58 protein-coding genes and 2 pseudogenes (2 of these 60 running past the window's edge) are annotated in these 55,067 nt (G+C 69.0%); 38 read left to right on the top strand and 22 right to left on the bottom strand.

All coding sequences use genetic code 11. From position 1 onward, the window contains the following. The 3 genes in view from NKG96_RS00910 to NKG96_RS00900 are tightly spaced (at most 51 nt apart) and all read left to right on the top strand, a layout consistent with a single transcriptional unit that may run on beyond the window. Nucleotides 1-565, top strand: partial view of a phosphate/phosphite/phosphonate ABC transporter substrate-binding protein gene (locus NKG96_RS00910; RefSeq protein ID WP_254536581.1) — the 3' portion only. It extends 467 nt beyond the left edge of the window; only the last 565 of its 1,032 coding nucleotides appear in the window; its start codon lies beyond the left edge, outside the window; the stop codon is at nt 563-565. Nucleotides 566-616: 51 nt separating this feature from the next. Further along, nucleotides 617-1,393 carry a phosphonate ABC transporter ATP-binding protein gene (gene phnC / locus NKG96_RS00905; protein WP_254536580.1) on the top strand — a complete coding sequence of 259 codons (777 nt, stop codon included), beginning with the start codon at nt 617-619 and terminating at the stop codon, nt 1,391-1,393. Continuing rightward, a complete protein-coding gene (locus NKG96_RS00900; RefSeq protein WP_254536579.1) occupies nt 1,390-2,424 on the top strand; it encodes a PhnE/PtxC family ABC transporter permease in 1,035 nt (344 codons plus the stop codon). The genes phnC and NKG96_RS00900 overlap by 4 nt, the downstream gene beginning before the upstream one ends. Nucleotides 2,425-2,458: 34 nt before the next feature. Here the strand turns inward: NKG96_RS00900 and NKG96_RS00895 are convergent, their stop codons facing one another. From NKG96_RS00895 to NKG96_RS00885, 3 genes are read right to left on the bottom strand one after another with little or no spacing between them, the layout of a single operon-like run. Next, nucleotides 2,459-3,055, bottom strand: coding sequence for a uracil-DNA glycosylase (locus tag NKG96_RS00895; RefSeq protein WP_254536578.1), 597 nt, complete (start codon nt 3,053-3,055; stop codon nt 2,459-2,461). A 60-nt stretch (nt 3,056-3,115) separates the two neighbouring features. Next, the gene (locus NKG96_RS00890) at nt 3,116-3,703 is read right to left on the bottom strand and encodes an endonuclease dU (protein WP_254536577.1); all 588 of its coding nucleotides are present in this window, start codon (nt 3,701-3,703) and stop codon (nt 3,116-3,118) included. 3 nt (nt 3,704-3,706) lie between these two features. Continuing rightward, a complete protein-coding gene (locus NKG96_RS00885) occupies nt 3,707-3,877 on the bottom strand; it encodes a DUF5786 family protein (protein WP_254536576.1) in 171 nt (56 codons plus the stop codon). 107 nt (nt 3,878-3,984) lie between these two features. Here NKG96_RS00885 and NKG96_RS00880 point away from each other — a divergent pair, with 107 nt between their 5' ends. The 3 genes from NKG96_RS00880 to treF all read left to right on the top strand — a co-directional run bounded on the left by NKG96_RS00880 (nt 3,985) and on the right by treF (nt 6,895). Beyond that, on the top strand, nt 3,985-4,599 hold the full coding sequence (locus NKG96_RS00880; RefSeq protein ID WP_254536575.1) for an MBL fold metallo-hydrolase: 615 nt from the start codon (nt 3,985-3,987) through the stop codon (nt 4,597-4,599). A gap of 66 nt (nt 4,600-4,665) precedes the next feature. Continuing rightward, nucleotides 4,666-5,202 (top strand): GNAT family N-acetyltransferase, encoded by a 537-nt coding sequence (locus NKG96_RS00875; RefSeq protein ID WP_254536574.1) that lies wholly within the window; start codon nt 4,666-4,668, stop codon nt 5,200-5,202. 187 nt (nt 5,203-5,389) lie between these two features. After that, on the top strand, nt 5,390-6,895 hold the full coding sequence (gene treF / locus NKG96_RS00870; RefSeq protein WP_254536573.1) for an alpha,alpha-trehalase TreF: 1,506 nt from the start codon (nt 5,390-5,392) through the stop codon (nt 6,893-6,895). A 216-nt stretch (nt 6,896-7,111) separates the two neighbouring features. Here treF and NKG96_RS00865 read toward each other — a convergent pair whose 3' ends face one another. After that, nucleotides 7,112-11,176: a DNA-directed DNA polymerase II large subunit gene (locus NKG96_RS00865; protein WP_254536572.1), complete on the bottom strand. Its 4,065-nt coding sequence runs from the start codon at nt 11,174-11,176 to the stop codon at nt 7,112-7,114. A gap of 180 nt (nt 11,177-11,356) precedes the next feature. Here NKG96_RS00865 and NKG96_RS00860 point away from each other — a divergent pair, with 180 nt between their 5' ends. Then, nucleotides 11,357-12,283 (top strand): NAD(P)-dependent oxidoreductase, encoded by a 927-nt coding sequence (locus NKG96_RS00860; protein ID WP_254536571.1) that lies wholly within the window; start codon nt 11,357-11,359, stop codon nt 12,281-12,283. Nucleotides 12,284-12,286: 3 nt separating this feature from the next. Here the strand turns inward: NKG96_RS00860 and NKG96_RS00855 are convergent, their stop codons facing one another. The 3 genes from NKG96_RS00855 to NKG96_RS00845 are packed head-to-tail and all read right to left on the bottom strand — an operon-like array spanning nt 12,287 to nt 14,449. Next, entirely contained in the window at nt 12,287-12,826 is a 540-nt protein-coding gene (locus NKG96_RS00855) for a GrpB family protein (RefSeq protein ID WP_254536570.1), read from the bottom strand. Further along, on the bottom strand, nt 12,827-13,681 hold the full coding sequence (locus NKG96_RS00850) for a polyprenyl synthetase family protein (protein ID WP_254536569.1): 855 nt from the start codon (nt 13,679-13,681) through the stop codon (nt 12,827-12,829). 57 nt (nt 13,682-13,738) lie between these two features. Further along, nucleotides 13,739-14,449 (bottom strand): class I SAM-dependent methyltransferase, encoded by a 711-nt coding sequence (locus NKG96_RS00845; protein WP_254536568.1) that lies wholly within the window; start codon nt 14,447-14,449, stop codon nt 13,739-13,741. Between the two features lie 117 nt (nt 14,450-14,566). Between NKG96_RS00845 and NKG96_RS00840 the strand changes: the two genes are divergently transcribed. Then, nucleotides 14,567-15,124, top strand: a complete 558-nt coding sequence (locus NKG96_RS00840; RefSeq protein ID WP_254536567.1) for a metallophosphoesterase family protein — start codon at nt 14,567-14,569, stop codon at nt 15,122-15,124. A gap of 165 nt (nt 15,125-15,289) precedes the next feature. Here the strand turns inward: NKG96_RS00840 and NKG96_RS00835 are convergent, their stop codons facing one another. From NKG96_RS00835 to NKG96_RS00825, 3 genes are read right to left on the bottom strand one after another with little or no spacing between them, the layout of a single operon-like run. Continuing rightward, nucleotides 15,290-16,255, bottom strand: a complete 966-nt coding sequence (locus tag NKG96_RS00835; protein ID WP_254536566.1) for an electron transfer flavoprotein subunit alpha/FixB family protein — start codon at nt 16,253-16,255, stop codon at nt 15,290-15,292. Next, a complete protein-coding gene (locus NKG96_RS00830; RefSeq protein WP_254536565.1) occupies nt 16,252-17,040 on the bottom strand; it encodes an electron transfer flavoprotein subunit beta/FixA family protein in 789 nt (262 codons plus the stop codon). Before NKG96_RS00830 ends, NKG96_RS00835 begins: the two co-directional genes overlap by 4 nt. A 58-nt stretch (nt 17,041-17,098) precedes the next feature. Beyond that, the gene (locus NKG96_RS00825) at nt 17,099-18,289 is read right to left on the bottom strand and encodes a helix-turn-helix transcriptional regulator (protein WP_254536564.1); all 1,191 of its coding nucleotides are present in this window, start codon (nt 18,287-18,289) and stop codon (nt 17,099-17,101) included. Nucleotides 18,290-18,399: 110 nt separating this feature from the next. Here NKG96_RS00825 and NKG96_RS00820 point away from each other — a divergent pair, with 110 nt between their 5' ends. Beyond that, entirely contained in the window at nt 18,400-19,785 is a 1,386-nt protein-coding gene (locus tag NKG96_RS00820) for a DUF7096 domain-containing protein (protein WP_254536563.1), read from the top strand. Between the two features lie 33 nt (nt 19,786-19,818). Beyond that, complete coding sequence (locus tag NKG96_RS00815; protein WP_254536562.1) at nt 19,819-20,304, top strand: type IV pilin domain-containing protein; 486 nt, start codon at nt 19,819-19,821, stop codon at nt 20,302-20,304. Here the strand turns inward: NKG96_RS00815 and NKG96_RS00810 are convergent. Beyond that, complete coding sequence (locus NKG96_RS00810; RefSeq protein WP_254536561.1) at nt 20,301-20,957, bottom strand: methyltransferase domain-containing protein; 657 nt, start codon at nt 20,955-20,957, stop codon at nt 20,301-20,303. The genes NKG96_RS00815 and NKG96_RS00810 overlap by 4 nt on opposite strands. 135 nt (nt 20,958-21,092) lie before the next feature. On the opposite strand from NKG96_RS00810, the gene ahaH reads away from it, so the two are divergent. The 14 genes from ahaH (at nt 21,093) to NKG96_RS00745 (ending at nt 33,390) form a co-directional block, all read left to right on the top strand. Continuing rightward, nucleotides 21,093-21,425, top strand: coding sequence for an ATP synthase archaeal subunit H (ahaH, locus tag NKG96_RS00805; RefSeq protein ID WP_254536560.1), 333 nt, complete (start codon nt 21,093-21,095; stop codon nt 21,423-21,425). After that, a complete protein-coding gene (locus NKG96_RS00800; protein WP_254536559.1) occupies nt 21,412-23,631 on the top strand; it encodes a V-type ATP synthase subunit I in 2,220 nt (739 codons plus the stop codon). Before ahaH ends, NKG96_RS00800 begins: the two co-directional genes overlap by 14 nt. A gap of 180 nt (nt 23,632-23,811) precedes the next feature. Then, nucleotides 23,812-24,078: an ATP synthase subunit C-like protein gene (locus tag NKG96_RS00795; protein ID WP_254536558.1), complete on the top strand. Its 267-nt coding sequence runs from the start codon at nt 23,812-23,814 to the stop codon at nt 24,076-24,078. Nucleotides 24,079-24,100: 22 nt separating this feature from the next. Continuing rightward, complete coding sequence (locus NKG96_RS00790) at nt 24,101-24,688, top strand: V-type ATP synthase subunit E (RefSeq protein WP_254536556.1); 588 nt, start codon at nt 24,101-24,103, stop codon at nt 24,686-24,688. Beyond that, on the top strand, nt 24,685-25,740 hold the full coding sequence (locus NKG96_RS00785) for a V-type ATP synthase subunit C (protein WP_254536555.1): 1,056 nt from the start codon (nt 24,685-24,687) through the stop codon (nt 25,738-25,740). Before NKG96_RS00790 ends, NKG96_RS00785 begins: the two co-directional genes overlap by 4 nt. Then, nucleotides 25,737-26,060 carry a V-type ATP synthase subunit F gene (locus NKG96_RS00780; protein ID WP_254536553.1) on the top strand — a complete coding sequence of 108 codons (324 nt, stop codon included), beginning with the start codon at nt 25,737-25,739 and terminating at the stop codon, nt 26,058-26,060. The genes NKG96_RS00785 and NKG96_RS00780 overlap by 4 nt, the downstream gene beginning before the upstream one ends. A gap of 4 nt (nt 26,061-26,064) precedes the next feature. Then, nucleotides 26,065-27,825, top strand: a complete 1,761-nt coding sequence (locus NKG96_RS00775) for an ATP synthase subunit A (protein WP_254536551.1) — start codon at nt 26,065-26,067, stop codon at nt 27,823-27,825. A gap of 2 nt (nt 27,826-27,827) precedes the next feature. After that, on the top strand, nt 27,828-29,243 hold the full coding sequence (locus NKG96_RS00770) for an ATP synthase subunit B (protein WP_254536549.1): 1,416 nt from the start codon (nt 27,828-27,830) through the stop codon (nt 29,241-29,243). A gap of 118 nt (nt 29,244-29,361) precedes the next feature. Beyond that, nucleotides 29,362-30,054: a V-type ATP synthase subunit D gene (locus tag NKG96_RS00765; RefSeq protein WP_254536547.1), complete on the top strand. Its 693-nt coding sequence runs from the start codon at nt 29,362-29,364 to the stop codon at nt 30,052-30,054. An 87-nt stretch (nt 30,055-30,141) separates the two neighbouring features. Further along, the gene (locus tag NKG96_RS00760; RefSeq protein WP_254536545.1) at nt 30,142-30,537 is read left to right on the top strand and encodes a DUF6276 family protein; all 396 of its coding nucleotides are present in this window, start codon (nt 30,142-30,144) and stop codon (nt 30,535-30,537) included. A 44-nt stretch (nt 30,538-30,581) separates the two neighbouring features. Then, nucleotides 30,582-31,628, top strand: coding sequence for an A24 family peptidase (locus NKG96_RS00755; RefSeq protein ID WP_368409265.1), 1,047 nt, complete (start codon nt 30,582-30,584; stop codon nt 31,626-31,628). 68 nt (nt 31,629-31,696) lie between these two features. Further along, nucleotides 31,697-31,828: a hypothetical protein gene (locus NKG96_RS20840; protein WP_256558100.1), complete on the top strand. Its 132-nt coding sequence runs from the start codon at nt 31,697-31,699 to the stop codon at nt 31,826-31,828. A 37-nt stretch (nt 31,829-31,865) separates the two neighbouring features. After that, the gene (gene hisI / locus NKG96_RS00750; RefSeq protein WP_254536544.1) at nt 31,866-32,267 is read left to right on the top strand and encodes a phosphoribosyl-AMP cyclohydrolase; all 402 of its coding nucleotides are present in this window, start codon (nt 31,866-31,868) and stop codon (nt 32,265-32,267) included. Continuing rightward, complete coding sequence (locus NKG96_RS00745; RefSeq protein ID WP_254536543.1) at nt 32,260-33,390, top strand: DUF7118 family protein; 1,131 nt, start codon at nt 32,260-32,262, stop codon at nt 33,388-33,390. The genes hisI and NKG96_RS00745 overlap by 8 nt, the downstream gene beginning before the upstream one ends. A gap of 10 nt (nt 33,391-33,400) precedes the next feature. On the opposite strand, the gene NKG96_RS00740 is transcribed toward NKG96_RS00745, so the two are convergent. Then, nucleotides 33,401-34,021, bottom strand: coding sequence for an SOUL family heme-binding protein (locus NKG96_RS00740; protein WP_254536542.1), 621 nt, complete (start codon nt 34,019-34,021; stop codon nt 33,401-33,403). 522 nt (nt 34,022-34,543) lie between these two features. Beyond that, nucleotides 34,544-35,911: a phosphoglucosamine mutase gene (glmM, locus tag NKG96_RS00735; RefSeq protein ID WP_254536540.1), complete on the bottom strand. Its 1,368-nt coding sequence runs from the start codon at nt 35,909-35,911 to the stop codon at nt 34,544-34,546. Nucleotides 35,912-36,166: 255 nt separating this feature from the next. Here glmM and NKG96_RS00730 point away from each other — a divergent pair, with 255 nt between their 5' ends. Continuing rightward, entirely contained in the window at nt 36,167-36,325 is a 159-nt protein-coding gene (locus NKG96_RS00730; protein ID WP_254536539.1) for a hypothetical protein, read from the top strand. Nucleotides 36,326-36,355: 30 nt separating this feature from the next. Beyond that, nucleotides 36,356-36,736, top strand: a pseudogene (locus tag NKG96_RS00725) (GNAT family N-acetyltransferase); the annotation flags it as partial. On the opposite strand, the gene NKG96_RS00720 reads toward NKG96_RS00725, so the two are convergent. Then, nucleotides 36,691-37,164, bottom strand: coding sequence for a hypothetical protein (locus NKG96_RS00720; protein ID WP_254536535.1), 474 nt, complete (start codon nt 37,162-37,164; stop codon nt 36,691-36,693). The pseudogene NKG96_RS00725 and the gene NKG96_RS00720 overlap by 46 nt on opposite strands. Before the next feature lie 139 nt (nt 37,165-37,303). Between NKG96_RS00720 and NKG96_RS00715 the strand changes: the two genes are divergently transcribed. Continuing rightward, nucleotides 37,304-37,672, top strand: a complete 369-nt coding sequence (locus tag NKG96_RS00715) for a hypothetical protein (RefSeq protein ID WP_254536534.1) — start codon at nt 37,304-37,306, stop codon at nt 37,670-37,672. Between the two features lie 50 nt (nt 37,673-37,722). Here the strand turns inward: NKG96_RS00715 and NKG96_RS00710 are convergent, their stop codons facing one another. Beyond that, complete coding sequence (locus NKG96_RS00710; protein WP_254536533.1) at nt 37,723-38,805, bottom strand: pyridoxal phosphate-dependent aminotransferase; 1,083 nt, start codon at nt 38,803-38,805, stop codon at nt 37,723-37,725. 232 nt (nt 38,806-39,037) lie between these two features. Between NKG96_RS00710 and NKG96_RS00705 the strand changes: the two genes are divergently transcribed. The 3 genes from NKG96_RS00705 to NKG96_RS00695 are packed head-to-tail and all read left to right on the top strand — an operon-like array spanning nt 39,038 to nt 41,151. Further along, nucleotides 39,038-39,826, top strand: coding sequence for a helix-turn-helix transcriptional regulator (locus NKG96_RS00705; RefSeq protein ID WP_254536531.1), 789 nt, complete (start codon nt 39,038-39,040; stop codon nt 39,824-39,826). A 40-nt stretch (nt 39,827-39,866) separates the two neighbouring features. After that, the gene (locus NKG96_RS00700; RefSeq protein WP_254536530.1) at nt 39,867-40,655 is read left to right on the top strand and encodes an HVO_0234 family beta-propeller protein; all 789 of its coding nucleotides are present in this window, start codon (nt 39,867-39,869) and stop codon (nt 40,653-40,655) included. Between the two features lie 34 nt (nt 40,656-40,689). Beyond that, nucleotides 40,690-41,151 carry a hypothetical protein gene (locus NKG96_RS00695; protein ID WP_254536529.1) on the top strand — a complete coding sequence of 154 codons (462 nt, stop codon included), beginning with the start codon at nt 40,690-40,692 and terminating at the stop codon, nt 41,149-41,151. A 28-nt stretch (nt 41,152-41,179) separates the two neighbouring features. Here NKG96_RS00695 and NKG96_RS20835 read toward each other — a convergent pair whose 3' ends face one another. Beyond that, nucleotides 41,180-41,305, bottom strand: a complete 126-nt coding sequence (locus NKG96_RS20835; RefSeq protein WP_256558099.1) for a hypothetical protein — start codon at nt 41,303-41,305, stop codon at nt 41,180-41,182. Here NKG96_RS20835 and NKG96_RS00690 point away from each other — a divergent pair. From NKG96_RS00690 to NKG96_RS00680, 3 genes and pseudogenes are all read left to right on the top strand, one after another. Beyond that, nucleotides 41,267-41,562: pseudogene (locus NKG96_RS00690) on the top strand (RNA-guided endonuclease InsQ/TnpB family protein); the annotation flags it as partial. The gene NKG96_RS20835 and the pseudogene NKG96_RS00690 overlap by 39 nt on opposite strands. 155 nt (nt 41,563-41,717) lie before the next feature. Then, nucleotides 41,718-42,569 carry a ribose-phosphate diphosphokinase gene (prs, locus tag NKG96_RS00685; RefSeq protein ID WP_254536528.1) on the top strand — a complete coding sequence of 284 codons (852 nt, stop codon included), beginning with the start codon at nt 41,718-41,720 and terminating at the stop codon, nt 42,567-42,569. Between the two features lie 505 nt (nt 42,570-43,074). Then, a complete protein-coding gene (locus NKG96_RS00680) occupies nt 43,075-43,419 on the top strand; it encodes a hypothetical protein (protein ID WP_254536527.1) in 345 nt (114 codons plus the stop codon). Nucleotides 43,420-43,597: 178 nt separating this feature from the next. On the opposite strand, the gene NKG96_RS00675 is transcribed toward NKG96_RS00680, so the two are convergent. From NKG96_RS00675 to NKG96_RS00660, 4 genes are all read right to left on the bottom strand, one after another. Further along, nucleotides 43,598-44,338, bottom strand: a complete 741-nt coding sequence (locus NKG96_RS00675) for an Lrp/AsnC family transcriptional regulator (RefSeq protein WP_254536526.1) — start codon at nt 44,336-44,338, stop codon at nt 43,598-43,600. Nucleotides 44,339-44,541: 203 nt separating this feature from the next. Further along, on the bottom strand, nt 44,542-44,889 hold the full coding sequence (locus NKG96_RS00670; RefSeq protein ID WP_254536525.1) for a hypothetical protein: 348 nt from the start codon (nt 44,887-44,889) through the stop codon (nt 44,542-44,544). A gap of 58 nt (nt 44,890-44,947) precedes the next feature. Beyond that, on the bottom strand, nt 44,948-48,229 hold the full coding sequence (gene ileS / locus NKG96_RS00665) for an isoleucine--tRNA ligase (RefSeq protein WP_254536524.1): 3,282 nt from the start codon (nt 48,227-48,229) through the stop codon (nt 44,948-44,950). A gap of 66 nt (nt 48,230-48,295) precedes the next feature. Next, on the bottom strand, nt 48,296-48,538 hold the full coding sequence (locus NKG96_RS00660; RefSeq protein WP_254536522.1) for a DUF8151 family protein: 243 nt from the start codon (nt 48,536-48,538) through the stop codon (nt 48,296-48,298). Nucleotides 48,539-48,677: 139 nt separating this feature from the next. Between NKG96_RS00660 and NKG96_RS00655 the strand changes: the two genes are divergently transcribed. The 3 genes from NKG96_RS00655 to NKG96_RS00645 all read left to right on the top strand — a co-directional run bounded on the left by NKG96_RS00655 (nt 48,678) and on the right by NKG96_RS00645 (nt 51,754). Beyond that, nucleotides 48,678-50,315 carry a CocE/NonD family hydrolase gene (locus NKG96_RS00655; protein ID WP_254536521.1) on the top strand — a complete coding sequence of 546 codons (1,638 nt, stop codon included), beginning with the start codon at nt 48,678-48,680 and terminating at the stop codon, nt 50,313-50,315. Nucleotides 50,316-50,351: 36 nt separating this feature from the next. After that, nucleotides 50,352-51,044, top strand: coding sequence for a uracil-DNA glycosylase (locus NKG96_RS00650; protein ID WP_254536520.1), 693 nt, complete (start codon nt 50,352-50,354; stop codon nt 51,042-51,044). Nucleotides 51,045-51,292: 248 nt separating this feature from the next. Next, nucleotides 51,293-51,754 (top strand): thioesterase family protein, encoded by a 462-nt coding sequence (locus NKG96_RS00645; RefSeq protein WP_254536519.1) that lies wholly within the window; start codon nt 51,293-51,295, stop codon nt 51,752-51,754. Nucleotides 51,755-51,764: 10 nt separating this feature from the next. Here the strand turns inward: NKG96_RS00645 and NKG96_RS00640 are convergent, their stop codons facing one another. Then, on the bottom strand, nt 51,765-53,414 hold the full coding sequence (locus tag NKG96_RS00640) for a sodium:solute symporter family protein (protein WP_254536518.1): 1,650 nt from the start codon (nt 53,412-53,414) through the stop codon (nt 51,765-51,767). Nucleotides 53,415-53,417: 3 nt separating this feature from the next. Then, nucleotides 53,418-53,717 (bottom strand): hypothetical protein, encoded by a 300-nt coding sequence (locus NKG96_RS00635; protein WP_254536516.1) that lies wholly within the window; start codon nt 53,715-53,717, stop codon nt 53,418-53,420. 119 nt (nt 53,718-53,836) lie between these two features. Here NKG96_RS00635 and NKG96_RS00630 point away from each other — a divergent pair, with 119 nt between their 5' ends. Then, complete coding sequence (locus NKG96_RS00630) at nt 53,837-54,523, top strand: haloacid dehalogenase type II (RefSeq protein ID WP_254536515.1); 687 nt, start codon at nt 53,837-53,839, stop codon at nt 54,521-54,523. A gap of 69 nt (nt 54,524-54,592) precedes the next feature. Further along, nucleotides 54,593-55,067, top strand: the 5' portion of a protein-coding gene (locus NKG96_RS00625; protein WP_254536514.1) for a halocarboxylic acid dehydrogenase DehI family protein. Its footprint extends 395 nt past the window's final position; only the first 475 of its 870 coding nucleotides appear in the window; the start codon lies at nt 54,593-54,595; its stop codon lies off the right edge, out of view.

Below are 55,067 nucleotides of genomic sequence, written 5' to 3'. Positions count from 1 at the left end.
CTACGTCAGCACCATCGTCACCAGCGCCGACAGCGACGTCAGTTCGCTCTCGGACCTCAAGGGCAAGACCATCGCCTTCGCGGACCGTCTCAGCGCCAGCGGCGCGCTGTTCCCGCTGTACATGCTCAAGCAGGCGGGCCTCAGCATCGGCGAACTGCCCCAGAGCGACGGCGGCGCCGACTTCACCGCCCAGTTCGCCGGCGGTCACGACAAGGCGCTGGCCGCGGTCAACACCGGACAGGCCGACGCCGCCGGCGTCGGCGAGTTCATCACGCTCAACGACAACCGCGAGCAGAAGGAAGGTATCGAGTACGTGAAGAAGTACGAGGGTATCCCGCGCGCCCCCATCGCGGTCAGCCCCCTGCTCCCCGAGGAACAGCAGTCCTCGGTCACGCAGGCACTCCTCGACTCCCCCGAGTCGATGTACCTTGGCGAGGACGGCGAGGCCGACACGGACGACGACCTCTGGTTCTCCGACGTGCGCGAGGCCGACGCCGAGACCTACCAGCCCGTCATCGACGTGGCCAAGCAACTCGGTATCGACATCGGCTTCCTCGAAGGGTAGTCCGAACGCGGGACGTAACGCCTTTCAAATCCCTCACGATTACCACACTCAATGCCCGCAGTCTCACTCGAAAACGTCACCAAACGCTACGGCGAGGACACCGTCGCACTCGACGACGTCTCCGTCCACATCCCCGAAGGGGAGTTCGTCGTCGTCCTCGGCCCTTCGGGCGCGGGCAAGTCCACCCTCTTGCGCGTGCTCAACGGTCTCACCCAACCGACCGAAGGCGAGGTGCGCATCGGCGACAGCACGGTCGGCGGCGCGCGCAGCGAGGTCGGGATGGTCTTCCAGATGCACTACCTCATCGAGAGCATGAGCGCCTACCGGAACGCGCTCACGGGTGCGCTCGGCCGCACCGGCTACGCCCGCAGTCTCGTCTCCGCGTACACCGACGACGACAAGCGCGCCGCCCTCGAAGCTCTCGACACCGTCGGCCTGCTCTCGGAGGCCCAGCAACGCGCCGGGTCGATGAGCGGGGGACAGAAACAGCGCGTCGGCATCGCCCGCGCCCTCGTCCAGAACCCGGACCTCCTGCTCGCAGACGAACCCGTCGCCAGCCTCGACCCGAAGGCCGCCAGCGACGTCATGGGCTACATGAAGAGCGCCGCCAAGGAGCGCGAACTGACCACCATCGCGAGCCTCCACCAGGTGAACCTCGCCCGCGAGTTCGGCGACCGCTTCATCGGCATCCGCGACGGGCGCGTCGTCTTCGACGGCACCCGCGAGGAACTCACGATGGACGAGGTCGACGACATCTACTACGGGCCGGGCGGCGACAGCGCCCCCCACCTCGCGACTGACGAGTCGGGCGAGGAGGTGGTCCAGTGAGCAACGAGCGTCGGACCATCGACGAGGCTCTCCAGTCCATCGAACGGAGCCAGCAGGCCAGGCGAGTCCTCATGCTGGTCGGCCTCGCCGTCGTCGTCGGCCTCACCTCCCTCGGACTGGAGGTGCTCCAGTTCTCCATCAGCAGTCTCGTCGGCCAGTGGCCGCAGTTCACCGAGGCCGTCTCCGAGTTCGTCCCGCCGAAGTTCGAGGAGTTCACGCTCTACTCGAAGAACAACGAGGTGGGCGCGGACGCGGAGGGAATCGGTCGACTCGCCGGCCTCTGGGAGTCGTTCCTCCACCCGGGGACGTTCGTCGAGACGCTCACCACCGAGGCCGGCCGCGGCCGGACCATCGTCGGCCTGAGCCTCATCACCATCGTCATCGGGTTCGTCGGGACCGTGCTCGGCTTCCCCCTCGCGCTGATCTTCGGCATCCTCGGGAGCGAGCGCGTCGTCCCGTTCCCGTTCAACTTCCTCTTCCGCGGGACGATGTCCACCATCCGCGCCATCCCGGCGCTCGTCTGGATCCTCATCTACATCCCGCTGGCGGGCATCACGCCGCTGTCGGCCATGCTCGCCGTCGCCACCGACACCATTGGGAACCTCGGGCGACTGTTCACCGACGAACTGGAGGAGATCGACGAGGGGCCCATCGAGGCCATTCGGTCGACGGGCGCGAACCGCCCGCAGATCATCTCGTTCGGGATGCTGAGTCAGGTGTCTACCTCGTTCGTCGCGTGGACGCTCTACATCCTCGAGATCAACACCCGCATCGCCATCAGCCTCGGCGTCTACGGTGCGGGCGGCATCGGGTCGTACATCAACACCCGCATCGCACTCGGCGCGTACAGCCGTGCCGCGGCGGGCATCGCGATGGTCATCTTCATCGTCCTGTCCGTCGAACTCGTCTCCTCGCGCATCCGCGCGCGCCTGCGTCCGGGTGAACACGAGGGCAAGAGCGTCATCGACGCCCTGCGCGACCTCGGCACCCCCGGGAAGTGGCTCGGGATGGGCGGCGGCAGCAAGAACTAGGCCGTCGGTCTTCGCGCGCGCTCTTAGCCGCTCGTCAGTAGTCGCCCAGTCGCGACTGGTCGGACTCCCCCGCACCCACGAGCGCCGCCGCCTCGTCCAGCGCCGCCTCGAACGTCTCCTGCTGGCTCCGGTCGTACAGCGTCGCGGCGGGGTGGAGACTCACCAGCACGCGGCGGGTCGTCTCTCCGATGCGGACCTCGTGGACGCTCCCGGCTTCCTTCGTGACGGCCACGTCCCGCCCGAGGAGGTGCTGGCTCGGCACCTTCCCCAGCGTGACGACGAGGTCGGGGTCCACGAGGTCGAGTTCGCGTTCGAGGTAGTCCCGGCAGTTGGCGAGTTCGTCCGTGTGCGGGTCGCGGTTGTCCGGCGGGCGACAACGCACGCAGTTGGTGATGCGCACCTCGTCGCGCGAGAGGCCGCGTTCGTCGAGGGCTGCGTCGAGGACGCTCCCCGAGCGTCCGACGAACGGTTCGCCCTGTTCGTCCTCCTGTGCGCCGGGGCCCTCGCCGACGAACACGAGGGCCGCGTCCTCGGCGCCCGCGCCGTTGACGATGCGCGACCGGGACTCACAGAGCGCCGGACAGCGGGTACAGCCCTCCACGACGAGGCCGTCCATGTGTTCGAGGTCCATACCGTGGGCGCGCGCGGCAGCGACTAATCAGGTGCGGTCGCCCACGCAGGCCGTGCCGTCCTACCGGGTGTCGTCCGCCCGTCCGAAGTCACTCGTCCGCCGGAAGTCGTCGCCGGCCCGCGCCGCGAGACGGGCGACTCGGAGCGGTTCCGGCCGGCCCCCCTCGGGGGTGAACGCGCGGACGACGGCCACCGCCTCGCCGTCGTCGAGGCCGACGCTCCGGACGTACACCGTCTCGCCGTTCACCTCGACCGGCCGTCGAGGTGGCTGGCGCTCGTAGACGGCGCGTCGGGCGTCGAGGGCCGCCCCGGAAAACTGCTCGCGGAGGGCGTCCCCGAGGCCCGGACTCGCCTCGAAGGACACCGAGAGGACGGGTCGCTCCACGGCGTCGTGGAGGGCGAGCAGGTCGAGGAGGTTGAACCACGCGGGGGCGATGCCCGCGACGAGGAGGTAGCGGACGTCCTCGCGGCCGAGCGAGTCGTACAGGTCGGCGACGCGGTCGGTCGCGTCGCTGCCGCCGACGGTTATCGAAGAGAAGGCGAGTCCGTCGAGGGCGCGGTCGGCGCGCAGGACCGCGCCGGCGACGGTGCTCCGGTCGGCGTCGGCGTAGGACTCGGCGACACCGAGTGCCCGCCCGCGGGGCGACACGGCTCAGTCTTTCATCTCTTCGAGTCGGTTGAGGAGTTCGTCGTTGGACTCCTCGAACTCGAAGTTCACTTCGCCTCTGTGGGCCTCACCGGTCGCGAGGCTCTCGTCCTCGTCGAAGTCGGTGTCGATTTCCTGATTGTCCTGCTCGGACTCATCGTAGCTCCCGAAGCCCATAGTGAGTCAGACTTAGGAATTGCCCGGGAAAAGTGTTGGGTGGGTTGCAGACCGATACTGTTGCTCCTGTAGGTAGGCTGAAGTGGCAGCCACTCCCGTGTGGGCGTATGGATGTCCACAACGTCACGGCCGACGCCGAGGCGTTCACCTGCAACGCCTACCTCGCACTGGGCGACAGTCCGACGCTCGTCGACGCCGGTGCGATGCCGGGCGTCGTGGACGTCGTCCGGGACCACACGGACCACCTCGACCGGGTCGTCCTCACCCACCAGCACGGGGACCACGTCTCGGAACTCGACGCCGTCCTCGACGCCTTCGAGTGTGACTGCTACGCCTACGGCGACCACCCGCGGCGCACCCACGCGATCGAGGACGGTGACACCGCCACCATCGGCGACGAGGAGTTCGAGGCCGTCTACACCCCCGGCCACGCGGGCGACCACCTCGCGTTCGTGAGCGAGACGACCCTGTTCAGCGGCGACGTCGTCGTCCACGACGACGGCGCGTTCGACTACGGCAGTTTCGGACGCACGGACATGCCCGGCCAGTCCCGCGAGCGCCTCATCCAGTCCATCGAGGACCTCCTCGACCGGATGCCCGACGGCGTCGAGCACATGTACTCGGGCCACGGCGGCATCTTCCACGGCGACGTCCGCGACGTGGTGGAGACGTCGCTCGAACGCGCTTCGAAGCGCGACCCGAAGTATCCGGACGACGACTGACGCCGCCCGAGTCAGGGGTTCTCACGGCCCCCGAAACGGCTTTACCTCTCACGCGGAGGTCAACCTATGCCCGGACCCGTCTTCATCGAGGGCGACGCGGTGACGCTTCGGACCATCGAGGAGGAGGACCTCGGCTTCCTCCAGCGGACGGTCAACGCGCCGAACGTGCGCCGCTACCTCGGCGCGCGCGACCCCATCAACGGCAAGCAGGAACGCGAGTGGTTCGAGGAGCGCGCCTCCGACGACGGCCACGCGAGCCTCCTCGTCTGTCGCGGCGAGGAGCCGATGGGCTCCGTCGGCGTCCACCCCCGCGGGAACAGCGGCGTCAACGCCGAACTCGGCATCCTGCTCGCCGAGGAATTCTGGGGCCACGGCTACGGCACCGAGGCCAGTCGGCTCGCCACGGAGTACGCCTTCCGCGAGAAGCGCTTCCACCGCGTGTTCGCCCGCGTCTTCGAGGGCAACGTCGGCTCCCGGCGCATCTGGGAGAAGCTGGGATTCCGCCACGAGGCGGCGTTCGAGGAAGCCGAGTTCATCGACGGCGAGTACGTCACCGTCCACTACTACGCCGCCCTCGCGGACGAGTGGCTGGACGAGGGGTAGCGAACAGGCGACGCCGCGCGGCGAACGCCGGGGCTGGCGTCACACACCCGCGCACTCCCCGGAGCGACCCGTCAGACCACGGGATGGGTGGTCCCTCCATCGCGGACGAACGTCCGGAGCGGGAGTCGATAGCGGCCGGTTCGGTACGGACGACAGGAGTTAAGGATGGGTATCTACCAGTGACCGTGTGAGCGCGTTCGCTTCCTATCCCCAACTCGACGGCGACCTCTTCGAAACCGTCCAGCTCTCGGGCGCGTTCGACGACTCGAAGACGTTCGTCGACGCCGTCCCCGAGTGGGACACCGCGGAGCTGAGGGCGCGCTTCGAACGTGAACGCGAGCGCTCCGGATCGGACTTCGACGTCGAGGCGTTCGTCGCCGAGGCGTTCTCCCTCCCCGAGGACCCCGTCGTCGCCGCCGACCCCTCGACGGTCTCGATGGAGTGGTACATCGACGAACTCTGGCCGTTCCTCATCAGACACCCGCGCGAGGACCGCGAGCGGGGGACCTTCCTCCCCGTCCCCAACCGGTACGTCGTCCCCGGCGGGCGGTTCCGGGAGAGCTACTACTGGGACACCTACTTCACCGCGGTCGGACTGGCAGTCACGGGCCGCATCGACCTCATCGACGAACTCGCCGAGAACTGCGCGGCGCTCATCGACGAGTACGGCTGCGTCCCGAACGGCAACCGCCTCTACTACACGACCCGCTCGCACCCCCCGATGTTCTGTCACCTCCTCGACGTCCTCGAGAGCGAACGCGGGTTCGACGGCGTCCGGGAGTACCTCCCCGCCCTCCGGCGAGAACACGAGTTCTGGATGGACGGCGCGGAGGGGACGACCGGGGACGACCCGGCCGCCCGCCGCGCCGTCCGGACCGACGACGGCGTCCTCAACCGGTACTGGGACGACCGGTCGGGGCCGCGCGAGGAGTCCTACCGCGAGGACGTGGCCCTCGCGGCGGACGCAGACCGCCCCGACCGGCGAGTCTACCGTGACGTCCGGGCGGCCTGCGAATCGGGCTGGGACTTCAGCAGTCGGTGGCTCGCGGCCGACGACGAGTTGACGACGATTCGCACGACTGACCTCCTCCCGGTCGACCTGAACGCGTTCTGCTACGCCATGGAGTCGAAGCTCTCGGAGTGGGAGCGAGCCAGCGGGAACCCCGAACGCGCCGACCAGTACGCCCGCGCCGCCGAGCGACGACGGGACGCGGTCGACGCCCTGTGCTGGGACGAGGAAGCGGGCTTCTACTTCGACTACTGCTGGTCCGAGGGCAACCGGACCGACACCTGGTCGCTCGCGGCCGTCGTCCCCCTGTTCTGCGGGATGGCGACGGACGAACAGGCGGCGTCGGTCGCGGCCCACCTCGACGAGCACTTCCTCCACCCCGGCGGGCTGGTGACGACGCTGACGGAGTCGGGCGAGCAGTGGGACTACCCCAACGGCTGGGCACCGCTCCACTGGATGGCGGCCGTTGGGCTCCGGGAGTACGGCCACGACCGACTCGCGGAACTCGTCGCCGGCAGGTGGCTCGACCTCAACCGCGACGTGTTCGACCGCGAGGGACTACTGCTCGAGAAGTACGACGTCACCGGGGGCACCGGCGCGGGCGGCGGCGGAGAGTACCCCCTCCAGTTCGGCTTCGGCTGGACGAACGGCGTCGCACTCGCGCTGCCCGCGCTGTTCTACTGACCTACCCTGCCGTACTCGGCGGCCCGGTCCGATTTGGGAGGCTCAGCTCCCACCCGTCGCCGTGTAATCGGTTCTCGCCCTGCCACGAGCGAACGAGCAACGCGAACGAGCGGGCCGAGGAGCCCGTGAGCGGACCGAACGGGTGAACGGAGGCTTCGGTGGAGGTTCTGCCAGCGAGTGGCGCGTGAAGCGCGCCGCCGACCGCAGCAAACCGCCCTACATGAAATCAGCGATGCCAGACTGCTTGTTCTTGTCATTTTCGAACACGCTCTCCAGGCTCTTCTCCAGCACTTCGAGGCGCTGTTTCGTGTAGTCGCGGCAGCCGAACTCCTCGGCGACGTGGATGGCGGTGTCCATGTACTTGTTCACGGACCCCTGATGGACGGTGAGGTTCACCCGGCCGCCGCACTCCCGACAGTCGCCGGTGAGGGGCATCCGCCGGTACTTCTCGCCGCAGTCGAGACAGCGCGTCTCCTGTCGGGAGAACGCCCGGAGGTTCCCGATGAGGTCCGGCAGGAAGTGGTACTCGATGACGCGTTCGGCGACGTCCGTCTCGTCGACTGCCCGCAGTTTCCGTGCGAGGGCCAACTGAGCGTCCATCTTGTCCATCATGCTCCCGAGCGTCTTGTACGCCGAGAGGTCCGGCCCCAGCGCGATGTTCGACGTATCGTGGGTGTGGTGGAAGTCGGTGTACTCGCGGTCCGTCCCGAGGTTGACCTCCGCAATCTGCACCAGGTCCTCCACCTCGCCGGGGTCGGCCATCTCGCGGGTCGCCTCGTAGAACTCGCGGGGGTACTCCCGGACGACGTCCATGTTGTGCGCCTCGTCGTCGATTTCTGCGGGATCGATGCGCGAGGACATCACCAGCGGGGCGTCCATCCGCCCGCCGCGCTTGTCCGGCAGGAAGGACTTCGAGAAGTTGAGCAGACCGTCCATGAGGAGCATGACGCAGTCTTCGTCGCCGTCGCAGTTCGCGGCCTGTAGCCCTTCTACCGCTACATTGTGGGTATCCGCGACCGTGAGGCAGTAGGTGTTCTCGACGTCGGACCGGACGAACTCGACGCCAGTCACCTCGGCGCGTGCGACACCGCCGTCCGCAGCGACTGGTTCGACGGATGAGGGTCGGGTTTCGGGGTCCCGCGCCAGCACCTCCATCCCCCGAGTCACTTCGCTCGCTGCGACACGCGTCACCCCGCCCTCCCAGACGAGCAGTTCGTGGTCGGGTGTGACCGTGAGCGACCGACCGTCCGCCGTTTTGATTTCGACCAAGTGGTCCGGTGCGACGTGCTTCGAGACGGCCTCGACCGGCTTCAGAACTGGCTCCCCCGAGTCCGTGACGGACCGAACTCGGACTTCTTCGTCCAGTTCGGACACCAGCGTCCCGAAGTCGTCCGTCTCGGGGTCGTCCAGTCGCCCCTCGACGAACGAATCGATGCTCCCGTGACGCCACTCCCCGCTTTCGTCCTCGTACCACAGCTTCGTCTCCGGGTGGAAGCAGTTCCGCCGTTTCGCCGCGTGGAAGTACGGGTGTGCGTACCCCACCGCCGCCGAGGTGAACCCGACGACCCGGCCGACGACGGCCGCGCTGGTGTGGGGTGCCATCCCGAAGACCAGTTCGCCGACGAGGTCCTGTCGCTCGTCGACGTCGTAGAACGGTTCGAGGCCGTAGTACTGCTCGAGGAGGGCGTCGACGAAGTCAGCTGTCTTGAGCATGTGTTCGGCCGCGCCGTCCGAGAGGACGATGTCCTGCACCCGGAGTTCGACCAGTTGGTCGTCGTGTTCGAGGGGTTCGCCGTCGATGTCCGTCTCGTACCCGAGGTCACGCAACTGGCCGGCGGAGACGTCCAGTTCCTCCGCGCGAACCGAGGTGACCGGCAGGTCGGTCATGTCGTAGCGGACCGTGCCGTCCTTGAACGAACTGACGCCGTGTTTCGCCCGGAGGACGCCCTTCTCGATGGGTTCGGGTATCTTGTACGTCGAGGACAGCCCCTTCACGCCTTTCAGAATCTCGAAGGCGGTGGGTCGCTCCCCCACGCTGGCGAGGGCGTCGCGGTACTCGCCGGCCACGTCCACGACCCGCCGTTCGACGGGTTCGGCCTCGCGGCCACACCGGGGGCACTCCGCGCGTCCGGCCTCGTCGGGTTCGGTCTCGGTGCCACAGGACCAGCACTCGAAGACCGGGTTCGTCCGTCCGTCGCACGTCGGACAGCGGGCCTTGAACGTCCGCTCGCCGCACTCGCCACAGTCCCGGCGGGCGACTTCGACCTCTATCTGCCCGGCCTTCCCGCGCATCGAGTCGGTGTGGGAGGCGGCCCTGCTCACGTCGCGCTGACTCCCGCCGGCCTCGCCGATGGGGAACAACGTGTGGACGGCGGGGCTCATCTCGCGGCTCTCCGATTTCTCGGGGCGACCCATCCGGTTGCCGATGCGCGTCGGGGCGCGCTCCTGCACCCGGAAGGGGGCGACGGCCTCCACCGCCTTCATCGCGTTCTCGCCGTCGGCCCACTCGCGGGCCTCGGGGGGAACCTCCGTCGCGTCCCACGGTTTCTCGAGGTCGTCAGTGAGGCCGAGGGTGCGAACGAGGGGCCGGGCGTCGGGGACGGTCACTCGCTCGCTCCCCTGATTGTGCTGGACGATGAGCGTCTCGAGTGCGTTACAGACCGCGTCGGTCCGGGGGAGGACGAGGGTGTCGCCGTCCCACTCGCCCGCCTCGGCCACCGCCGTCGCGAGATCCTCGTAGTCGTCGACCGAGAGGTCGTGCCAGAGGTAGGTGTAGGTGGGGTGGAGGGGGGCGTCGTACTCCTCGGCCCACGTGAGGACCGCCTCGGCGTCCGGGTGTTCGAGTTCGACGTGCGGGTCGTCGCGCAACGCCTGCACGTCACAGCCCGCCTCTTCGAGGTCCTGCACCCACCACTCGACGGTGTAGGAGGCGGGCGCGAGGGGGTGGTTGTTCTCGACGAACTCCCCGAAGTTGACGAGGTACTCGCCGAGGTCCAAAATCTTCACGACGCCGTTTCGCACTTCGAGTGCCTCCTCGGGGTCGTCGACGCGCCTGACGTCCCCGTTGGCGAGTTTCACGGTAGGTCCCTCGATGGTGTCGACGGGGACGACGCCCGCCGCCTTCCCCGGTCGTTCGGTCTTTATCTGCGTCCCGGTGGCGAGGAAGTCGTCCACGAGGTGCATCGTCGCGGGGTGGACGCCCGCCGTCGCGAACCCGTGGTTGCGCGCCCGGCCGTAGCGCAGGCGGAAGCCTCCCTCCTCGCTCGGGTGGCCGAAGACGGGCCGGCCCGCGATGAGGTCTCGGAGGAACTTCGTGGCCGGTTCGACGCGCGGCGGCCCGGTCGGTTCGGGGTCGGGCGCCTCGTCTCCGGTCGTCGCACCGTCGCCCTCCGCGTCCGCCTCGTCGTCCCCGGCGTCCTCCTCTCCCCCGTCGCCGCTCTCGTAGTAGGTGCCGTCGATGAGGTCCTGAAGCCACGGCCAGTCCACCTCGTCGAGTTGGCGGGTGTAGCGCTGAATCTTGGGGGCCTTGAGCGCGATCCCCTCGGCCATGACGAGACACATCCCGCCGCGCGCGGAGTTGGTGTCGACCCGTTCGAGGTCACGGAACCCCGACACCTCCTCGTCACCCGTCGCCTCCCCGTCCAGCATGATGGGCATGTTCCGGGCGATGAACTTCGTCTCCTCGTCCTTCGGGGAGTACTGCAGGCCCGTCTCCTTGTCGTAGAGGGCCACCTCCTCGGCGTAGCGTTCGACCTCCACGTCCCGCGGCTTGTACTCGTCGATGCCGATGAGCGCGCGGGTGTAGTCGGCGACGAGGACGGAGAGGGCCTGTGCGGTCCCGCCCGCCGAGCGAATCGGGCCGGCGTAGTAGACGTTGACGAACTCCGTCCCGTCGTCGTTGTCCAGAATCTCGACGCGGTCGATGCCCTCGATGGGGGCGGCGACCACCCCCTCGGTCAGGAGGGCCACCGCGGTCCGGACCGCACCCTCCACTTTCCCCGCACGGGTGTCGTAGTCCCCGACGCGGCCCTCCGCGAAGTCCTCCGCGAGTTCGAGGGCCGCCTCCTCGCGGGACATCTCGCCTTCGAGTTCCCGCACCCGTTCGGCGACGCCCTCGATGCCGAGGATGTTCTCGACGCGGTCGGCCATGTCCTTCGCGACGGGTATCTCGACTTCGGGTTCCGGGTCGCCGCCACGTTTCTTCGCCTCCTCCGCGACGGCGAACGCCTCGTCCAGTCGCGACTCCAGACGCTCGAAGTACGCCTCGTCGCTCGGTCTCATCGTGCCCTCGCGCGCGTCGTGGGTCCCCTGAACTCGCGTGCGGGGCGGACGCGAGCGTCCCCTTCGTGCATACAGTGGGGTGCGACGACGCGGGCAAAAGTCTTCACTTCCACCCCACGGGCGGGGGCCTCGGCGTACCACGTACCAACACTTTTGGGAGCGTGCCACGCGCTCCCGTGCATGGCAGACACGGAGACGACAGTCGGATTCGTCGGTCTCGGCATCATGGGCCTCCCGATGGCGAAGAACCTCCTCGACGCGGGGTACGACGTGGTGGGGTACAACCGCTCGTCGGACCCGGTCGATGAACTGGTCGAGTACGGCGGGCAAGCGGGCGACTCCCCGCGCGACGTGGCCGAACGGGTCGACGTCGTGATTACCTGCCTCCCCGACTCGCCGGACGTGGAGAAGGTGGTCCTCGGGAACGAGGAGGAGGCGAACCCCGTCGTCGACGGCGTGAGCGAGGGGATGACCGTCGTCGACACGTCGACCATCTCGCCGACCGTCACCGAGGAACTCGCCGCGGAACTGAACGACCGCGGCGTCTCGATGCTCGACGCGCCCATTAGCGGCGGCGAGGAGGGGGCCATCGAGGGCACCCTCTCGATAATGGTCGGCGGCGACGCCGAGGTACTGGACGACCACCGCCACCTGCTGGACGTGATGGGCGCGACGGTCACCCACTGCGGGCCGAACGGCGCGGGGCAGGTGACGAAGGCGTGCAACCAGATCGTGGTCGCCACCACGAACGTCGCCGTCAGCGAGGCACTCGTCTTCGCCGAGAAGGCGGGCGCGGACCTCGAAGCCGTCGTCGACGCCATCAGCGGCGGCGCGGCGGGGTGCTGGACGCTCGACAACCGCGCGCCCAGCATGATTCGCGGCGACTTCGACCCCGGCTTCTTCGCGGAGTACCAGTACAAGGACCTCCGCATCGCCACCGACGCGGGCGAGGCCTTCGAGTCACCCATGCCCGCGACCGAACTCGTCCACGAACTCTACAAGTCGATGGTCGCGAACGGGATGGGCCGGGACGACAACTCCGGGGTCATGCAGGTCGTGGAGTTGCTGGCGGGGACGGAGGCAAGAATCGACAGCGCCGACGAGTAGGCGTCAGCGCCGCGCGTCCCGCAGGACTCGCTCCACGAACCCGCTCTTCGCCTCGGTGTAGGCCGCCCGGTCCGTACACCGCACGGCGAGTTCGCGTTTGACCCGTTCGTAGCGCCGTCGGGTTTCGGGGTGCTCCCGGAGGTGGTCGCGGAAGGCGAGGTGGTCGCACCACGTCCCGCTCCCGAGTGGCGTCAGCGTGAGGTAGTGCGTGCGGGAATCCTGCGACCCGCGCGCGAGGAACTCCCGGTCCGGGACGGGGTCGTCCGGGCGGTGGTCGTAGCCCGCGGGTTCGAGGAGGGGGACACAGTCGCGGGCGACGGCGAGGGAGCCGACCGCCACCGAGAGGTCGAGTATCGGCTTGGCGGCGAGCTCCCGGACCGCGGTGGACCCGACGTGTCCTATCGCCAGCGCACGCTCGCCGAGCAAGTCACGCAGGCGGTCGGCCTCGCGGTCTGCGGCGTCGTGCCACGACTCGCGGTGGTCGACGAGTTCGACCGTCCCGCGGGCGAGGCCGAGCTGGGGTTCGGACCCGCCGTCCGTCATCTACCGTTCGCGGACGACGACGAACTCTGCTAAATCGCGGAGGTACTCCATCGCCTGTCCCTGCCGGCTGCTCTCGGGGATGTGGGCGGTATCGAGGGCGTCGAGCGCGGCGTCGGCCTGGTCGCGGGCGCGCTGGTCCGCCTCCTCGGGCGTGATGTCCGTTATCTGGACGAGCGAGGGCCGTTCCATCACCTCGTCCTGCCCGGCGGGTTTGCCCAGCAGGGCGGCGTCCGCCGTGGCGTCCAGCACGTCGTCGCGAATCTGGAAGGCGATGCCGACGCGTTCGGCGTACTGGCCGAACGCCTCGACGGTGTAGGCGTCGGCGTCGGCGGCGATGGCACCCAGTTCGGCGGCGGCGCGGAACAGCGCCCCCGTCTTCCGGCGTGCGAGGGTCATGTACTCCTGTTCGGTGGTGGGCTGGGCGACGAGTTCCGTCGCCTCCCCCTCGCCGAGTTCGACCATCGCCTCCGCGACCACCTGCATGGCCTCCTCGTCGCTGGAGAACAGCGCGAACGCTTCGCCGAGCAGGCCGTCTGAGGCGACGAGCGCCGGGCCGTAGCCGTAGCGGGTCCACGCCGCGTCCACCCCCCGCCGGAGTTCGGACTCGTCGATGATGTCGTCGATGACCAGCGAGGCGTTGTGGACGAGTTCGATGCCCACCGCGAAGTCGAGGGCGTCCTCGGTGGTCCCGCCCGCCACCTCACACGAGAGGACGGCCACCGTCGGGCGCACGCGCTTGCCCCCCGACAGCGAGACGTGGCGCACCTGCTCGGCGAGTTCCGACGGTTCGACCCCGTCGAGGACCTCCTCCAGTCGGTCCTCGACGCGTCCGCGCCGGGACTCCAGATACTCCATCGCGTATAAAGAGGAGATGACGTGGTTTGTAGGTGACGAAACCGGGGACGGTCGAACCTACGCCAGTCGCGCCCGCAGAGCGAGGAACGTCGGTTCCGTCGAGACGCGGTCGTAGGACTTCGGGTCGGCCTCGCGGAACGCCGCCGTCGGTTCGCACTCGTCGAAGCGCTCGAACCGGAAGCCCGCCTCCAGCAACCCGTTCAAGAGCGCGCCCATCGGGCGGCGGAAGAAGGGCACCTCGACGGGGCCGCCGAAGCCGTCCCACGTCTCGACGATTCGCTCCCGCGCGAAGTAGTCCCCGCCAACCCGGTCGAAGTCGGCGAAAGCGTGCTGGACCGAACAGACCAGCCACCCGCCGGGCCGGAGCACGCGCGCGAGTTCGGCGAACAGGGCCGGCCAGTCGGCGACGTAGTGGAAGGCCAGCGAACTGTGGACGCCGTCGAAGGTGTCGTCGGGGAAGGGGAGCGGCGACCCGAGGTCCGCGCGGACGACGTGCCCGCCGACCCGCCCTCGCGCGTGGCCGAGCATCCGGGGGCTCACGTCCACGCCCACGACCTCGGCACCCGCCTCGCGCAGTTCGCTCGTCGTCACGCCCGGGCCACATCCGGCGTCGAGGACACGCTCGACGTCGAGTTCCGGGAGCAGGTCCCGCGTCGCGGGTCGTTCGAGGAGGGCGTTGAACGGGGCCTCGCCGACCCGGTCGCTGTAGGCGTCGGCCATCGTCTCGTAGGCGTCGAGGGCGATGGGGGATGGGGCGTCCTCGGGCATGGTCTCCGTCTCCCCCGCGGGTGAGGAAAGCGCCGTCGATGCGCTCCGACCCGTCCCTCCTCGTATATAGTTCTACCTCGGATACACTTTTGCCGGTCGATCCGTCAGTTCGGGGCCGTGCAGGTAGCACTCGTCTCCGACACGCACGTCCCCGAACGCGCCGACGCCATCACCGATCCGTTCCGCGAGCGAATCGCGGCCGCGGACCACACCATCCACGCCGGCGACTTCGAGGCGCCCGAGGTACTGGCCGACGTCCGCGAACTCGCCGCGGACCTCACGGCGGTCAACGGGAACGTCGACCCGGTCGGCATCGGCCTGCCCGACGTCGATGCGGTCACCGTGGGCGGCGTCACCTTCGTCGTCACCCACGGCACGCTCAACCCCGTCGAACGGGCCGTCTTCCCGACCGACGGGATGGTCATGACGCGGGAGGACTGGCTGAACGCCGTCGCGGACACGGCCCGCGCACGGGTGCGCGGGTGGGCGAACGACGACCCCGTCGTCGGCGTTGGCGGTCACTCCCATCAGGTAGTCGACGACGTCCACGAGGGCATCCGCGTGCTCAACCCGGGGTCGGCGACGGGCGCGGACCCCGCCGACGTGGCGACGATGATGACCGTGGAAGTGGAAAACGGGACGTTCGAGGTGACGCTCCACGAACTGGCGGAGTAGGGTGTCCCGGCTCTGGTGGACTCGAAGTTCTCGTGAGCCTAGCGAGCGACCGAGGCGCGCGGCGTGTGGTTCCCGACCCAAGGGCCCGAGGGCTTCGTCGCTCGCGGTCGCTGTTCGCTCTTCCGCTTCGGCCGATAAAGGTGCGAAGTCGGATCTTCCGAACGTCTACGGCGCTTCGCCGCCGAACTCCTCGATGAGTTCGGGCACCACGTCGAACAGGTCGTCGACGATGGCGTAGTCGGCGATGTCCATGATGGGCGCGTTCGGGTCGGTGTTGATGGCGACGATGGTCTCCGAGCCCTTCATCCCGGCGACGTGCTGGACGGCCCCGGAGATGCCGACCGCGATGTACACCTTCGGCGTGACGACCTTGCCGGACTGGCCGACCTGCCGGTTCTTCGGCAGCCACCCGGAGTCGACGATAGGCCGGGACGAGGAGAGCGTCGCGCCGAGGGCGTCCGCGAGCGCCTCGACGAGTTCGATGTTCTCCTCCTCCTCGATGCCGCGACCCACGCTCACGAGGACGTCGGCGTCGCTGATGTCGACGTCGCCGCCGCCGACCTCCTCGAAGCCGGTGACCGTCGAACGGACCTGCGACTCGTCGATGTCGGCGTCGAACGACTGGATCTCCGCACTCCCCTCGCCTTCGGCCTGCGGCCACTCGGCGGGGCGGACCGTCACGACGACCTCGTCGGCGTCGACTTCCACGGTCGTCGCCACCTTCGAGCCGTACATCTCGCGGGTCACTTCCAGCGCGCCGTTCCGGTCGAGACCGACGGCGTCGGTGACCAGCGGCACGTCCAGTCGCTCGGCGACGGCCGGCGCGTAGTCCAGCCCGTTGACCGAGTTGGGAATCAGGAGCGCCGTCGGCGCGACCTCCGCGTAGAGCTGTTCGATGGCCTGCACGTACACGTCGTGGTTGAACTCCTCGCCCTCCGCGACGGTGTGGATTGCGTCCACGCCCTCGCGGTTCAGGTCGTCGGCGAATGAGTCCACGTCGCCGCCGATGACGGCGAGGTGCAGGTCGCCGCCCTGTGCGTCGGCGAGTTCGCGACCCGCCGAGATCATCTCGAAGGAGACGTCACGCAGGGAGCCACGGCGGTGTTCGGCGAGTGCGAGGACATCCGTCATCCCTCGACCACCCCCTTGTCCCGGAGCAGTTCGGCCAGTTGCCCGGCCTCCTCGCCGGCGTCACCCTCGAAGGTGACGACGTCGCTCTCGCTCTCGGGTTCGAACATCGCGGTGCGCTCGACGGGCGACTCGACGACGCTCGCGTCGAGACCGAGGTCCTCCAGCCCCTGTACGTCGAGGGGCTTCGACTGCGCCTGCCGGATGCCGCGGAGGCTGGCGTAGCGGGGTTCGTTGATACCCGTCTGGATGGTCAGCACGGCGGGCAGGTCGACGTCGGTGAGTTCCTCGACGCCGCCCTCCAGTTCGCGTCGGACGTGGGCGGTGTCGTCGTCGAGTTCGAGTTCGTTGACGACCGCGGCCCACTCGTAGCCGACGACCTCGGCGACGGAGACGCCGGTCGCGCCGTAGCCGTCGTCGTTGGCCTGCACGCCGGTCAGGACGAGGTCGGGGTCCTCGGCCTCGACGACCGCCGCGAGGATGTCGGCCTTCGCGCTCACGTCGAGGCTGTCCGCGCCCGCGAGGGTGTCGTCCCAGACGCGGATGGCGCGGTCGACGCCCTTCGCGAGGGCCATGCGGATGGTCTCCTCGGTCCGCTCCTCGCCGACGGTGACGGAGACGACCTCCACGTCGTCGCCCGCCTCGGCGATCTGGACCGCCTCCTCGATGGCGTAGTCGTCCCACTCGTTGAGGTCGTACTCGAGGTACCGTTCGTCGATGTCGAGACCGTCGATTTCGAACTCGTCTTCGGCCTCGGCCACCTCCTTTACGGCGACCAGTATTTTCATGCGGTCGCTAGTCACGACCCTGCCGGGTTAAACGTTTAGAAACCGTCAGCGGGCCGTGTCACTCGTCGTTGACGCCGATTCCCGTCTCGACGCCCGGCAGGCTGATGAGGTTCTCGCGGCCGATTCGGAGTTTGTCCACCCGGTCTTCCTCGTCCATCGCCGAGAGCAGTTGGGAGACCTTCGCGTTCGACCACCCCGTCTCGATGACGATGTCGGCCTGCCGCATCCGCCCGCCGTTCGACCGGAGCAGGCGTTCGACGCGCTCCTCGTCGCTCAGCAGTTCCTCGTCGATGCCGTCGTCCGGCGGCGGTGCGACGGCCCCGTCGGCCTCCTCGACCGCGCCGGCACCGACGGCGGCCGGCCCGTTCGCCCCGGGGGCGGTCCCGGAGTCCCCGCCACCACCGTCGAGGTCGGCGGTCGCGGCGGGCGACGGCAGGTCGTCGTCGCGCGAGGACAGCGCGTACGCCCCGAGGGCGACGGTGCCGACGACGAGTGCGACACTCCCGAACAGCGGTGCCGTGAGGCCCTCGGGGTCCTCGCCGGGCGGGTCGGTCCCGTTCGGTCCCGACGCGTCGGTCCCGTTCGGTCCCGGCGTCGGCGTGGTGGTGGTCTGGCCGCGTTCGAGGACCACGTCCAGGTCGTCGTCGTCGAAGTCGGTCGGGCCGCGCCAGACCAGCGCCCCGTCCTCGATGGGGGCGTCGGCGTCGAGCAGGGTGTACCCCTCCGGGACCTCGACGACGAGTCGCTGGTCGGCGGTGAGTCCGGGGAGCCACGTCCCGTTCGGCGTCTCGAAGGCGTCGCCGAGGCGCACGGTGTCCCCGTCGACGACCGAGAAGTTCTGCCACTCGAAGGAGAGCGCGAGGCGGCCGGTCGCGTTGCCCGGGGTCGTCCCGTTCTCGACGCTCGCCTCGTAGCGCACGTCGGTCACGGTCATCTGCCGTCCCGTCGCCTCGCTGGCGGCGGCGGCGGCACGCTCGAACGGGGCGATGGAGTAGCCGGCCCGCCCATCGCCCCGTTCGAAGTCCTCGGCGAGGTCGGCGAACGCGCTCGTCTCGTTGGAGCCGTTGAGCGCGAAGGCGGTCGAGACGGTGACCCGCGCGTCGCCGCCCGGGCGCACCTCGATGGTGATGGTGGTACCGGTGGCGTCGGAGGCGCCGTCGGTCGGCGCTGTCTGTGCCGCCAGCCCCGGTCCGGCGAGCACGAGCAGACAAACGGCGATGTGGAGGGCGGCGTGCGTCCCGGACCGCATACGTAGGCGACTCTTCACCCGGACAGGAAAACGCTTTCCATCGTCGTGACCTGTGAACGAATCTCTCGGAGGGGCGTCTTTTTATATTTCCGGTCGCATTCACGTAGCAAATGCGTCGCGTCCTCCTGTCGTTGCTGGCGGTCTGCTGTGTCCTCTCGGTCGGGGTCGCGGCGGTCCCGCTGTCCCCGAACGCGGCCGGCCAGCCGACGCCGGGGACCGCCCCGCCTGCACACTCCGCCCCCGCCGACGCCGGGTCGCCCCGCCCGGGTCCCGACTCGCCCTCGACCGCCCCGCTCACCGCCTTCCGCCGCTCGGACGACTGCAGCGACGACACGTTCGTCGTCTGCGTCACGGACACGACGAACTACCTCGCGCCCCCGCGGGGCGAGGTCGTCGTGACCGCCTACAACGACTCCTCGCTCGACCTCTCGGCGACGCTCGCCGCGGAGTCGGCGACCCTCGACGGTCGGCTCCACGCCGAGACGCTCCGGGCGGCGTTCTCCGCCGCCGAGTCGGACGCGGGTCGACGGGCGGTCCTCGAACGCTACACCCGCCTGACCGAGAACCGGACAGAGGCGCTCCGCCAGCGGGAACGGGAGGCGCTCCGCGAGTACAACGACGGCGACCTCTCGACGGGGGCGTTCGTCCGGACGCTCACGGAGGTCAGCGCCGCGGCCGACCGACTGGGCACGACCGTCGACCGCCTCGACAGCTACCGCCTGCGCACGCCGGGGTCCGACGTGACCGCGGAGCGACTCGGCCGCATCCGCGCCGACCTCGTCCCGCTGACCGGCCCCGTCCGGGACCACCTCCAGTCCGTCCACGCCGGGCGCGTCCCGCCGGCCCGCGTGTTCGTCGAGACGACCGAGCGCTCGGTCGTCCTGAGCGGGGTCGTCGAGCGCAACGGCCGGCGGTTGTTCCTTCGCGAGGCGTACGTCGACGGCCTCCGGGACCCCGACGCTCCCAACCGGTACCGCGGCGAGAGCGGCAACCACCAGATAAACCAGGTCATCTCGCGGGCGAGCGAACTCTACCCGTGGGCCACCTCGTTCATCGGGGTGGAGATACCCACCAGCAGCAGCACGCTCAGCAACGCCGGCATCTACCAGGTGGTGATGGACCACCCGCACGGGACCTTGACCACGTTCCTCGACGGCGGGAGCGACCGGGTGTTCGCGGAGTACCAGGCGAAGGACCTCTCGCTCGTCCCCACGACGACCAAGGCGAAGACCAACGAGACGGCGGGGCTGACGCTCACGCTCGGGCGGACCCACGAGAGCGGCCCCCTCAACGTCACCGTCACCGACGCGGCGGGCGAGCGCCTCGACGCCGAGATATCGGTCAACAACGAGAGCATCGGGCGCACGGGGACGGACGGGTCCCTCTGGACCGTGACGCCCCGGTCGGTGCTCGTGACCGTCACGGCCGAGTACCGCGGCCAGCGGGTGACGGCGACCGTCTTCGCCCGCGAACAGCAGTCCATCCAGCGGTCCTGACGTTCTTGTAGGATGCCAGGGCCAGTCCCCCCCGTGTCACGCCCGTCCCCGACCGCTGCGCCCGACGCCGGCGACCGAGCGTCCGCACCGCTCGCGAGCGTCCTCCTCGTCGCGCTGGTCGTCCTCCTCGCGGCGGGCGTCGGTACCACGACGCTGGCCGTCGAACCGCCCGACCCGCCGCCCGCCGCCGCGTTCGACGTCGACGCCGACGCCTCGGGGCGAATCGCTGTGACCTACCTCGCAGGCGACCCGCTCCCGGTCGAGGACCTGTCGGTGCGGGTGCGGGTCGACGGGTCGCCCATCGCCCACCAGCCCCCGGTTCCGTTCTTCGCGGCGCGGGGGTTCGAGAGCGGTCCCACCGGGCCGTTCAACAGCGCGTGGGGTGGCTCGTGGGAGCCGGGTGCGACGGGGGCCTTCAGCATCGCGGGGACGAACACGCCGCTCTCCGAGGGGTCCGTCGTCGAGGTGAGAATCGTCGTCGACGGGTCGGTGGTCGCCACGAGCGAGGTGCGCGTCTAGGCCGTGGACTCGACTTCCGCCTCGTCAGTGTCCGCCTCGGGGGTGCGTGCGACGGTCGTGATGGCGATTTCGGGGCTGTAGTCCGGCCCCTGGAAGTGGTGGTCGAACTCCTCGAAGCCCGCCTCGCGGAACATCCGGTCTGCCTCCTCGGCGTCGTAGAACAGCATGATGGCGTCGGCGAGCTTCTGGAACACGCCTGACCGAGGGTAGTTCGGGCCGACGACGAGGACGGGCCCGCCGGGCTTGACGACGCGGCGGAACTCCGCGAGCGTCGCGACCGGGTCGGGCCAGTACTCGATGGACCCCGACGACCAGACGGCGTCGAAGGAGTCGTCGGCGAACGGCAGGCGTTCGGCGTCCCCGAGGTGGAACTGGACGGGGCCGCGCTTGCCGAACTTCTCGTAGGCCTTCTCCAGTTGGTGGGGGCTCTGGTCGAGACCGTAGAGGTCCTCGGTGACCTCCAGCAGGCCCTCGGTGGCGAAGCCGGTGCCACAGCCCACGTCGAGGACCCTGTCGCCGGCCTCGACGCCGAAGAGGTCGATGGCCTCCGTGCGCATCTCCTCGTTCCAGATGAACGGGTTCACCTGGTCGTACACCTTCGAGAGGTACTTGTAGAACAGCCGTGCGCGGGCCTTGTTCTCGAGGACTCCCATTGCTCGTAATTGGTCGCAGGGCGGCATAGTTCTGCGGATTCGCGGACGCGACGACGGAGGAAGGCCTCCGCGCTCGCAACGTGCGCGCGCTTCGCAACTACCAAATAGCCGCTCTGGTTATCTCCCCACATCATTATGGCCAGACCCGAGGTCCTTGACCGCATCAAGGAGGCCGAGCGCGAGGCCGACGAGATCGTCGCCGAGGCGGAGGCGGACCGCGACGAGCGCATCTCCGAGGCCCGCGAACGTGCCGACGACATCCGCGAACAGGCCCGCGCGGAGGCCGACGAGATGGAAGAGGAGCGTCTCGCCGAGGCCCGCGCGGGAATCGAGGAGGAACGCGAGTCCATCCTCGAGGCGGGCCGCACCGAGCGGGCCGAACTCGAAGCACAGGCGCGCGAGCGCGAACCCGAGGTCGTAGCGGAGGTGCTCGACCGCTTCAAGGAGGCCGTCCATGCTCAGACCTGAACGGATGAGCCGGGTGTCGGTCACCGGCTCCAAGCAGGTGCTCGACGAGGCCATCGAGACGGTCCACGAGCTCCGCCTGCTGCACATGACCGACTACGACGGCTCCTACGAGGGCTTCACCCCCGGCGACCCCATCGAGGGCGCCGACGAGGCCTCCGAGATGCTCGTCACCGTCCGCTCGCTCCAGTCCATCCTCGACGTCACCGGCGAGGAGGCGACCGACGCCCGCATCCTCGACGACGACGAACTCGCGGCCGAACTGGAGTCGGTCCGCGAGGAGGTCAACGAACTCGACGACCGGCGCGACGAACTCAAAGACGAGCTTCGCGCGGTCGAGGACCGCATCTCCGCGGTCGAGCCGTTCGCGAGACTCGGCATCGACCTCGACCTGCTCCGGGACTACGACACGCTCTCGGTCGCGGTCGGTGACGGCGACGCCGACCGCGTCCGGGAGGTGCTGGCGCGCTCCGACGTCGGCGCCTACGAGGTGTACGAGGAGGAGGGCGTCGTCGCCATCTTCGCGCGGACCGACGACCTCTCGGACGTGCTCGTCGAGGCGGAGTTCACCGCCTACGACGTGCCCGAGGCCGACTCCAGCCCCGAGGAGTACCTCGCACAGCTCCGCAACGAACGCGAGGACCTCCGCTCGCGTCTGGAGACGGTCCAGAACGAACTCGGCGAGATGCGCTCCGAGGTCGGCGGCTTCCTGCTGGCGGCCGAGGAGAAACTCGTCATCCAGGTCCAGCGTCAGGAGGCCCCGCTCTCGTTCGCGACGACGGAGAACGCCTTCGTCGCCGAGGGCTGGATTCCCACCAAGCGGTTCGTGGACCTCGCCGAGGGCCTCCATCAGGAGGTCGGCGACCACGTCGAGGTGGACGAACTCGAACGCGCCCAGTACGACGGCGAAGGGCGCGTCGTCGACCGCGAGGACGTCGGCGGCGCCCCCGGCACGCCCGAACCGACCGCGGCGGACGGCGGCGAAGTCGTCGCGGACGGGGGGCACCGGAGTGATGCGGTTGACGCGACCGGCAGCGGTCACGACGAGCGACACGGCGGGAGCGTCGCGCCGCCCGTCATCCAGGACAACCCCGACGCCGTCCGGCCGTTCGAGGCGCTGGTGGAGGTCATCAACCGCCCGAAGTACTCCGAACTGGACCCCACCGTGGTCCTGTTCCTCACGTTCCCGCTGTTCTTCGGGTTCATGATCGGTGACCTCGGCTACGGGTTGCTGTACATGGGACTCGGCTACTTCCTCATGCAGCGCTTCGAGGGCGACGTCGTCCGCAGCCTCGGCGCCATCGGCCTGTGGGCCGGCGGGTTCACCGCCCTCTTCGGTATCCTGTACGGCGAGTTCTTCGGCCTGCATCAGCTCGGCGACATCCTGTGGAACGGCCACCCGCCCATCCACAAGGGCCTGCAGCCGCACTACATCTACTACGCCCAGGCGTGGCTCCTGCTGAGCGTCGTCGTCGGCGTGTTGCACCTCGTGGTCGGTCGGCTGTTCGACTTCTACGAGAACCTCAGTCACGGCTTCGGCGAGGCGTTCGTCGAGAGCTTCTCGTGGATTCTCCTCACCGTCGGGCTGTGGGTGTGGGTGTTCAGCACCTCGGCGTCCGCCGCGAAACCCCCATTCATGTTCACCGTGTTCGGGAGCGGCGAGAAGGCCGCACTCCCCCTCGGCTTCACCGGGTTCTCCCCCACCGTGGGACTCGCGGGCCTCGCCGCCTTCGCCATCGGCCTCGCGCTGGTCATCTACGCGGAGGGCGGCATCGGTCTCATCGAGTCCATCACGCAGGGCTTCGGGCACGTCGTCTCGTACACCCGGCTGGCCGCCGTGTTGCTGGCGAAAGCCGGCATGGCGCTTGCGGTCAACCTGCTCGTGTTCGGGGCGTACGCCCACGACGGCGAGTTCCACCTCATCTTCTTCTCCGACCCGGAGGAGGTCCAGGCGGCCCAGGAGGCCGGTGAGGTCATCTTCTCGGGGCTGTTCAACGGGGAGGGTGCGGTGATGCTCGTCCTCGGTATCATCTTCGGTATCGTCGTCCTCGTCCTCGGACACCTTCTCGTGCTCGTCCTCGGTATCACGAGCGCCGGCCTGCAGGCCGTGCGTCTCGAGTACGTGGAGTTCTTCGGGAAGTTCTACGAGGGCGGCGGCGAGGCGTACGCGCCGTTCGGCTACGAGCGTCAGTACACCACCGAGGACTGACCGGGTCGCCGGTCGGTCGTCGCCTCTCTCCTGACGAACCTATATAGTCCCACGTCCAGCATCACTAACCTTGCGATTCGGGCGGTTCTCCCGCCCGCAGGCGGGCGAATTTGGGAAGCTTTATGGAGTCGCTACGTTGAGTCCCAACTGTTCGGTTACGAGCGAACCATACCGGAATCCATGCTAGAACTCGCACTCGCATTCGTCAGCACGTTCGTACTGCCCCTTCAGGACCAGGCAACCGCCGCCATCCCCCCCACCTCGGGTGCCGCCCTCGCCGTTGGGCTGGCCGCGTTCGGTGCGGGATACGCGGAGCGCGGTATCGGTGCCGCCGCTGTCGGCGCCATCGCCGAGGACGAGAGCATGTTCGGTCGTGGCCTCATCCTGACGGTCCTGCCCGAGACGCTCGTCATCCTCGCGCTGGTCGTCGTCTTCCTGACGCTGTAAACCGTCTCCCTATTTATTACGCATGAGCCTTGATACGGTCGAAGAGGACATCCGAGAACAAGCCCGCGCGCGTGCGGAGGAGATTCGTTCCGACGCGGACGAACGCGCAGAGGCTATCGTCTCCGAGGCGGAGGCGGACGCGGAGGATATCCTCGAAGAACGAGAGGAGACGGTCGAGCGACAGATCACACAGGAACGCGAGCAGAAGCTCTCCAGCGCGAAGCTCGAGGCCAAGCAGATGCGCCTCGAAGCACGCCGGGACGTCCTCGAGGAGGTTCGGGAGAGCGTCGAGACCCAGATCGCCGAGATGGAGGACGACCGCGAGGAACTCACTCGCGTCCTCCTCGAGGACGCCGCCGAGGAGTTCGAGGACTCGTCGTCCGTGCAGGTGCACGGTCGTCCCGACGACGCCGGCCTCCTCGTGGACATCCTCGCGGACTACGACGGCTACGAGCACGCCGGTGACGTCGACTGCCTCGGTGGCGTCGTCGTCGAGAGCGAGAACTCGCGCATCCGCGTGAACAACACGTTCGACTCCGTGCTCGCCGACGTCTGGGAGGACAACCTCCGCGAGGTGAGCGAGGAGTTGTTCGACGAGCAGGGACAATGAGCGCGTCGGGCCAGGCAGCGAACTACGAGTACGTCACCGCCCGCGCTCGCTCGCGGCGCGCCGCCCTCTTCGACGCGGACGACTACCGCAAGCTGGTCCGCATGGGGCCGGGCGAGATCGCCCGGTTCATGGAGGAGACGGAGTACGAAGAGGAGATGAACGCGCTCGGGTCGCGGTACTCGGGCGTCGACCTCATCGAGTACGCGCTGAACCGCAACCTCGCGAAGCACTTCGACGACATGCTGCGCTTCGCCGAGGGGAAGCTGTACGACTACATCGCCCGCTACCTGCGGAAGTTCGACGCCTGGAACGTCAAGACGGTCGTCCGCGGCATCTACGCCGGGACCGGCCGCCAGTCGGTCGAGGACGACCTCATCCGCGCGGGCGAGTTCTCCGAGCGCCGGGTGAACCGCCTCGTCGAGGCGGAGTCCATCGAGGCCGTCGTCGAACAGCTCGACGACACCATCTTCGGCGACCCGCTGGCCGCCGCCCTCGACGAGTACGAGGAGTCCGGCGTGCTGGTGCCACTGGAGAACGCCGTCGACCGCGCGTACTACCGCCTGCTCCTCTCGGACCTGCCGAGCGAGCCGGACCGCGCGACACGCCTGTACATCGAGTTCCTGGAGGCCGAGATCGACTTCCGGAACATCCGTAACGCGCTGCGACTGGCGCGCTCGGGCGCGGACATCGACCCCGCCGAGTACTACATCCCCGGCGGGCGGCTGTTCGACGAGGGCGAGATTCGAACGCTCGTGAACAACCCCGACCAGCTCGTCGAGCGCATCCGCACCAGCCCCTACGGGGACGACCTGGACCAGGCGCTCGACGAACTCGACGCGGCGGGGAGCCTCATCGAGTTCGAACTGGCGCTCGAACGGGCGTTGCTCGAGTACTCGGACACGCTCTCCAGTCGGTACCCGCTGTCGGTGTGCCCGGTGCTCGCGTACATCCTCGCGAAGGAGCGCGAGGTGGACAACATCCGAGCCATCGCCCGCGGCAAGGAGGCGGGCCTCTCGGAGGACGAGATCGAGGAGGAACTCGTCGTACAATGAGTCAGGAGATCGGAGTCATCGGCAGTCCCGAGTTCACCACCGGGTTCCGTCTGGCGGGCGTTCGCCGGTTCGCGAACGTCCCCGACGAAGACAAACCGGAGGAACTCGATAGTGCCGTCGAAGAGATGCTCGCGGCCGAGGACGTCGGCATCGTCGTGATGCACGACGAGGACCTCGACCACCTCTCGCGGAACGTCCGCAAGAGCGCGGAGACGAGCGTCGAACCCGTCCTCGTCACGCTGGGCGGGTCCGCCGGGAGCGGCGGCCTGCGCGAGCAGATCAAGCGTGCCATCGGTATCGACCTGATGGAGGAAGACTAACAGTATGAGTCAAGCACAAGACATCGACATCGAGGACGCCGACGGCGTCATCGAGAGCGTGAGCGGTCCGGTCGTGACCGCCGCGGACCTCGACGCCCGGATGAACGACGTCGTGTACGTCGGCGAGGAAGGGCTGATGGGCGAGGTCATCGAAATCGAAGGGAACCTGACCACGATTCAGGTGTACGAGGAGACCTCGGACGTCGCGCCGGGCGAACCCGTCACGAACACGGGCGAGCCGCTGTCCGTCGACCTCGGGCCGGGTATGCTGGACTCCATCTACGACGGCGTCCAGCGCCCGCTCGACGTGCTGGAAGAGAAGATGGGCGCGTTCCTCGACCGCGGCGTGGACGCCCCCGGTATCGACCTCGAGAAGGAGTGGGAGTTCACCCCCGAGGTCGAGGAGGGCGACTCGGTCGAACCCGGCGACGTCGTCGGTATCGTCCCCGAGACCCAGAGCATCGACCACAAGGTGCTCGTCCCGCCGGGCTTCGAGGGCGGCACCGTCGAGTCCATCGAGGAGGGGTCGTTCACGGTCACCGAACCGGTCGCGACCCTCTCGGGCGGCGAGGAGGTCACGATGCGACAGGAGTGGCCGGTCCGTAAGGCCCGACCCACCGTCGAGAAACAGACCCCGCGGACGCCCCTCGTCTCGGGCCAGCGCATCCTCGACGGCCTGTTCCCCATCGCGAAGGGCGGGACGGCGGCCATCCCCGGTCCGTTCGGATCGGGCAAGACCGTCACCCAGCACCAGCTCGCGAAGTGGGCCGACGCGGACATCGTCGTCTACGTCGGCTGTGGCGAGCGCGGCAACGAGATGACGGAGGTCATCGAGGACTTCCCGGAACTGGAAGACCCCCGGACCGGGAAGCCCCTCATGTCCCGTACGTGTCTCATCGCCAACACCTCGAACATGCCCGTCGCGGCCCGCGAGTCCTGTGTGTACACGGGTATCACCATCGCGGAGTACTACCGCGACATGGGCTACGACGTCGCGCTGATGGCCGACTCCACCTCGCGGTGGGCGGAGGCCATGCGCGAGATTTCGTCGCGTCTCGAAGAGATGCCGGGCGAGGAGGGGTACCCCGCGTACCTCGCCGCTCGCCTGAGCGAGTTCTACGAGCGCGCCGGCAAGTTCCAGAACATCAACGGCAGCGAGGGGTCCATCTCGGTCATCGGCGCGGTCAGCCCGCCGGGTGGCGACTTCTCGGAGCCGGTCACGCAGAACACCCTGCGTATCGTCAAGACGTTCTGGGCGCTGGACGCTGACCTCGCCGAACGTCGGCACTTCCCGGCTATCAACTGGAACGAGTCGTACTCGCTCTACCGGGAACAGCTCGACCCGTGGTTCAAGGAGAACGTCAGCGAGGACTGGGACGACACCCGCCAGTGGGCCGTCGACGTCCTCGACGAGGAGGCCGAACTGCAGGAGATCGTCCAGCTCGTCGGCAAGGACGCGCTGCCCGAGGACCAGCAGCTCACCCTCGAAGTCGCGCGCTACCTGCGCGAGTCCTACCTCCAGCAGAACGCGTTCCACGACGTGGACTCGTTCTGTGAGCCCGAGAAGACCTACCTGATGCTCACGGCCATCAAGACGTTCCACGACGAGGCCTTCAAGGCCCTCGACGCGGGCGTTCCGGTCACGGAGATCACGAGCATCGAGGCCGCACCGCGGCTCAACCGGATGGGGACGGCCGAGAACTACGAGGAGTTCATCGCCGACCTCAAGGAGGAGATCACCGAACAACTGCGGGACCTCTACTGACCATGAAGGAATACCAGACAATCACGGAAATCAGTGGCCCGCTGGTGTTCGTCGAGATCGACGAACCCATCGGCTACGACGAGATCGTCGAGATCGAGACCCCCAACGGGGACGTCCGCCGCGGACAGGTCCTCGAGGCCACCAGCGACCACGTCGCCATCCAGGTCTTCGAGGGCACCGAGGGTATCGACCGCAAGTCCTCGGTCCGGTTCCTCGGCGAGACGCTGAAGATGCCGGTGACGGAGGACCTCCTCGGGCGCGTCCTCGACGGGTCGGGTCAGCCCATCGACGGCGGCCCCGACATCGTCCCGGACTCCCGGGAGGACATCGTCGGCGCGGCCATCAACCCCACCGCACGGGAGTACCCCGAGGAGTTCATCCAGACGGGTGTGTCGGCCATCGACGGCATGAACACGCTCGTCCGCGGGCAGAAGCTGCCCATCTTCTCGGCGTCCGGCCTGCCGCACAACGACCTCGCACTCCAGATCGCCCGTCAGGCGACGGTGCCCGAAGACGCCGCCGAGGAGGGCGGCAGCGAGTTCGCAGTGGTCTTCGGCGCGATGGGCATCACCGCGGAGGAGGCAAACGAGTTCATGGAGGACTTCGAGCGGACCGGCGCGCTGGAGCGCTCGGTGGTCTTCATGAACCTCGCGGACGACCCCGCAGTCGAGCGGACCATCACGCCGCGACTCGCGCTCACCACGGCCGAGTACCTCGCCTTCGAGAAGGACTACCACGTGCTGGTCATCCTCACGGACATGACCAACTACTGCGAGGCACTCCGCGAGATCGGCGCGGCGCGCGAGGAGGTGCCGGGCCGTCGTGGCTACCCCGGCTACATGTACACCGACCTGGCGACCCTCTACGAGCGTGCGGGCCGTATCGAGGGTCGCGACGGCTCGGTGACGCAGATTCCCATCCTCACGATGCCGGGCGACGACGACACGCACCCCATCCCCGACCTGACGGGGTACATTACCGAGGGGCAGATCTACGTCGACCGCGACCTGAACAGCCAGGGCATCCAGCCCCCGATTCAGGTGCTGCCGAGCCTCTCTCGGCTGATGGACGACGGTATCGGCGAGGGCCTCACCCGCGAGGACCACGCCGACGTCTCCGACCAGATGTACGCCGCGTACGCGGAGGGTGAGGACCTGCGTGACCTCGTGAACATCGTCGGTCGCGAGGCACTGGACGAGCGTGACAACCGCTTCCTCGACTTCGCGGACCGCTTCGAGGAGGAGTTCGTCGACCAGGGATTCAACACCAACCGCGACATCGAGGAGACCCTCGACATCGGCTGGGATCTCCTCTCGATGTTCCCGAAGGCGGAACTCAACCGTATCGACGAGGACCTCATCGAGAAGTACTACCAGGAGTCGGAGTCGGAGACGGTCGAGGCGCCCGCCGACGACTGATTCCGGATACCGATCTCCCGTTCTTTCGACGCCGCCCGGGAAGCGACGGCTATCGACTATCGCTCCCCGTCCCACGGACAGTAAGGCGTAAGTCCCACAAGCGGGAAGCTAGGGCAACATGGCCAAGGACGTCAAGCCGACGCGCAAGAACCTCATGGCGATCGAGGAGCGCATCGAGCTCTCCGAGCGGGGCCACGACACCCTCGAGAAGAAGCGCGACGGACTCATCATGGAGTTCATGGACATCCTCGACCAGGCACAGGACACCCGGTCGGGACTGAACGACGCCTACGAGACCGCCCAGCGCAAGATCAACATGTCGCGGGCGATGGACGGCGACGTGGCGGTCCGCGGTGCCGCCGCCGCCCTCAAGGAACACCCCGAGATCACGACGCAGTCGAAGAACATCATGGGCGTCGTCGTGCCACAGATCGAGTCCTCGAAGGTCAAAAAGAGCCTCGACCAGCGTGGCTACGGCGTCGTCGGCACCTCCGCGCGCATCGACGAGGCCGCCGAGGCCTACGAGGAACTCTTAGAACAGATCATCCTCGCGGCCGAGGTGGAGACGGCGATGAAGAAGATGCTGGAGGAGATCGAGACCACGAAGCGCCGCGTCAACGCACTGGAGTTCAAACTCCTGCCCGACCTCCGGGACAATCAGGAGTACATCGAGCAGAAGCTCGAAGAACAGGAACGCGAGGAGATTTTCCGGCTGAAGAAGATCAAGGCCAAGAAGGAAGAGGAGGAGAAGGCGGAACGCGAGGCCACCGAGGAGGAGGTCAAGCGCGAGACCATCACCGCCGACGACTGAGGTCCCCGACCGCGTGGCGTCCGTCACGCCCCGACTCTCTCTGCGGTCGTTCTACACGCTTTTCCCCGTCCGCGCCAAGCGACGGGCATGACCGACGCCTGTGCCGAGTGTGGCGCGCCGACCCTCGCGTTCGCCGTCCCCGCGGACCTCCGCGAGTTCGTCCCCGACGGGCCCGAACACGCCGCCATCTGTACGAACTGTCTCACGCTGAACGAGGCGAGCGACGCGCCCGCCGACCCGGACTTCTCGCACGTCAGCGGCGCGATGCCTGACGGGGAGGCGGCCGTCCCGATGGCGCTAGCGCTCGGATTGCTCGACTCGCTGGCGCTCAACCGCCGGGGCATCGAGGCCCTCCTCGGGCGCGTCGAGACGGCCGGCGCGGACCCGTTGCTCGTCATCGACCGCCTCGCCACGCAGGGGTCGGTACAGGCGAAAGCCGACCTGGAACGCCGTCGCCACCAGCTCGAACAGTTGCTGGAGTGACGTATTCCCTCAACGTTTAATCCGGTAGCGCAGTAGGTCGGAACGTGTACGAGCCGATGACTGTTCTGGGCGGGGTCGCCACCGTCCCCGACCTCCTGCGCCTGCTCGCGGTGCCCACGTTCGCGTGGGCGGCCTACCGCGACCTCCAGAGTCGTCGGGTCGCCAACCTGACGTGGGTCCCCCTGCTCGTCGTCGGCCTCCTCACGCTGGCGTGGGACGTGTGGGCCGTTCTCGACGCCCCCGCGTTCGCCAGGCGACTGTTCCTCATCCGGGCCGTGGTGAGCCTCGGCGTCGTCGCCCCGTTGGGCTACCTGTTCTGGCGGATTGGCGGGTTCGGCGGCGCGGACGCGAAGGCGCTCATCACGCTCGCGGTGGTCTTCCCCACCACCCCCGCCTACTACCTGCCGTGGGCGACGCTCCCGCTGGCGTCCAGTCGTCTGGGCGTGCTCTCGCTGACCGTCCTCACCAACACGGTCCTCGTGGGGCTCGCCTTCCCGCTTGCCCTCGGCGTCCGGAACGCGCTGGCGGGCCACCGCTCCCCGACGATGTTCGTCGGGAAGCGCGTCGAGAGCGCGTCCATCGAACGCGAGTACGGCCGACTGCTGGACCCCGACGGGGGGCTGAGCCGCGGCGGCCTCGACCTCGACGCCCTCCGGATGTACCTGCGGTGGCGTGGGACCTCGCTCGCGGCGCTCCGGGCCACCCCCGACGCGCACCGCGACCCGGCGAGCATCGACCGGACCCACGCTCCCGGCGACGGCGTGGTCGACCCGCCCCGGGACGTCGCTGCCGGCGGGGGTCGTCCCGTCTCCGACGGCGGCGCAGGCGACGGGCCACCCTACCCCGCGGTCCGCCGCGTCGTCCACGACGACCCGTGGGGTGCGGCGGCCTTCCTCGCGTCCATCGACGGCGACGCCTACGGGACGACGCCCGACGACCTCCGGGAGGGGCTGGACGCCCTCGTCGACCGTGACAGCGTGTGGCTCACGCCTGGCCTGCCGTTCATCGTCCCGATGTTCGTCGGACTGGTCGTCGGACTCGTCCTCGGCGACCTGCTGTTCCTCACCCTCGCGGTCCTCGGGTTCGCCTGACCTGCCCGGCAGGGTCCACGTGATTTCCCGACCCAAGACCTCTCTCGGTCCGTGACTCCCCGTCCGGCGTGGCTGCTCGGACCGCGTGGCTCGCCGGGACGGTCGTCGGCCTCGCGTGGACGATGCTCCTCCTCGGTGTCGCGTGGGCGCGGGCGCTCGCCCCCGACGGGACGTCCCACGGCACGCCCGCGGACGACTGACAAAAGAGCTATCCGGCGGACTCGCCAGTCCTCGTGTATGAGCGTGGACCTCGCGTTCGACGGCGGGTTGCTCCCCGCCGTCGCACAGGACGCCGAGTCGGGCGACGTACTCATGCTCGCGTACGTCTCCCCGGAGGCCGTCGAGCGCACCCGCGAGACGGGCCTCGCGCACTACTACTCCCGGAGTCGCGACGAACTCTGGCAGAAGGGCGGGACCAGCGGGCACGTCCAGCACGTCCGGGAGGTGCGCGTCGACTGCGACGGCGACGCCCTGCTCTACCTCGTCGACCAGGAGGGCGGGGCCTGCCACACCGGCCACGGGAGCTGTTTCCACCGCCGCGTGGAGGACGTCGCCGTGACGGACGACGGCCGGGGGGCGACGGCGGACGTGGAGACGGTCGGCGAACGCGTCTTCGACCCCGACGCGGTGTATGAGTGATTCCGCCGTCGCCGACCTGACCGACGCCGCAGACACCCTCCACGACGCCCGCGAACGCGTCGCGGAGGTGGGGAGCGACCGCCTCGAACGCGTCGCCGACGGCCACGCCGCGTTCGTCCGCACCCTCGACCGCCACGAGGACGAGGCCACCGGCTACGGCGAGTTCGAAAAGTACGTCGGGTTTCAGGAGGCCGTCGCGGACCGCCTCTCGGACCTGCCCGACGACCTCCCGGCGCGCGGGGCGTTCGACGCCGCGGACGAGGCCCTCCAGCAACAGACCCTCTCCACCACTGACTTCGACCGCGCACGCGAGGCGCTCGCCCCCGCCGCCGAGTACGCCGCCCTGTACGAGGAGTGGACGGCGGCCCGCGAGCGCTATCGGGAGGCCCGGAGCGCGGTCCACGGCCGCCGCCGCGCCCTCGAGGAGCGAATCGACGACCTCGACCGCCTCGTCCGCCTCGGCGGGGCGGACCTCGACGCCCCCACTCACCGTCTGCGCGACCCCGTCGCGGCCTACGAGTCGGCCGTCCGCGAGGCGTTCGGGTCGTTCCGCCGCGAGGCGAGCGCCCGCGACCTTCTCGCGTTCGTCGAGACCACCGAGCAGTACCCGCTCGTCCCCTACGACCGGCCGCCCGAGCGCCTCCGCGAGTTCGTCGCGGGCGGTGCGGGCACCGAACCCATCCCCCGGTTGCTGGAGTACGCCGACTACTCGCGGTCGAAACTGGACCACTACGTCGAGTCGCCACGGGAACTGAAGGCCGCCGTCGGGACGAACCAGACGTACCTCGACGGCCTCACGGCGGACCCGCTGGTGGTCTCGTGGCCGCCGCCGCCCGGCGAGCGACTCCGCTACCGGTGTGAGGAACTGCTCGCCTGCGTCTCGCGGTTCGCCGACGATGACGTCGCCGCCCGCCTGCGTGCGGTGCGGGCGCTCCCGCGCGAGACCGACTACGCGACCCTCCGCGAGAGCGCCGTCGCCCGCGCCGACCTGACCCCAGAGGAGCGTGAGCGACTCGCCTCGGGGTCGGTCGAGTCGGACCTCGCGGCCGCCCGTGAGGAACTGGAGCGTATCGAGGCCGCACTCGCCGACCACCCGCCGCTCTCGGACCTCGCGGACGTCTGAGCCGACCGTCTCAGTTCGGGTCGACCTCGACGGCCACCTCGTTTCGCATCATGAATGGCGGCGTGTAGGGGTCGTTGTACCGCAGGAGGAACGGGTCGCCGCGCCACTCGACGCCCTCGTCCGCCAGCGTGTCGAGCAGTCGCCGTTCGCGGCGCTCGGTCCGCCCGTCCGTCGCGTACCACGAGAACGGGAGGACCGCGAGCGTCCGGGGGGCCTCGACCGTGAGCGAGACGCTGGGGTCCGTCGGCACGGGCGTCGACTCCGGGGCGTAGTCGCCCGGGAGGTAGAAGCCCATCCGGACGCCCGCGTCGGTGCGTTCGGTCTGGACCGGCGCGGTCATGGCGATCTTCTGGCCGCCGGTCCTGACGGGGGCGGTCATCGATATCTTCGCCCTCCCCTCGTTCGCGCCCGTGATGTAGTCGAACAGGCGCCGGAACGCCTCGCCGTCGCTCGGCGCGGTGGTCTCCGCGAGGACGACCGCCGGGTACTGGCGCACCTCCACGTCGCCGTAGGTCTCCAGGGACTCGTAGTCGACGCGCTCGGCCGACCGAATCGAGTAGAGTCCCCAACCGACCCAGAGCGTCAGCGTCCCACCGACGATGCCGCCGGCCCACTTCGCGGTCCGATTCATGCCTCCCCAGAGGGTCGGCGAGGGGATAATCGATGCGGGGCGACGGGTGCCTGAGCCGCCGGCGAGCCGGCGGCACGGGCCGGGTCGTCACCCGGATGCCGCCGCTCTCGTCCACCGAAAGGTCGGTCTCGACGCGTTCGCCCGGAAGCGAGCCTCCTCCTCGACGACGAGGCTCACGTAGAAGGTGTCCCGGTCCCTGTGCGCCGGGGGCGAACCCCCCGCTCACCAGTAACCCTAACGCACTGGCGGAGATGTGTCACGTGGTATGAAAATAGGGTGATAGATGCCCGCCCGGCGCCCGCGCCGTAGTTCGTTCCCGGGCCGTGGCCGACGTCCTGCCCCGAACCGGCGGCTGACGCACATCGACTTCGCGGCCAGTCGTCCCCCGGGGTGGTCGACCCTGCGTGAATCGTCCGCCCCTTCGATTTCGTATCGCGTCATGCGATTTACCGCTCCACTCGACAGCGGACGCTCTCGGACGGGGAAACACGAGAGAACGCGGGGGAGAGCGGCGAGACGGCGCTATCCGCCGGCGAGCAGTTCGGCTTCCATCTCGCGGGCCAGCGACTCGGCGCGGTCCGGGTCGCGCGCCTCGGCGTAGACGCGCACGACGGGTTCGGTCCCACTGGGGCGGACGAGGACCCAGGCGTCGCCGTAGTCGAGTCGGTAGCCGTCGAGGGTGGTCGACGCCGCGTCCGAGCGCTCGGCGGCCGTTCCCGCCCGTTCGAGGAGGCGAGCGCGCTCGTCGTCGTCCTCGTACCCGAGGTTGATGCGGACGTTGTGGTAGCCGGCGTGGTCGGCGGCCACCGCGCTCGCGGGGCGGTCCGCGAGCAGTTCGAGGAAGCGCGCGGCCGTGTACGCCCCGTCGCGCGCGAGTCGGTACCCCGGGAAGAGGATGCCACCGTTACCCTCGCCGGCGACGGGAACTCGCTTGCCCGCGGCCTGCAGTTCGCGGATGCGGGTGATGATGTTCGTACTCCCGATGGGGGTGAGTTCGAGCGTCGCGCCCGCCCGGTCGACCGCGTCGACGAGCCGCTGGGAGACGTTGACGGCGCTGACGGTGGTGTCGCCCGCGTCGAGTTCGGCCCCGGCGAGGGCCGCGAGGGCGGCGTCACCCTCGATGTGAGTCCCCGTCTCGTCGACGAAGATGGCCCGGTCGGCGTCCCCGTCGTGGGCGATGCCCACGTCGGCGTCCGAACTCCGAACGAGTCGCCGCAGGTCGGCGAGGTTCTTCTCGACCGGTTCCGGGTCGCGCCCGGGGAAGTGGCCGTCCGGCTGGGCGTTGACGGTGACGACGTGACAGCCCAACTCCCGGAACACCCGGGGGCTGGTGAGCGACCCCGCGCCGTGGCCGGGGTCGAGGGCGACGGTGAGGTCCGCGGCCGCGATTCGCTCGCGGTCGACCGACTCGAGGAGGGCGTCGACGTAGTCCGACCGCGCGCGTTCGACGCGCCGGCTTCGCCCCGTCTCCGCCCACGAGACGAGCGCGAAGTCCTCGGCGAGCAGGCGACCCTCGACCCGTTCGAGGGCGTCACGGGTGAGTTCGACCCCGTCCGGCCCGACGAGCTTCACGCCGTTGTACTGCGGGGGGTTGTGGCTGGCGGTCACCATCACGGCGGGCACGCCCTCGCGTTCGGCGTACGCCTGCAGGGCGGGCGTCGGCAGCACGCCCACCCGGTCGACGTCACAGCCCACCGCAGCGAGGCCGGCGGCGGCGCTGTCGGCGAACATCTCGCCGGTCGCTCGCGTGTCCCGACCCAGCGCGACGCGCTGTGACTCCTCCCCCGTGGCGTACACCGACCCGGCGGCCATCGCGACCCGCCCGACGAACGCGGGTGTGAGTTCCTCGTTGGCGACCCCGCGGACGCCACTGGAGCCGAAAACCTTCATTGGAGGCCTCTCCGGCCGGCCGTCTCAAAGGGGTTGCGAACCTTGCACTGACCGTCATATACCGTCAAGTGCTATACAAAATTGGTCGGGTCCCCGGAGACGGCTCCAGCGCGGAACCGCTGTGGCTCGCGGTATCGGGGCGCCTCCGTCGCACTCGGCCGCCGTCGGCTTCGGAGCACGCCGCCGACTGCCTCTCGGCAGGTGACAACTGGTAACGCCCGAACAGTTCTTTCTCCGAGAGTGGTCGGTCCGGTCGTGTCTCGACTCCGTTTCCGAGCGGCGACGGCTAGCGACCTGCTCCAAGTGGGCGAGTGGACCGACGGTCCGGCAGACCTCCTTCAGTGGGCCGGAACGGCGTTCTCGTACCCGCTCGACGAACGACAGGCCCGCGACCACCTCGCGGAGACGGAGTAGTCCACCTCGGCCAGGCGGGCCTTCGCGGCGTCTCTCTCGTCGGACGGACTTGTGGGCTACCTCGAACTGGACCGCATCGACCGGGAGCACCGGGGGGCCAGTGTCTCGCGGGTCATCGTCGACTCGGATGCGCGGGGAGAGGGACACGGGGCGAACATGGTCCGGTGGGCGCTGGCCGTCGGCTTCGAGGACCTCGGCCTCTACCGAATCGAACTCCGGGTGTTCGCGTTCAACGAGGTCGCGCTCGCGTGCTACGAGCGCGTAGGGTTCTCCCGGGAAGGGACCCTCCGCGACGCCAGACGCCACGGCGAGGAGTACTGGTCGCTCGTACTGATGAGTGTCCTAGAGGAGGAGTGGGCAGCGAGTCAGGCCGGGTCGGGGACCGGGGCCAGCGACCACTCCTCCGGGTAGACCTCCGTCGCCCAGATGCAGGGGGTGGTGAACAGTCGGCGCTCGTCGAAGTGCCCGCCCGGGTCGAGGACCGACCCCCGGTCGAGGACGACGGCGTGCCAGTCGACGGTCGGGACGGGCGCGGCCACCGAGAGGACGAGCGTTCGGCGCTCGAACGGCCGCGAGCGGACGAACGGGCGGTGTTGCCGGGCGAGCGCCCGGACCGTCGGACGGCCGCTAACGGTCACGAGGTCGTTCGGGAGGGGGTGGGCGTCGAGGTAGCGCTCCATCTCGCCGTGCGTCGTGGGGACGTCGACCGCCCGCTTGACCGCGTCGAGGGGGTCGCCGGTGACGGTGGCGAGACAGGCCGCGGCGCAGTCGTTCCAGTCGACCTGCTCGACGAGCGAGAGGGAGGGCGGAACGGGGGCGACGCGTGGAGGAACTGACATCTGCGAGCTAGCATAAGAACTAATGAATGTACATAAAATAAAACACTCGGCTACGTGTGTATCTCGGGGGTGGTATCGGCGCGTCAGGGCGTCCTGTGAGCCACAAACACCTTCTCCCCCGACACCGAACGCTCCCGATATGTCCGACGAGAGCGACACGCCTGGGGCCGACGGTACGGACGAACTCGACACCGGTGACCTGCAGTTACGACAGGGTCGTCAGTTCCACTACGAAGACGGCGTCGCGGAGGCCGTCGTCACCGTCGAGGGCGACCGCGTGCTCACGGTCCGCGAGTACCCGAGTCGCGAGGCGTTCCGGACGCGGGCCGACGGGGCGGTGTCGGTCGACGTGAACGAGGAACTCGCCGACATCGACGCCGGGGCCGTCCTCGACGGGCAGGACGGCGGGGCGTCGGCGAGCGCCGGTGCCGCCGCCGCCGGCACCGAGGCCGTCGCACCCATGGGGACCGAGGGTCCCGACGGAACCGACGAGACCGACGAGGAGTAACCGACAGAGCGCCGACAGAGAAGCCAACGGAGAGTCGACGAGGACTGTTCTCAGAGCGCGTCGAGCGCCGTCCCGAACGCCGAGAGCGCCCGCTCCATCTCCTCGGGTGCGAGGCCGAGGCTCACGCGGACCGCTCCGGGCCGGTCGAAGAAGCGCCCCGGCACGACGAGGACGCTCTCGTCCCACGCCCGCCGGGCGACCCGGTCGCCGTCGGCCGCCTCGTGGGCGAGCAGGGCGAACGGACAGCCCTCGTGGACCGTCCCCGAGAGGTCCGACCGGTCGTCGAGGAACGCCGAGAGCAGGGCGTGGTTCTCGGCCACGCGCTCGTGTGCGCGCGCCGAGAGCGCCTCCCTGTGGGCGAGCGCCCGGCGCGCGAGCGCTCGACTGGGCCCCGCGACGACCGGGAGGTGCCAGCCGACCCGTTCCATCCGCTCGACGGTCGACGCCTCGCCGAGGACCCACCCGACCCGGAGGCCACCCAGCCCGAAGAATTTCGTGAGCGACCCCGCCACGACGGTGTTCGGGAGGCCGGCGGCGGTGACGCCTCCGAACGGTCCCGTGCCGGCGTTCGTACCGTAGGGTGCGTACACCTCGTCGACGAGGAGCGTCGCGTCGACGTCCGCCACCCGCTCGGCGACGGCCCGGAGCGTCCCCCGGTCGGCGAGCCTCCCCGTCGGGTTGTGCCGGTTCGTACAGACGACGAGTTCGGTGTCCGGGGTCAGCGCCTCGTCCACCGTATCGGGGTCGAGTCGACCCGCCGGGCGCTCGAAGCGCTCGACCCGTCCGCCGAGTCCCCGTGGCGTCGCGGCGTGTGGCTCGTACCCCGGCGACTCGACGAGGACCCGTGGCTCCGCGGACTCGTCGGCACGCGAGAGGCAGGTGGCCCCGACGAGCCAGTTCGCGTGGGTCGCCCCCGCAGTGACGTGGACGCCGGACTCGGGGTGGTCGTACACGTCCGCGAGCAGTGACTCGACGGTCCCGTCGGTCGGGTCGGACCGGTCCGCGAGGACGGGCGGGACGACGCCCCGGTCGGGCGACGGGGACCGGAGGTCGCTCGACCCGAGGTCGTGGGTCGCGGCGTCGGGTCGGCCGGCGATCCACTCCAGATAGGCGATTGGCTCGAACACGCGCACACTTCGCGTCGGCGGGCTTGGGAGTACTGGTTCGAGGGGGGAGGGGCCGTGGGGGGGAAGGAGGGCTGGCCCCAGTGGGAAGGCCGAAGCGGGGTCACGGTCCGCAGCTAGCGCTTCGCCCGTACGGTCTTTATTTCAACGCGTAACACAGCGTTCGCCGTCCCGCACATGTTTCGAGGCACGAAACATCGGTCGCAAGAGTATTCACGGGGGATTGCCTACGCCGATTCGAATGCGAGAAGAGCCGGTGACGGAACTCGTCGACGTCCTCGCGCGACGGGCCCCCGTCCTCGACCTGCTGGCCGACGGCCCGCGGGAGAAACGCGACCTGCGCGACCTGCTCGGCGTCTCACGCTCGACGGCCTACAAGGCCCGTCGCGAACTGGAGGAACTGGGGCTGGTCCGAACCGAGGGTGGCCGGGTGACGCTGACGCAGTTCGGTCGTCTCGCCCGCCGCCAGTACGACGGTTTCCTCGCGGGAATCGAGCGCATCACCGCGGCCCGGCCCATCATCGAGTCCGTCCCGGACGACGCCACCCTCCCCCTCGCACTGGTCGTCCGCGGTCAGCAGGTCTGCGGCGAGCGCCACGCGCCGGAACGCCCGCTGGCCCGGTTCGAGGTCCTCGCCGGGGACGCGACCCACATCAAGTGCGTCTCGCCGGTGGCCATGCCGCGCTACCTCTCGCGGATCCGCGAGCGAGTCTCGGACGACGACCTCGTCGTCGAACTCGTCCTCGAACCGGGGGCGGTCGACCGCCTCGATACCGACCCGGACTTCCGTGCGACCCTGGAGAGCGACGCCGTCGCCCTCTACGAACACGACGCGCACCTCCCGTACGGGCTGGTCATCCTCGACGACGCGGCCGTCGCCTTCGTCTCGTACACCGACCAGGGGGCCGTCGCGGGCCTCGCGGTCAGCGACGATATCGACGCCTGCGCGTGGGCGACGGCGGCCTACGAGCGCCACCGGGCGGCCGCCCGCGAACTCGGCGCCGACTCGGCGACCCGGGGTCGAAACTGACTCCCGACACGCTTTCCCGCCTCCGGGTCGCGGACGGCGTATGAGCAGTCTCGACGAGAAACGCGTCTACAGCGAGAAGACGGGGAGCGACCGGGCCTTCCTCGCGACCGGCGCCGGGGTCGTCCGGGTGCGCGTCTCCGGGGACCTCGTCGGCGAGTTCGGCCTCGTCGAACGATGCGTCGCCCGTGACGTGACCGCGAGCGAGGGACGACTCGCCGTCGCGACCGACGAGGACGTCCTCGTCTCGGCGGGCGAGGCGTTCGAGGGGACCGACTTCGGCCCGGCGGACGCCGTCGGCTTCGCCGACGGAACCCTCGTGGCCGCCGGGGAGGGACGGGTCGCCGTCCGGCGCAGGGAGGGCTGGGAGTCGGTCGGCGACCTCGCTGACGTGCGGGCCGTCGACGGTCATCTGCTCGCGACCGCAGACGGCGTGTTCCGCCTCGCCGACGGCGGCCTCACGAACGTCGGTCTCGCAGACGCCCACGACGTGACCGCGAGAGGCGTCCCCCTCGCCGCGACCGGCGAGGGCCTCTACGCCCTCGGAAACGGCTGGATGGACCTGTTGGACGGCGACTTCCGGGTCGTGGCGACCGACGGCGACCGCGCCCACGCCGCCACCCCCGGGTCGCTGTCCGTCCGCGAGAGCGAGGGCGGCGAGTGGACTGCCGTCGACCTCCCCGCCACGGACCCCGTCGCGGGCGTCGCCTACGGCGCGACCACCTACGCCGTCACCGGGACGGGGACGTTCCTCGTCGAGGACCGCGAGGACGGGGAGTGGCGGACCCGCGCGCTCGGGGTGCCAGACGTGCGAGGAATCGCGGTGGTCTGACAAGATTTATTCTCTACTGGAGATAGGTTCCGCCATGCGCCGACGCCGAGCCCTCGCCCTCCTCGGGACCGCCCTCTCCGCGGGCGCGGGGTGCTCCGCACTCCGTCCCGGTGACGGACCACCGCCGACCCTCGGCACCGTCTCGGTGAGCAACTACGCCTCCGACCCCCACACCGTCAGCGTCGTCGTCGAACGCGACGGGACCGCGGTCCACTCGGGGTCCTACGAGGCGACCGCCCGGTCGTCGGCAGCACTCGGCGGGACGGAGCTACCGTGTCCGTGGGCGGAGGAGGCGGGCCGATACGTCGTCCGGGGCCGTCTGGCCGACGCCCCCGACTGGCGGTCCGTCGACCTCTCGACGTTCGACGCCGACGTCGTGGCGGTCTTGTTCGTCGTCGGCGACGCCACGACCGACCCCGGTGCGGACTCCTCGCTGACGGCGTTCACGACGACGAACCCCCGGGAGCGCTGTGACGGGGCGTCCCCCACGGCGTGAACGGAGGCATTCTCGACGCGACCCGCCTTCAGCAGCCCCGGTCGCCCCGGAACTCCCGGAGTCCGATGGCCGTGATGGCGAGACTGCTCACGGCGGCGAGGACGAGGATGAGGACGGGGAACTCAAAAGCCACGAACGCTACACGGACTTGCATTCTCAACCCAGTCAGCGCGTTCTCGAAGAACTCGCTGAAGCGTTCAACGGCTGGTTCGGCAAGCGTCGAAACGGCGACGACCGTGCCCGACCGCCCGGCTACCGCAAAAACGGAGACTCCCCCCGCGTTCAACCGTGTCGTTCAAAGCAGCTGGCTTCAAGCACGACGCACAGTTCACCCGTGTTCGCCTCTCAAAAGGTCGGAACCTCAAAAAACACCGTTCGGACTTCATCCTGTGCGAGTATCAGACTCGCCCATTACAACGCTCTGACATGGGGGTCCCCGGAAGGGCGACCGACCCGCTTCCGCCCGCGACCGAGGGCCGGATCGTCGCGGCCGCCGCGGGCGCGCGCCTCTCTCGCGACTCCCCCGAAGGAAAACGCGTTTTAGCCAGCGCCGCCGACGCCCGACCATGATACTTCCGGGGTCCGCGTCCCAGTCGCTCGCGGCGTCGCTGGCCGCCGAACTGGACGCGAGGGTGGGACCCGTCGAATACGACTGGTTCGCCGACGGCGAACTCATCGTCCGCGCGCCGTTCGAGGCCGACCACGCCGTCGTAGTCGCCTCGACGGTGTCGAGCGACGCGCACGTCCAGTTGCTCCAGTTGCAGGACGTCGCCCGCCGACACGCCGACCGGGTCACCACCGTCCTGCCGTACATGGGCTACGCCCGGCAGGACCGCGCGTTCACGGATGGCGACCCCGTCTCCGCCCGGGCGATGGCGCGGGCCATCTCCACCGGGACGGACCGCGTGCTGACCGTCAATCCCCACGAGGAGGCCGTGACGGACTTCTTCGACGTCCCCTGCGAGTCGGTCGACGCCGCCGGACTGCTGGCCGACCCCCTCCCCGCGGACCTGACCGACCCTCTCTTCCTCGCGCCCGACGCCAGCGCCACCGCCCTCGCCGAGACGGTGTCCGCCGACTACGGTACGGGCGACGTGGACTTCTTCGAGAAGGTGCGCGACTACGACACCGGCGAGGTGAGCCTCACGCCCAGCGAGACGGCCGTCGAGGGCCGGGACGTCGTCGTCGTCGACGACATCATCGCCACCGGGTCGACGATGGCCGGGGCCATCGACCACCTGCAGGACGACGGCGTCGGACGGGTCTTCGCCACCTGCGTCCACCCCATGCTCGCCGCCGACGCCCGGACGAAACTCGCCCGCGCGGGATGCGAGGCCGTCTACGGCACCGACACCATCGAACGCGCCGTGAGTGCGGTCAGCGTCGCGCCCGTCGTCGCCGAGGCGTTGCGGGAGTAGGTCGTCTACGTCGGCTTCCAACCCGTGGACTGTGAGTGCCTGTCACCCACCAGCGAACTGACTATCGTGAGTCGATTCCCACGAAACAGACTCCGGAGTGAGTGTGTCCCCCGTGCGTCGCGGGTTGACGGAGTGTACTGTGACGACGGTACCGGACGTTCCGCCGAGACGCGAGGTGGCTGCGCTGCAGCGCGGGCGGCCCCCGTCGTGAAGACTTGCACTCCGGTGGAGGGGAGTCCTCGGACCTGCGCGAGGACGGCCGTCGAGCCGATATGGCAGACGGCGATCCCCGACAGCGAGAAGATGCCGGCCGCGATTATCGTCCCAGACCGATAGCGAACACGACCGGGAACCCGAGTGTCCGTGTGTGCTCGACCATCGCACGCCGCTACAAATGCACCTTGTAAAAAATTTCGCCCCCCTATTTGGATTTCTGCAATCGAACCCTCGATACGTTGCAGTAGACGGAACGAGTGTTAAGTGGGTCAGGTGTGAATGGGTGTCAATGACAAATGAGGCCGGTTCCCCGACGGAGTCAACTCCCGTATCCACGGAGATCACCGAGCGCCTCGCCGAGCTAGACGAGGGACAGCTCCGGCAGACGGCGGAGTACATTCAAGACCTGTTGGACAGCAAATATTCCGTGTCGTCCCAGATCGAGGCCGAGGAGGGCGAGGAACTCGTCCACGTGACGGAACACGACGGCTACACCGCCGTCGTCAAACAGCAGCCCTGTACGACCGGCTGCGAGGACTGCCCGCATGGCCCCTATCTCTACCACGTGCGACGGGAGACCGGGCCCGAGGGAAACGAGAGCCTCCACTGGTCCTACATCGGTCCAGTCAGGTAATCAGGGCGGTCCGGGGCTCCAGTTGAGTACACGGACCGACTCGCCAGCGACGGCGGAATTCGGACGACGGATCGAACGTCCCCTCGGCGGGTTCTGGGCGTCGGCTGTCGGTCAATGTAGCTACTGACGACGCTCCCTGTTCGGGGAGCGCTTCCACTATCGTCCGGCGAGTACCGACCTACTGACCGATGAGGTCGTCCCCGAAGTAGTCTGCGACCTCGTCGGAGTACCCATCCCTGAACAGGAGAGAGACGATATCGCCTCCCTGAAACCCCACGTCGCCCTTCGGTGTGATCATCGTCCCCTCCCGTTCGATCGCGACGACGAGCACGTCGTCCGGCAGGATTCCCGCCTCGGCTGCTCCACCGATGGTCATCCCGGCCACGGGGGCCTCCTCCTTGAGTCGAAGCTCGGTCAGTTCGGCGTCGCCAGCGAGCGTCATGAAGTCCTTGCCGGGTCGCTTCCGTTCGCCATCCGGGCCGTAGGGACGGTACGGTTGGTACAGCTCCTCCTCCAGTAGCCCCTCTTTCTCCACCTCGGCGCCGAGTTCGGTCAGCTCCTGTCCGATCCGGCTGATATCTTTCGTGTTCGTCCCGATCGCCAGTACGTGGAGACTCTCGCGCCCGAGCATCGCTGTTCGGACGTTCACCACACCAGAGATTTCGAGGGTCTCCTGTGCGAGGCGCTCACGTTCGGACGACGGCGCGTTACAGATATAGAGGTGCGGGAGGAGGTTCTTGGCGGTCTGATAGTCGATGTCCGCGTGATACCCTTCGAGGATGCCGCGTTCTTCCAGTCGTTCGATCCGGTTTCCGATGGTGCCCGGCGAGACGTCGACGCTCGCTGCGATCGCTCTCGCGGTCGTGTTCCGCGCATCCCGTGCGAGATAGTAGAGTATCCGCTTGTCGATCTCGTCCAAGATGTAGTCCATGGGTAACCCCATGTTGCTCCCCGGTGGAATAGGTACTGTTGGCGCTACCGCCGCTGTCGAGATGGACCCGACGAACGGGCCAAACCGAGTCACCCGGGTCGATACACGGGGCGAACACGGCAATTCCGATGCGACAACGAGCGCCCTTCGATTCGTGGCGCACCCCCCGACGCGCCGCGACCGACCCGCGCCTACTCCAGACCGAACTCCAGCTGGCGAACGAGATGGCCGACGAACAGTCCCAATCGTGGCGACAGTGGGTCCTCTCCGTTCACCCGTTCGTCCGGCAACGCCGCCAGCGCCTCCACGAACCACGCCGGGCAGGTCATCGCGTCCACGTAGTCACAGACGTCCACGACGATGCCCTCGTCGCTCGTGTCGAGATGGGGGTAGCGCCGGCGCTGCCACTCGGAGTAGGTGATGGTCCACGCCGGCCCGCCGACGGCGGTGACGACGGCGTCGAGGGGGCCGACCCGGAGGTCACCGTCGGGTCCGCCGACGTACACCTCCCCGCCCCGGACGCTCGTCCCGAACCACATGTCGTGTGGTACCGTATCACTCGAACCGTCGTGGGCGTTCCGGTCGGCGGATGGCGGTTCAGTCCGACGCCTCGGTCGGCGCGAGAGGTTCGATGGCCAGCGTCATCGTCACGTCCTCGACCTCCCACTCCTTGCGGTGGGCGTCCTCGCCCTCGACGACATCGAGTTCGGCGGCGCGGACCTCCTCGGCGATGAGGGCCTCGTGGCGGGCGACCAGTTCGGCGACCCGGTCGTCGGCCACGTCCACGGAGAGGCGAATCTGCCGGTCGAGGTCCAGGTCGAGGTCCTTCCGCATCTCCTGGACGCGGCGGATGACCTCGCGGGCGTACCCCTCGCTCTCGATGTCCTCCGTGAGCGAGGTGTCGACGTAGACGACGCCGCGTTCGTCGCCCGCGACGGTGAAGGGCGTGGCGGCGACTCCCTCGGGCGTCTCGGTGACGAACTCGACCATCTCGTCGGTCAGTTCGACGGACTCGCCGAGTTCCTCCTCGACAGCGGCTTCGAGGGCGTCCAGCGTGGGTTCGGAGACGCGCGCCCCGTTGAGCGCACCCATCACCTCGCCGGCCTGCCCGCCGAAGGCGGGGCCGAGGACGGACATGTCCGCCTGCGCCGAGTAGCGCAGTTCGCCCCACTCCTCGCCGGGCGCGATGACGTCCACCTCGCGAGCGTTGAGGCGGTCACGCACCAGTGCGGCGTGCTCGCGGACGGACTCGGCGGCCGCCGCGTCGTTGACCGCGACGACGACGCGCGGGACGGGCCACCGGAGTTTCCGTTCTGCCTGCTGGCGGGCGTTCGACCCCGCCTCCTCGACGGCCCGCAGGACCGCGAGGTCCGACTCCAGTTCGGGCTTTCGATACCCTTCGTCGACCGCCGGCCAGTCGCACATGTGGACCGTGTCGAACCCGCTGTCGCCCGTGAGCGTGCCGTAGACGTCGTCGGCGACGTACGGCGCGTAGGGCGCGAGCAGTTTCGTCGTCTCCACGAGCACGTGGTAGAGCGTGGCGTACGCCGCGGTCTTGCTGTCGGAGTCCTCCTCGGCCCACATCCGCTCGCGGACCACCTGGATGTAGAACCGGGAGACGTCCTCGACGACGAACTCCAGCAGGGCGTCGAGCGCCCGGTCCTGCCGGAACTCCGCCCAGTGGTCGGTCATCTCCCCGACGACCGTCTGGAGCCGCGAGAGCACCCACTCGTCGACCAGTTCGAGGTCGCAGTCGGCGAGGTCGACGGCCTCGGGGTCGAACCCGTCCATCCGCATGTACGGGAGCGGGAACCGGAAGACGTTCCAGAGGATGTTCAGGTTGCGCTCCATCGTCGCCATCTCGTCCCACGAGAAGCGCATGTCCTCGCCCTGCGGGTTCACCGACAGGAGGAACAGGCGCATCGGGTCCGCGCCGTGGCGTTCGAGCGCCTCGGCGGGCGTGACGACGTTCCCGATGGACTTCGACATCTTCCGTCCGTCTTCGGCCAGCGCCCACCCGTGCATCAACACCTCCTTGTAGGGTATCTCGCCCATCGCGGTGGTGCCCATCCCGAGTTGCGACCAGAACCACCCGCGGGTCTGGTCGTGGGCCTCCATGATGAGGTCGGCGGGCCACAGCTCCTCGAAGTCCTCGGCCTCGCCGGGGTAGTCGAGGGTGCCCCACGAGGCCACCGAGGAGTCGAGCCAGACGTCGAAGACGTCCGGAACGCGTTCGTAGGTGGTTCCCCCTTCGGTGATAGTCAGGTCGTCCACGGTGGGACGGTGCAGGTCCACCGCCTCGGGGTCGACGTCCTGGTCCACCCGTTCGGCGAGTTCCTCGCGGGTCCCGACGACGAGGACGTCGTCCATGTCGCCGTCCCAGTCCGCGCCGTCCGCGGCTTCGCCGCTCCCGTTCGCGGACGAGTCCGCGCTCGGCACCCAGATGGGGATGGGGATGCCCCAGTAGCGCTGGCGGGAGACGTTCCAGTCGGGCGACCCCTCGATGAACTTGCGGAAGCGGTTGTCGCGCGCTTCCTGCGGGTGCCACTCGCTGTCCTCCAGGTTGTCGAGCATCTCGCCTTTGACGTCCGTGACCGTCACGAACCACTGGTCCGTCGCGAGGAAGACGATGTCCGTGTCACACCGCCAGCACTGCCCGTAGTCGTGGCGATGAGTCTCGTTCGCCAGCAGGAACCCCTTCGAATCGAGGTCCGCGATGACGTCGTCGTTGGCGTCGCGGACGAACTGGCCGGCGTACTTCCCGCCCGCCTCGGTGTACGTGCCGTCCGGGCCGACCGGGCAGAATATCTCCAGCCCCAACTCCTGCCCGCGCTCGAAGTCCTCCTGCCCGTGGCCGGGCGCGGAGTGGACGAGTCCAGTACGGTCCATCTCGACGTAGTCGGCGTGGTAGACCTGTCCCGCGCCCGCGCCCGCGGCGTGGTCGGGCACCTCCTCGGGGAGCGGATGCTCGTAGGACCACCCGGCGAGGTCCGAACCGTCGAGTTCCTCGACGACTTCGTACGACTCGGCACCGGCACGGCCCATCACGTCGTCGACCACCTCGCTCGCGACGTACAGCAGGTCGCCCGCGTGGGGGCCGTCCTCGACCCGCACGGCGGCGTACTTTGCACCTTCGTCCACCGCGACGAACGTGTTCGCGGGGATGGTCCACGGCGTCGTCGTCCAGATGACGAGGTTCCCCTCCCGACCCGTGAGCGGGAACTTCACGTAGATGCTCGGGGACTCGATCTCGTGGTACTCGACCTCGTTCTTCGCGATGGCCGTCTCACACCGGGGACACTGCGTGATGGAGCGTTTCCCCCGGTCCACCAGTCCGCGCTCGTGTGCCTGCTGGAAGCCCCACCACGCGGCCTCCATGTACTCCGGCGACACCGTCCGGTAGGGGTTCTCCCAGTCCATCCAGACGCCGAAGGACTTGAAGTCGTCCTGCAGGCCCTCTAGCTGGTCGTCGGCGTACTCCTTGCACTCCTCGATGAAGTTCTCCATCCCGAAGGACTCGATGTCCTTCTTGTTCTCGAAGCCCAGTTTCTCCTCGACTTTCGTCTCGATGGGCAGGCCGTGCATGTCGTAGCCCGGCCGGTCGGTCACGTCGTAGCCGCACATCCGCTTGTAGCGGATGTAGGCGTCCTTCAGCGACTTGTTCCACGTCGTGCCCATGTGGGCCGCGCCGCTGGTGTACGGCGGACCGTCCACGAAGAAGAAGCGCTCGGCGCCTTTCCTGTGGGCTTTCGTCTGCTCGTAGGCGTCGACGTCACGCCAGTACGACCGGATACGGTCCTCGACCGCGTCCGGGTCGTACTGGTCGTCCACCTCCCCGAATCGCTCGGGAGGTGCGTCCGACTCCTGGGAATCGCTCATACGGAACCCACGTATCGCGGGGAGTAAAGGCGAATCGGTCCGGCAGGTCGGTCTGTCCCCCTCCGCTCACTCGCCGGCGGTCAGTGCCCGCACCCGCGGCAGGAGGCGACCCGTCGCGACGAGGTACGCCCCCGCGAGGGCGACGGCTCCCATCCCGAGCATCCAGAGACCGAGCGTCGTGTCACTGGCCAGTGCCTCGACGCCCGCCCGTTCGGTGAGGACGCCGAGTCCCGTCAGCAGGACGGCCCCGGCGGCGTAGGCGACGACTGACAGCACTTCGACGACGAGTTCGAGTGGCGCTTCGTTCACGACTGCCCCGAGACGGTTCGACGGCTTACCGCTTGCGGGTCCTCGCTTCCCGACTCCCGGACCCCACCGACCGGACGGCGGGAACAGGATTGCTCGCGTGAACAGCGCCTTTGTACCCTCGACTCGGTGACACGAAGGCATGTCGACCAGACGGGAGTTCATCACGTACGGACTGACGGCGGCGCTGGGGGCGGGGCTGTTCGCCGACCGGGCGGCGGCGCTCGAACCGGAACCGGAGCAGGGGGACGTCGCGTTCTCGACCACCGAGGCGCTCGAAATCGAGTCGTTCGACGGGACGACCATCCGCGCCAGCGTCTTCGAACCCGACGTGGACGGGGAACGACCCGCCGTCCTCATGACCCACGGGTGGGGCGGGACGCGCGCCGACCGGAGACCGCTGGCGGAGTACTACGCCTCCCACGGCTACGTCGTCCTCACGTACGACTCGCGGGGGTTCGGCGAGTCCGGCGGCGAGGTGGGCGTCGACGGCCCGAACGAGGTGGGGGACGCGCGGACGCTCCTCACGTGGCTGGCGAACCGGGACTCGGTCGCCACGGACGGTCCCGACGACCCCCGCGTGGGGATGGACGGTTACTCCTACGGCGCGGGCATCCAGTTGATGACGGCCATCGTCGACGACCGACTCGACGCTCTCGTCCCCCGGTGGGGCTGGCACGACCTGCGGTTCTCGAACGACCCCAACCGCGTCCTGAAGTGGGCGTGGTTCTACGGTCTCTACCAGTCGGGAATCGCCAACGGGGAGCCGAACGACCGGTTCCTCCGCCTCTCGGAGCAGGCCGTCGAGGCGAGGGAGGCCCCCGAGGAACTGCGTGCCTTCTGGCAGTCGCGCTCCCCGGTCGGCCAGTTGGGGGCCATCGATACCCCGACGCTCCTGATTTCGGGGTGGGAGGACCGCCTGTTCACGGCGAACGAGGCGTTCGCCAACCTCCAGGGCCTGCGCGATACGGGCACCGACGCCCGCCTCGTGATGTACGACTACGGCCACGACTTCGTGGACTCCGGCGGCCCCACCGAGACGCAGACAGCGTACGCCAACGACGCGGCCCTCGCGTGGCTCGACGCCCACCTGAAAGACGGCGAGACGGGCGACGACGAGGGGTCGGGGGCGACCGCGCCGGACGTGCCCGTCGCCTCGCTCTATCGCTCGCAGGCCGACACGTTCGAGACGTACGACGCCCTCCCCGGCGGCGAGACGGCGCTTCCCCTCGGGTCGGGCGCGTCAGGCGGCAGTTCGCAGGTCCGCCTCACGGGTGGCTCCGGGAACCAGAACGCCTCCAGCGGGACGGCCACCTTCGACTTCCGCGTGGACGAGGCGGTGGACGTCGTCGGGACGCCCCGCCTGTGGTTGAGCGTCACACCGACCGGGGGCGACCCGTCGCCCCACCTCTTCGGGACGCTGAGCCACGTCACCCCCGACGGCGAGGCGACGATACTGAAAGACCAGGTGGCCGCGACGCGCGTCGAGTCGGCGGGTCTGCTGGCGTTCGACCTCGTCGGCGTCGAACGTCGCGTCCCGGCGGGTCACACGCTCCGGGTGACGCTGGCGGCGGCCGACGGGTCGCTCGTGGAGGACGCCGTCCCGTTCGACGACGCCCTCTACGTGGACAGCGAGTCGCCCGCGGGCGTGGTCGTGAACCACTCGCCCGGCGCGCCCTCCACGCTGGCACTCCCGACGCTGGACGGCGTCGAACTCGCCGAAGAGGAGGAACGCGAGGACGACGATGATGACGAGGGCGACGACGGCGGGGACGACTGACGACGGATACTCCTCTCTCGCGCCCGAACGCTCCCTATGACCGACCCCGCCTTCCCCGACCCCGACCGGCGGAACCCGCTGGCCGAGGACTGCCGGGAGTGTCCCGCCCTCGTCGCCGCGCGCAACCGCATCTGCTGGGGCGTCGGCCCGCGGGACGCCTCGCTGGTCGTCGTGGGCGAGGCCCCTGCCGCGGGGTCGCCCGACGCCGACCGCTGGCAGGGGGGCAACTGGACGGGGATGGCCTACTCCGGCGGGCGCTCCGGCAAGAAGATTCGCGGGATGGTCGCCGACCTCGGCTTCGCGGAGGACGCCTACTACACGAACGCGGTCAAGTGCTTCCCGAGCGCGGCCATCCCCCACGACGACCCGGAGGCGGCGACCGAACTCGACTGTCCGCCCCACGAGACGGACAACCGCGAACCGCACCCCGAGGAGCGGGCGAACTGCCGACCGTTCCTCGTCCGCGAAATCGAGCAGGTCGCCCCCGACTGCGTCGTCACGACCGGAAAACACGCCACGCAGTCGCTATTCTCGCTGGACGGCCGCGAGGCGGACGGCTTCCTCGACCTCGTGGGGGAGGTCCAACGCCTCCCCTCGCTCGACCCGCCCGTCTTCCCCGTCCTCCATCCCTCGTATCAGGAGGTCTGGATCTCGCGGCTGGGCCACTCCCGCGAGTCGTACCTCGAATCCATCGGTGTCGCCCTCGCGGGTGTGGTCGGGGACGAGTGAGGCCGCGCGCCGTCGTGTCCTCGTGTTATATGCCCTCGTATATCAACGCCCACTCTCATATCTTCGTACGGTCACGCTAGGACAGCGAGGCCGTCGGCCGGTGGGTGGCCCCCGCGTCGTCTGACGCCCGTACCCCGAGCGGGGACCTGCCCGGATTGAGCTCCTGCCCGGCGCGGCGGCCTCGCTCTCTGTCCTCTGACCACCCCCCTCGGTGTGAGACTTATCCTCTCGCCCCGCCAGCGTCCGGCATGGACATCGACCTGAGCGGTCTCCGAGGGGAGGAGGTGCTCGGCCACCGCGAGTTCACCGTCGGGCCGGAACACGCGACCACCGTCTTCGGCGAGCAGTCGGACCCGCCGGGCCTGTCGGCCGCCGCGGACGCCACCCCCGAGGAGTCGGTGCCGGTGCTCGGCACCCACCACCTGCTGGCGGCCTGTGAGTTCACGGGCCGGGAGTCGCTGCGCGGGCACCTCCCCGACGGGACGGGGACGCTGGGGGAGGCGGCGGACGTCTCGCACCGCCGGGCCGCGCCGCTCGGCACCGACCTCGTCGTCGAGACGACGCTCGACCGGGTGGCCGCCCCGCGACTGGAACTCACGGGGACGGTCAGACGGGCGGGCGCGGAAGACGGGAGCGTCGTCGGCACCGTCGGGATGACCTTCCGCGTCGTCTCGCGCGAGCGGTTCCGCCGCTCGCTGGACGGGGAGTGAGGCCGAACGCTCAAGCGGGCCAGGCGGCCAGCCCCCACACGAGGAGCGGGACGCAGAGCGCCGCGAGGACGAGCAACGGCCACGCACTGCTGAACCGCCGTCGGCCGTCCGCCGGGTAGCCGTGTATCTCGTTGACCAGCCGCTGGTTCTCGCGGTCGTCTATCGACCCGACCCGCTCGCCGAGGAGCGACCCGACGACGAGGACGATGATGGAGAGCGGGACGGCGACGAACGCGGCGTCCATCCCCAGCGCGGAGGTGATGCCGCCCGCACCGAACGTGATTCCGGGGAGCACGTGCGGCGAGAAGACGACGACGACGAGTGCGCCGACGACGCTCGCCGGAATCGCGCCGTAGCGGTTCACGCGACTCGACCACACGCCGAGGACGATGACGGGCGTGATGGCGGCCGCGGCCAGCGAGAACGCCCAGAGGATGCTCACCACGAGGAACGCGGGCGGGTTCAGCGCGAGGAGCGCGATGACGAGGCCGGCACCGACGATGGTGACGTAGCCGAGTCGGGTCTTGCGGTCCTCGGGGACGTCCACGTCGAACATGTCGACGAGGTCGTTGGCGACCGTCGCGCTGATGGCCATCATGTGGCCGCTGACCGTCGAGAGCGCGCCCGCGAGCGCCCCGGCGACGACGTAGCCGGTGATGGTGTCGCCGTTGAACGCGAAGTTGATGTAGAAGATCATCTTGTCGAAGTCCGCCTGCGGGATGTCGAGGCCCTGCTGGTTGGCCCAGAACACGCCCGCGAAGCCGACGGAGTACATGACCGCGAACAGGAGGCCCGTGAGCGCGACGAACCAGAGGACGGAGCGCCGACCGCCCTCGATGCTGTCGCTCGTGAACACGCGCTGGGCCATGTGCGGCATCCCGATGGGGCCGAGCGCCATCGCGAGGAACAGCGCGACGTACCACTTCAGGCCGAACGTGAGGTCGAAGAAGCCGGGGAACGTCTGAACCATCTCGTCGGTGAGGCTCGTGTACCCGAGCGGCGGGAACCACCACCCGCTGGCCCCGAGGTCGTTGAGGACGAACGCCATCGGGATGTACGCCGCGGTGAACATGATGACGAACTGGAGCGCGGCGTTGTACGAGACGCCGAACATCCCCCCGAGGACGATGTAGCCGACGACGATGACGGCGATGACGACCAGCGAGAGTTCGAACGGCCAGCCGAACAGGACGTTGGCGACCTTCGCGAGGCCGATGAACTGCCCGAGGGCGTACATCAGCATGACGAGGACGAGCAGCAGGGCCATCAGCATCCCCATGCTCCGTCCGTAGCGCTGCTGGCAGAACTTCGCGGGCGTGTACACCCCGAGGCGGCGGAGCGTCTGCCCGTACAGCAGGACGATGAGGGGGATGGAGAGCATGAAGTTCGCCCACATGGCGATGAACGGCAACTGGAGGCTCACGATGAGCGCCACCACTCCCATGAACGTCGCGAGGCTCTCCCACGAGGCGCTCATCGCGGCCCCGTTGACGATAGAGCCGATGGACCGGTCGGCGACGTACAGGTCCGCGGTGTCACTCACCCGCTGTCGGAAGTAGTAGCTCACGGCGAAGTACAGCAGTATCGACCCGACGATGATGACCAGCGGCAGGCCCAACTGCTCGAACGTCTGCTGGTAGGACCCCTGCAGGACGACCACGGCTCAGTCCTCCCCCCCGCCGGCGGCGGGCGTCTCCCGGTCACTCCTCGCCGCCCGCTCGTGTCGAGTGTGCATCTCGGCCTTCTCGGCGGCGAGCGTCGTCGCGTACCGGTCGTACACCCAAAATATCACGAGCAAGGACACAACTGAGCCGACGACGAACCAGAAGTAGTGGAACGGCCAGTTGAGCACCGTCACGTCGGGGACGCCGAACAGACTGAACCAGATGCCGGCGTGGACCGACGCGGCGATGGTCACGAACGCCATGCCAGTGCTGGCTGCTTCCTTGACATGTGTTTGCATACTACGTGTGCCGTTCGAACCTACCCTAATAATCGTTGGGTAACGTGCGGTTTCGGTGACTGGACGGTCAGCTCACACGACGGGGAACGCTTATACAACGCTCATCGATACCCTCTGTCATGACACTCGATGCCGGCCGGGTGGAGACGGTGACCGTCGACTCCTACGGAACGCTCGTCGACCCGAACGCGGCCGAACGGGCGCTCGCGGACGCCGTCGAGGACCCGGAACCCGTCTCGAAGCTCTGGCGGACGCGCTCGCTGATGTACACGATGGTCGGGAACTTCGTCGGGTTCTACCAGCCGTTCTACGAGATGAACCGCGACGCCCTCCAGTACGCGCTGGACGTCCACGGCGTCGCACTCGACCCCGCGGAACGCGACGCGATACTCGAAATCTACCACGAACTCGACGTGTTCCCGGACGTGCGCGACGGTATCGAGCGCATCCGCGAGACGGGCCGCGACGTGTACGTCGTCTCGAACGGCAACCCGGAGATGCTCGAGTCGATGGTCGAACACGCCGACATCGGGGACCTGCTCTCCGATACCATCTCGGCCGACGAGATTCGGACGTTCAAGCCCCACGTCGACATCTACCGCCACGCCGCGGCCCGGACCGGGACGCCAATCGACCGGATGGTCCACGTCGCCGGCCCCGCCTTCGACGTCCTCGGGGCGATGAACGCGGGGATGCAGGGCGCGTGGCTCAACCGGGGGGACGGCCCGTGGGAGTCGTTCGCCGGGCGCGACCCGGACGTCACCATCGACTCCTTCCACGACCTGGCGGACGAACTCGACGCCTGAACGGGCGTCGGCGCGACCTTGCCTGTGCGTGGGGGCAACGCATACCCCCTGTCCACGAGAACCCCCGGCATGGACACCTCGAAGCAACTGTACGAACACGAGGCGACCGGGTGGCGACGCGGCGTCTACGACGACGTGAAGCGGACCTTCCGCGCGCCCATCGTCAACTGGATATTCCGGACCGTGATGGCGAACGACCCGGAGTTCACGCGCTACGCGTGGGGGCAGGTGAAGCCGCTGTTCGACACCCGGGGGTTCGCCCGGTTCTCCGTGCGCTACCGGGACGCCGTCCTCTCGGAACTCGACGACGCCCCCGCGTACCGTCGGGCCGAGACCGGTCTCTCGCCCGCCGAGTTCGCCGAAGCGCGCGGGCAACTGGCGACGTTCGACGTGGTCGCCCCCCGCCTCGCGGTGCTGTTCGGGACGATGGACCGGGCCCTGCAGGGCGACCCGGTGGGCGACTCGCCGCTGGACGAACGGGCGACGACGGCCCCCTTCCCGGACTGGCTGGACGCCGACCGGGGACGGCCGCCGACGATGGTCG

This window comes from Halomarina litorea (genome assembly GCF_024227715.1).
Taxonomy (GTDB): Archaea; Halobacteriota; Halobacteria; order Halobacteriales; family Haloarculaceae; genus Halomarina; species Halomarina litorea.
The sequence above is the reverse complement of the archived record's forward strand: the minus strand, read 5'-3'. Positions and strand labels throughout refer to the sequence as shown.

Coding starts and splice junctions, on each gene's coding strand:
- ileS (WP_254536524.1), bottom strand. CDS start 48,229: ATGAGCGATTCCCAGGAGTCGGACGCACCTCCCGAGCGATTCGGGGAG.
- hisI (WP_254536544.1), top strand. CDS start 31,866: ATGAGCGTGGACCTCGCGTTCGACGGCGGGTTGCTCCCCGCCGTCGCA.
- NKG96_RS00740 (WP_254536542.1), bottom strand. CDS start 34,021: ATGAATCGGACCGCGAAGTGGGCCGGCGGCATCGTCGGTGGGACGCTG.
- NKG96_RS00895 (WP_254536578.1), bottom strand. CDS start 3,055: ATGGACCTCGAACACATGGACGGCCTCGTCGTGGAGGGCTGTACCCGC.
- NKG96_RS00700 (WP_254536530.1), top strand. CDS start 39,867: ATGAGCAGTCTCGACGAGAAACGCGTCTACAGCGAGAAGACGGGGAGC.
- NKG96_RS00765 (WP_254536547.1), top strand. CDS start 29,362: ATGGCCAAGGACGTCAAGCCGACGCGCAAGAACCTCATGGCGATCGAG.
- NKG96_RS00825 (WP_254536564.1), bottom strand. CDS start 18,289: ATGCGGTCCGGGACGCACGCCGCCCTCCACATCGCCGTTTGTCTGCTC.
- NKG96_RS00855 (WP_254536570.1), bottom strand. CDS start 12,826: ATGACGGACGGCGGGTCCGAACCCCAGCTCGGCCTCGCCCGCGGGACG.
- NKG96_RS00680 (WP_254536527.1), top strand. CDS start 43,075: ATGACAAATGAGGCCGGTTCCCCGACGGAGTCAACTCCCGTATCCACG.
- phnC (WP_254536580.1), top strand. CDS start 617: ATGCCCGCAGTCTCACTCGAAAACGTCACCAAACGCTACGGCGAGGAC.
- NKG96_RS00865 (WP_254536572.1), bottom strand. CDS start 11,176: ATGAGACCGAGCGACGAGGCGTACTTCGAGCGTCTGGAGTCGCGACTG.
- NKG96_RS00720 (WP_254536535.1), bottom strand. CDS start 37,164: ATGTCAGTTCCTCCACGCGTCGCCCCCGTTCCGCCCTCCCTCTCGCTC.
- prs (WP_254536528.1), top strand. CDS start 41,718: ATGATACTTCCGGGGTCCGCGTCCCAGTCGCTCGCGGCGTCGCTGGCC.
- NKG96_RS00820 (WP_254536563.1), top strand. CDS start 18,400: ATGCGTCGCGTCCTCCTGTCGTTGCTGGCGGTCTGCTGTGTCCTCTCG.
- NKG96_RS00630 (WP_254536515.1), top strand. CDS start 53,837: ATGACACTCGATGCCGGCCGGGTGGAGACGGTGACCGTCGACTCCTAC.
- NKG96_RS00795 (WP_254536558.1), top strand. CDS start 23,812: ATGCTAGAACTCGCACTCGCATTCGTCAGCACGTTCGTACTGCCCCTT.
- NKG96_RS00745 (WP_254536543.1), top strand. CDS start 32,260: ATGAGTGATTCCGCCGTCGCCGACCTGACCGACGCCGCAGACACCCTC.
- NKG96_RS00760 (WP_254536545.1), top strand. CDS start 30,142: ATGACCGACGCCTGTGCCGAGTGTGGCGCGCCGACCCTCGCGTTCGCC.
- NKG96_RS00880 (WP_254536575.1), top strand. CDS start 3,985: ATGGATGTCCACAACGTCACGGCCGACGCCGAGGCGTTCACCTGCAAC.
- NKG96_RS00715 (WP_254536534.1), top strand. CDS start 37,304: ATGTCCGACGAGAGCGACACGCCTGGGGCCGACGGTACGGACGAACTC.
- NKG96_RS00835 (WP_254536566.1), bottom strand. CDS start 16,255: ATGACGGATGTCCTCGCACTCGCCGAACACCGCCGTGGCTCCCTGCGT.
- glmM (WP_254536540.1), bottom strand. CDS start 35,911: ATGAAGGTTTTCGGCTCCAGTGGCGTCCGCGGGGTCGCCAACGAGGAA.
- NKG96_RS00845 (WP_254536568.1), bottom strand. CDS start 14,449: ATGCCCGAGGACGCCCCATCCCCCATCGCCCTCGACGCCTACGAGACG.
- NKG96_RS20835 (WP_256558099.1), bottom strand. CDS start 41,305: ATGCAAGTCCGTGTAGCGTTCGTGGCTTTTGAGTTCCCCGTCCTCATC.
- NKG96_RS00875 (WP_254536574.1), top strand. CDS start 4,666: ATGCCCGGACCCGTCTTCATCGAGGGCGACGCGGTGACGCTTCGGACC.
- ahaH (WP_254536560.1), top strand. CDS start 21,093: ATGGCCAGACCCGAGGTCCTTGACCGCATCAAGGAGGCCGAGCGCGAG.
- NKG96_RS00775 (WP_254536551.1), top strand. CDS start 26,065: ATGAGTCAAGCACAAGACATCGACATCGAGGACGCCGACGGCGTCATC.
- NKG96_RS00885 (WP_254536576.1), bottom strand. CDS start 3,877: ATGGGCTTCGGGAGCTACGATGAGTCCGAGCAGGACAATCAGGAAATC.
- NKG96_RS00860 (WP_254536571.1), top strand. CDS start 11,357: ATGGCAGACACGGAGACGACAGTCGGATTCGTCGGTCTCGGCATCATG.
- NKG96_RS00695 (WP_254536529.1), top strand. CDS start 40,690: ATGCGCCGACGCCGAGCCCTCGCCCTCCTCGGGACCGCCCTCTCCGCG.
- NKG96_RS00635 (WP_254536516.1), bottom strand. CDS start 53,717: ATGCAAACACATGTCAAGGAAGCAGCCAGCACTGGCATGGCGTTCGTG.
- NKG96_RS00655 (WP_254536521.1), top strand. CDS start 48,678: ATGTCGACCAGACGGGAGTTCATCACGTACGGACTGACGGCGGCGCTG.
- NKG96_RS00850 (WP_254536569.1), bottom strand. CDS start 13,681: ATGGAGTATCTGGAGTCCCGGCGCGGACGCGTCGAGGACCGACTGGAG.
- NKG96_RS00800 (WP_254536559.1), top strand. CDS start 21,412: ATGCTCAGACCTGAACGGATGAGCCGGGTGTCGGTCACCGGCTCCAAG.
- NKG96_RS00770 (WP_254536549.1), top strand. CDS start 27,828: ATGAAGGAATACCAGACAATCACGGAAATCAGTGGCCCGCTGGTGTTC.
- NKG96_RS00790 (WP_254536556.1), top strand. CDS start 24,101: ATGAGCCTTGATACGGTCGAAGAGGACATCCGAGAACAAGCCCGCGCG.
- NKG96_RS00705 (WP_254536531.1), top strand. CDS start 39,038: ATGCGAGAAGAGCCGGTGACGGAACTCGTCGACGTCCTCGCGCGACGG.
- NKG96_RS00785 (WP_254536555.1), top strand. CDS start 24,685: ATGAGCGCGTCGGGCCAGGCAGCGAACTACGAGTACGTCACCGCCCGC.
- NKG96_RS00670 (WP_254536525.1), bottom strand. CDS start 44,889: ATGTGGTTCGGGACGAGCGTCCGGGGCGGGGAGGTGTACGTCGGCGGA.
- NKG96_RS00810 (WP_254536561.1), bottom strand. CDS start 20,957: ATGGGAGTCCTCGAGAACAAGGCCCGCGCACGGCTGTTCTACAAGTAC.
- NKG96_RS00650 (WP_254536520.1), top strand. CDS start 50,352: ATGACCGACCCCGCCTTCCCCGACCCCGACCGGCGGAACCCGCTGGCC.
- NKG96_RS00645 (WP_254536519.1), top strand. CDS start 51,293: ATGGACATCGACCTGAGCGGTCTCCGAGGGGAGGAGGTGCTCGGCCAC.
- NKG96_RS00780 (WP_254536553.1), top strand. CDS start 25,737: ATGAGTCAGGAGATCGGAGTCATCGGCAGTCCCGAGTTCACCACCGGG.
- NKG96_RS00830 (WP_254536565.1), bottom strand. CDS start 17,040: ATGAAAATACTGGTCGCCGTAAAGGAGGTGGCCGAGGCCGAAGACGAG.